The organism is Rhodococcus sp. NPDC057135 (assembly GCF_042670865.1).
In the GTDB taxonomy this organism is placed as follows: domain Bacteria; phylum Actinomycetota; class Actinomycetes; order Mycobacteriales; family Mycobacteriaceae; genus Rhodococcus_F.
Map to the genome: position 1 here is coordinate 1 of NZ_JBHUUU010000020.1, position 57,671 is coordinate 57,671.

Genomic DNA, 57,671 nt, shown 5'->3' on the forward strand with positions numbered 1-57,671 from the left:
CCTCGAACTGCAACGCCGCGGCGGCGGCATCGGCGCAGCCGCACTCTGCGGCGGCGGCGGACAAGGCGACGCACTCATCGTCCGCGTCCCCAAGGCATAGGCACCCCCGGCACAAGCGTCACCCTCAATACACCTGAACGAACGCTCTCGCTCTGCGACGCCCCGTGGTTTTCCTCACACAACTACGGGGCGTCGTAGTTGTTCGGGCACAATGGCCTCATGGCGAACATCTTTGACGTATCCACTCCCGCGAAACGCTTCCGTCTGGTGGCGTGGTGGGAAGCTGTGACCTGGGCGGCCTTGCTGGTTGCCATGTTCTTCAAGTGGGTTCTCGGACACGAAGAAGCGATTCGCATCCCCGGAATGGTCCACGGCACCGCTGGCTTCCTGGTGTTCATCGTTGTTGCGCTGCTGACCGCGTGGTCGCTCAAGTGGGACATCAAGACCACGATCCTTGCGCTGATCTCGAGCGTTCCGCCGTTCGGCACCGTCATCTTCGAACGCTGGGCAGTGCGAAACGGCAAGCTCGGTGAGCTGTCCACGGAGTTCGAGGCTGCCAAGGGCAACGCGGCGCTCGTCTGAGTGCTGCATCCCTCTACGTAGCTTCGCGCAACTCGTGACAAACTGGGAGTCGTGACTCGACCAGGTTCCAGGCCCCCCGCGCGTTCGTCCGCAGTTGCTGCCGCCATGAGCGGCGCAGTCGACTTGTCCGCCTTCAAAGAGCGGGCCACGGCCCCACCACCGCCGCGTAACACCAGCGGCGACGGGGCCGTTTCTGCTGTCTCCGGGGCAGTGATCGAGGTGACCGAGGAGAACTTCGAAAGCGAAGTCCTGCTCAAGTCGAGCCAGGTCCCGGTCATCGTCAACATCGGTGGCCGCGCGTACGAGCCCTCGGTTGCCTTCACCGAAGTTCTCGAATCGTTTGCAGCGCGTGCGGGCGGCAAGTGGATTCTTGCCAACGTCGACGTCGACGTGAGTCCTCGCATCGCGCAGGCTTTCGGCGTCCAGTCGGTGCCGACGGTTGTTGCCGTCGCGGCCGGTCAGCCGTTGGCCGATTTCCAGGGCGCTCAACCGGAGGCGCAGCTGAGCCAGTGGTTCGACGCAGTGCTCCAAGCTGTCGAGGGCAAGTTGAGCGGTCCTGTCCCCGAGGGTGACGAACCGGTGGAGGAGGTCGAGGATCCTCGATTCGTGGCCGCTGAAACCGCGCTGGACGAGGGTGATCTCGACGGTGCCATCGCCGCGTACCAGGTGATTCTCGACGCCGAACCCAACAATGCGGAGGCCAAAAGCGCTGTCCGCCAGGTGAAATTCATGGCTCGGGTTCAGGGCGTCGATCCCGAGTCGATTGCGGCCGCGGATGCTGATCCGTCCAATCTCGAACTGCAGTTCGCAGCGGCCGATCTGGAAATGTTCGCGCAGCAACCCGAGGCGGCGTTCGCCCGCTTGATCTCGGTGGTCTCGCGAACTGCCGGCGATGACAAGGCCGCAGCTCGCACGCACCTGCTCGAACTGTTCGAACTGTTCGACCCGGCAGAACCGATCGTCATCGCGGCCCGCCGTAAGTTGGCTTCCGCTCTCTACTGACGTGTGAACCGGCAGCCGCTACTCGGTGTAGCGGCTGTCGCACACTTCCCGGCCGCCGAGTACGCCGGTCCGGAACGCGTCGACGCGCGCAAACCCGCTCGGAACCGTCTCGCCGTTGACGTCACTGGCGGCGAGGCCGTCGGTCAGCAGTCCTGATACGGCTTCGTCGAGGTCGCCAGGGGAGAGCGTGACCTGAGCTCCGGACGCCGCGGCGTTGGTCGGGCTGAGTGCTGCGGTGATGACGCCGGACAGGCACGCGGCGCGCAAGGCGGTCTGCGGGGTGTCGAGTGATTGGCCGTTCTCCTTTTGCATCGCGAGGGTGTATCGCGACGCGAGCAGGACGTAGGCGTTGTAGTCACCGGTGATGTTGGTCTGGATCAACTCGCGTCGTCCGACGCGGCCCGGCGTGCCGCGCTCGGCAAGTTCGTCGACGCTGATTCCGATGGTGTTCGTCGACGGGCAGTACGAGACAGGTTCGGTCGCAACAGCGTCGCTGCACCCGGTGTCTGCGCCGGAGAACACGACCTTCGGCGGCTCGGGGAGATCGAAGATCGCTTGGAAGGTCTTCACGAACTCGTCGAGGGTTGCCTCGGTGACCGGCAGTTCTCCGGAATCGTTGCCTTCGGCAAACTGCTGCGGTAGGTCTGCGCGTCGTGACTCGATCTCGTCGGCGTCCATCTTCGCGCAGGCGCCGGCGCCGTCGGTGAATCCGATCTGAGTGGCGGTGACGCGCTCGAAAGCCGAACCATGGTGGCTCTCAGGATCATTGGGGTCCTCGTCGCGGATGGCGACGGCCGAGGCCAACACCTTGTTGAGACCGTCGGAGGTGTTCATCGTGAAGTGTGCGGCCTTGTCCTCGGCGACGTGCCGCAAGAACGCCCCACCGAAACAGTCGGCTTGTTGTTCGCGCACCAGGGCGGCATCTCGTTTACCGCCGACGATCCCGGCTTTGCGCTGAACGGCATGGCCGTACTCGTGCGCGAAGATGAAGGCAACGGCCACTTCACCGAATTTCTCGCGTACCTCGGGCAGCAGCAGTTCGCGATCCCAACCGATGGTGTGATCGATGCTGCAATACCCGGCGTTGATGAGTTCTTCGGTGGTCTCCTCACAGAAGTCCGGGCCGTTCGATTCGGTGGGGTCCCACGAGATCAGCTCGTCGACCGGTTCGAAGGGCTTGTCGAACAGAGCCGGGTACTCGGCGGCCCAGTAGGTTTCGATGTCGGTGATGGCGTTGGCTGCCAGGGCGTCGATGTCCCCGCCGTCGGTGCCGGTGATTGCTCGGTCGGCGTTGGGGGCTCCTGGGCGCAACCCACTCGGTCCTGCCGTTGCGTCGAGTCCGGCGACGCGGAAGGGATCGTGATAGATCGAGACGGCGTGGCCACTCGTTCCGTGGGCACAACCGGCGAGCAGTGCGGCCACTGCCAACAGTGACGATGTGACAATGACTACTCGCCGGCCGACCATCAACGCTCCAGACTTATCCAAATCGCTCCAGCAGCTGGCAGCGCCACCTGTGCGGAGGCTGGCCGACCGTGCCACGAACGCGACGTTGCCGTGACCGCTCCGAGGTTCCCGACTCCGGAGCCGCCGTACACCTCGGCATCGGTGTTGAGAATTTCCACCCATCGGCCGGGCTCTGGTAGCCCGACGCGGTAGCTCGAGTGTTCGCTGCCCGAGAAGTTGAACAGGCAGGCGACAATCGAACCGTCAGTACCGTAACGCAGAAAACTGAGGACGTTGTTCTCGGTGTCGTTGGCGTCGATCCAGGAGTATCCGCCGGGGGAGGTGTCGAGGGTCCACATGGCCGGATGGCGTCGGTACGCGGAGTTGAGATCGCCGACCAGTCGCTGGACGCCGCGATGGAGAGTGCCTGTGTACTGATCGTCGAGCTGCCACCAGTCGAGGCCGCGTTCTTCGGACCATTCCGCGCTCTGGCCGAACTCTTGTCCCATGAACAGCAGTTGCTTGCCAGGATGCGCCCACATGTACGCGAGCAGTGAGCGCAGGCCGGCTGCCTTGGCGAAGTCGTTGCCGGGCATCCTCGTCCACAGAGTTCCCTTGCCGTGCACCACCTCGTCGTGGCTGATCGGTAGTAGGTAGTTCTCGCTCCACGCGTACATCAGCGAGAAAGTAATCTCGTGATGGTGGTAAGTCCGGTGCACCGGGTCGTGACCGAGGAACCCGAGAGTGTCGTGCATCCACCCCATGTTCCACTTCATGTTGAACCCGAGGCCACCGACATTGGTCGCCCGTGTGACTCCGGGCCACGCCGTCGACTCCTCGGCGACGGTGACGACTCCTCGATGATTCTTGTGGACAGTTGCGTTCATCTCCTGCAGGAACGCAACGGCTTCGAGATTCTCGCGGCCACCGTGAATGTTGGGAGTCCATCCACCTTCCGGACGTGAGTAGTCCAGGTACAGCATGGATGCGACGGCGTCGACGCGCAGTCCGTCGATATGGAACTCCTCGAGCCAGAACAAGGCGTTGGCGACGAGGAAGTTCCGGACCTCGCGACGTCCGAAGTCGAATACGTATGTGCCCCAGTCCAACTGCTCGCCGCGACGCGGATCGGCGTGCTCGTAGAGGGGAGTTCCGTCGAAACGGGCAAGCGCCCACTCGTCCTTGGGGAAATGCGCGGGCACCCAGTCGACGATGACGCCTATTCCTGCGGCATGCAGGTGGTCCACGAACCAACGGAAATCGTCGGGCGTACCGAAGCGGGATGTCGGTGCGTAGTACGACGTGACCTGGTATCCCCAAGAGCCACCGAACGGGTGCTCGGAGACGGGCAGCAGTTCGACGTGGGTGAATCCGGTTGTGGTGACGTATTCGGCGAGTTGCTCGGCCATCTGCCGGTAGTCGAGTCCGGGACGCCACGATCCGAGATGCACTTCGTAGACGCTCATCGGTGACTGCGAAGGGTCGACACCCGCGCGGGTTTCCAGCCAGGCCGCGTCGTTCCACACATGGGAACTGGTGGTCACCCGCGACGCCGTCGCCGGTGGGACCTCGGTACCGAACGCCATGGGATCGGCCTTGTCGCGCACCGAGCCGTCGTGGCCGTGGACCCGGAACTTGTACAGCGAACCGACTGCGATGTCGGGCAGGAAGATTTCCCAGACTCCGGTGGAACCGAGGACTCGCATGGGAGCGAATTGGCCTCCCCACCCGTCGAAGTCCCCGACGACGGTGACGCCGCGGGCGGCCGGAGCCCAGACGGCGAACGAGGTGCCGTCGACGGGTCCGTCCGGTGTCTCGTAAGAACGCGGATGTGCACCGAGGATGTCCCACAGTCGCTCGTGACGCCCCTCGCCGAACAAGTGAAGGTCGAGTTCACCGAGAGTCGGCAGGAATCGGTAGGGATCCGCCGTGAGAACGGTATGTCCACCCGGGTACGTCACGGAATAGCGATAGTCGATCAGGTCGGGGTAGGGGACCAGAGCCGCGAAGATTCCGTTCGAAACATGTTCGAGAGGAAAGGTTTTGCCGCCGATGACAGCGTTGACGGACTCGGCGTGAGGACGCAACGCGCGCAGGACGGTGCCGTCGGCGTGGGGGTGGGCACCGAGGACGCTGTGCGGATCGTGATGTTCACCGCGCGACAACAGCTCCAGATCGTGACTGTCCGGGGCAATACCCGACGGTGACTTGTCTGTTGGCATCACTTGCCTCCACTCGCGCGGTGCGCATTGCGTGCTTGGTAGGCCAGAGAAATCCGGGCCGGATATGGAACGGGCGGGAGTGCGAGGATGTGCGCCACCGAACGCCAGGGCTCGAGACGGACGAAATTGGCTTGGCCCCAATCGAACTGCTCGCCCGTCACTTCGTCGAGCACGGTCATGTGATCGTGCCATTCGCGTCCGAGTGCCGGCATGTCCAACCAGACTGTGCCCTCTTCTGCCGCGAACGGGTTGAGGTTGATCACCGTCAAGACGGCGTCGCCGGTCGCGGCGTCGAACTTCGAGTAGGCGATCAAAGCGTCGTTGTCGATGTGGTGAAAGTGCAGGTTCCGCAACTGCTGCAGAGCAGGATGCGCACGCCGGATGCGGTTGAGCGCGGTGATCCACGGCTCGAGAGATTCGCCTCGCGCTGCGGCTTCGGCGAAGCGGCGCGGACGAAGTTCGTACTTCTCGGAGTCGAGGTACTCCTCGCTGCCGGGGCGGACCGCTTGATGCTCGTAGAGTTCGTAACCGGAGTAGACGCCCCAGGTCGGCGCCAGGGTGGCGGCGAGAGCTGCTCGTAGCGCGAACATTCCGGGCCCACCGTGCTGGAGGGACTCGTGCAGGATGTCCGGTGTGTTCACGAAGAGGTTCGGTCGGGCTTCGTCGGCCTTTGCCGCCAGCTCGTTACCGAATTCGGTGAGTTCCCACTTCGCCACTCGCCAGGTGAAGTACGTGTACGACTGGGTGAATCCGCGTCGCGCCAGACCGTACATGCGCGCCGGACGAGTGAATGCCTCAGCGAGGAACAGAACGTCGGGGTCGGTCTTCTTGACCTCCGAGATGAGCGTCTCCCAGAAGTTGGGCGGCTTGGTGTGCGGGTTGTCGACCCGAAAGATCTTGACGCCGGCGCTGATCCAGTGTCGGACGACTCGGAGAATTTCCTTGTCCAGGCCGCGAGGATCGGTGTCGAAGTTGATCGGGTAGATGTCCTGATACTTCTTGGGTGGGTTCTCGGCATAGGCGATGGTGCCGTCGGGAAGGACGTTGAACCACTCCGGATGCTTCTTGGCCCACGGATGATCCGGGGCGCACTGCAGCGCGAGATCCAGTGCCACTTCGAGATCGAGCTTGCGGGCCGTGGCGACGAAGGCCTTGAAATCCTTGAGCGTGCCGAGTTGCGGATGGACTGCGTCGTGCCCGCCGTCGACCGAGCCGATGGCCCACGGTGAACCGACGTCACCGGGTTCGGGGGTGAGGGTGTTGTTGCGTCCCTTGCGGTTGATCTCGCCGATGGGATGGATCGGCGGAAGGTAGACGACGTCGAAACCCATTGCGGCGATGCGAGGCAGATCCTCGGCCGACGTGCGGAACGTCCCGTGTTGAGGCACCCCGTTCTCGTCCCATCCACCGGTCGAGCGGGGGAAGAACTCGTACCAGGATCCGAACAACGCGCGGCTGCGATCGACCACGACGGGGTGAGACTCGCCCTTGGTGACCAGTTCACGGAGCGGTGTGGCGCGGAGCAGTTCGGCCACGTCGGAGGCGAAGGCCGGAGCGACGCGAGCAGTCAGCGCCTGATCGCTGCGCAGCGAAGCGGTGACGGCTTCGAGCCTGGACCGGTTGGCCCGCGGCACCTCGTGCGCGGCCTGTTCGAACAGGCGCGCACCGATTTCCAAGTCGTTGGCCAACTCGGCGGCGCCTTGCCCGACAGCCAGCTTTGCTTCCACCGCGTGCTTCCAGGTGGCGATGGGATCGCTCCACGCCTCGATCCGGAACGACCACATGCCTTCGGCGGACGGCGTGAAGACTGCATCGACGGTGTCCGGTTCGGTGCCGGGATCCATCGGAATGCGCAGCGGCTTGGTACCGCGCGGACCACGCACGACAAGAGTGGCGGAAATGGCGTCGTGGCCTTCTCGCCACACGGTGGCATGCACCGGGAAGACTTCACCCACCACGGCCTTTGCCGGATAGTTACCCGAGATCTCGGGTACCACGTCGTCGATACCGAGGCGTCCTGACACGGGAAGCTCCATTTCTGATGATGGATCGCGGTAAAACTTTCTTTCGCCGCGTTCAACCGTAGTGGGTGTGGCGCCGGAGTGCTGATAACGACGAATTCGGGTCTGTCGGTGGTCAGGTCGGGTCGGGCATCAAGTTCCACCAGACAGAGTCCGACGAACTCGACTAGGGTTCGCGGGGTGAAAGCCTTGCGTCGGTTCACTGTCCGAGCCCACCTTCCGGAGCGCCTTGCCGCGCTCGGCCCCCTGTCCACCAACCTTCGGTGGTCGTGGCATCCCGAGACACAGGATTTGTTCTCGCGACTCGACCCCGAACTCTGGCAAGCAGTCCAGTTCGATCCGGTCCGCATGCTCGGGGAAGTCGACCCCGCCCGGCTAGACGCGCTCAGCAGTGACGAGGCATTCCTCGATGACCTCGACACTGCAGCAGCCGATCTCGACGCCTACCTGAGCACGCCGCGCTGGTATCAGTCCCAGCAGGCCAAGGGCACGTCGCTGGCCGGTGGGATTGCGTACTTCTCCATGGAGTTCGGCGTCAGTGAAGTTCTGCCCAATTACTCGGGCGGATTGGGCATCCTTGCCGGCGATCATCTCAAGGCCGCGTCCGACCTGGGTCTACCGCTCATCGGCGTCGGATTGCTCTACCGATCCGGTTACTTCCGCCAGTCCCTGACTGCCGACGGTTGGCAGGCCGAGCACTACCCGCCCCATGATCCTCAAGGGTTGCCTCTTCGTTTGCTGACGGACGCAGGTCCGGCTTCCGACGACGGATCGCCGGTCGTCATTCACGTCGCGATGCCCGGTGGACGAGTGCTGCGTGCGCGAGTGTGGATCGCTCAGGTCGGACGAGTGCCGTTGCTGCTGCTCGATTCCGACATCGCCGAGAACGACGCGGACCTGCGCGGCGTCACGGACCGTCTCTACGGCGGGGACCAGGATCACCGCATCAAGCAGGAGATCCTTGCGGGTATCGGCGGCGTCCGCGCGGTGCGTGCCTACACCGCGGCCTACGGATTGCCCGATCCCGAGGTGTTCCACATGAACGAGGGGCACGCCGGATTCCTCGGCATCGAACGGATTCGGGAACTTGTCACCACCAGCGGTCTGGACTTCGATTCGGCTCTGGCCGCGGTTCGCGCCGGAACCGTCTTCACGACGCACACGCCCGTTCCCGCCGGAATTGACCGTTTCCCGGCGGATCTGGTCCGTCACTACTTCGGTGGCGCGAACGGCGAGAACGAATCGACCCTGCTTCCCGGTCTGACCGTCGACCGCATCGTCGGGATGGGGCGCGAATCCGATCCGTCGATCTTCAACATGGCGCACATGGGCCTTCGCCTGGGTCAGCGCGCCAACGGCGTCTCGAAGTTGCACGGCATCGTCAGCCGCGACATGTTCAACGGACTCTGGCCGGGCTTCGACGCCGACGAGGTGCCGATCGGTTCGGTCACCAACGGTGTTCACGCGCCGACGTGGGCGGCGCCGGAGTGGATGGACGTGGCCAGGCGGATCGTCGGTCAGGAGCAACTCGAAGAAGCACGCGGGTGGGAGCGCCTGCACGAGTTGTCGGCCACCGAACTGTGGGAAACACGTAATGCGTTGCGCGGCAAGTTGGTCGACGAGGTGCGTCGTCGTGTCCGCGCGTCGTGGCTCGAGCGGGGCGCCACCGAAGCCGAACTCGGCTGGACCGCTGGAGTATTCGATCCGAACGTCTTGACCGTCGGCTTCGCCCGACGCGTTCCGACGTACAAGCGGTTGACGCTGATGCTGCGTGATCCCGAGCGTCTGCGTGCGATGTTGCTCGACGAGAAGCGTCCGGTGCAGTTGGTGGTGGCCGGTAAGTCGCACCCCGCCGACGACGGGGGCAAGGCGCTCATCCAGCAGGTCGTGCGATTCGCCGACGAAGCGGATGTGCGTCATCGCATCGTCTTCCTGCCCGACTACGACATGTCGATGGCGCGCTACCTCTACTGGGGCTGCGACGTGTGGCTCAACAACCCGCTTCGACCACTCGAGGCGTGCGGTACTTCCGGCATGAAGTCCGCGCTCAACGGCGGCCTCAACCTCTCCATTCGCGACGGATGGTGGGACGAGATGTACGACGGAGAGAACGGGTGGGCCATTCCGACGGCCGACGGTGTTCTCGACGACGTTCGGCGTGACGACCTGGAAGCCAGCGCGCTCTACGAACTTCTCGAGCATGCGGTACTGCCGACGTTCTATGACCGTGATGCTGCCGACCTGCCGACGCGCTGGGTCGAGAGGGTTCGCCATACCCTCGAGAATCTGGGCCCGAAGGTGTTGGCATCACGCATGGTTCGTGACTACGCGGTCGACTACTACGCACCTTCGGCGGAATCAGCTCGCGCTGTGGTGGCCGACGATTTTGCCGGCGCCCGTGAGGTGGCCGAGTTCCGTCGCCGTATCGAATCGCAGTGGCCGTCGGTTGCGGTCGAGCAGGTGGACGGTTCCGGTTTGCCGGACACCCCGGAGATCGGTGCGACCATCTCGTTGAAGGCCAAGGTTCGCCTCGGCGGCTTGTCGGTCTCGGATGTCGAGGTCCAGGCGGTCCTCGGGCGCGTGAGCCCGGGCGAGGAACTCACCGACGTGGTGACGTTCCCGATGACGCACTTCGGCGACGAGGACGGAACCGAGATCTTCGAGGCCGAGGTTGCGCTTCCGGTTTCCGGTTCCGTGGGCTACACCGTGCGGGTGCTGCCGCATCACCGGTTGTTGGTCAATGCGTCCGAACTCGGATTGGTGACCACTCCGAACGCCTGACGTAGTACATTCTGCCCCGGTCCGTTCGGTCGGTACCGGGGCAGAACTGTGCCCGGGTGAAAACCGGGTCAGGGACGTGAGTCGCGGATGCGGGTGAGCGCCTTGCGGACGACTTCGGGGTTGGTCGTCTCCCAGAACGGAGGCAGTGATGCGCGAAGGTAACCCGCGTATCTGGCCGTTGCCAGACGTGGATCGAGCACGGCCACCACGCCCTTGTCGTCGGTGCTGCGAAGCAGACGGCCCACGCCCTGTGCCAGGAGCAGTGCGGCGTGATTGGCCGAGACGCTGAGAAAGCCGTTACCGCCATGGGATTCGATAGCTTGCTGACGAGCCATCAACAGTGGATCGTCCGGGCGCGGGAACGGAATACGGTCCAAGATGACGAGGCTCAGCGAGGGCCCCGGGACGTCGACGCCCTGCCACAGGGACAGTGTGCCGAACAGCGACGTGGGTTCGTCCTTGGCAAATGCCTTGACGAGGGTGCCGGTGGCGTCGTCGCCCTGGCACAGGATGGGGGTGTCGAGGCGTTCCCGCATCGCTTCCGACGCCGCTTTCGCGGCGCGCATCGACGAGAACAAGCCGAGGGTGCGTCCGCCCGCAGCCTCGACCAGTTCGGCGATCTCGTCGAGATAGACCGGAGAGAGGCCGTCGCGGCCGGGGGTGGGCAGGTGCCGGGCAATGTAGATGATACCGGCCTTGGCGTGGTCGAACGGTGACCCGACGTCGAGTGAGTTCCAGCGGAAAGCTGAAGCGTCAGAAGGGGCTTCGGTGCCGATGGCGGTACCCGAGTCGGGGCGCACCGACGATTCCGCGGGCAGACCCCAGTTGACGGCGAGCCCGTCGAACGATCCGCCGACGGTCAGTGTCGCGGAGGTGAGAACGACGGTGGATTCGGCGAACAGTCTCGAGCGCAGCAGACCGCCGACCGAGAGCGGAGCCATCCGGACCGAGCGCCGCACCGATCCGCGGAATTCGTCCGAGGACAGCCAGACGACGTCCTTCCGTTTGGCTGGGTCGGGTTCGTCGAAAGCTGTGAGGATGCGTACTGCGCTGTCGTGGACGTCGTCGACGGACGAGAGCGCGGCGTTGCGGGCGGCCGCAGCTTCGGGGTCTGCTGCTGCCATGCCAGGTTTGGCCGGGCCGATAGCGGTGCGCAGCGACCAGGCCGCGTCGCGGATTGCGGCCAGTGCGGGCGCCGCCCCGTCCGGGAGGCCTTCCCATCGACCTGGACGCAATTCCTCGAGGAGTCCCGCCCAACCCTCGCCGGCAGCTTCGAGTCGGTCGGCGTCCTGTTCTTCGGCGATCTTGCCGCAACGCCTGGCCGCGGCACTGATCGAAGAGGCCGTGAGATCCGCCGTCGCCACGCCGGTGACGCGGTCGACCAACTCGTGGGCTTCGTCGATCACCACGACGTCATGGTCGGGCAGAATCTGAATGCCGGTGATGGCGTCGATGGCGAGCAGTGCGTGGTTGGTGACGACTACGTCGGCCTTCGACGCCTCGACGCGGGCGCGCTCGGCGAAGCAGTCCTCACCGACGGGGCACTGGTTCTTGCCGATGCACTCGCGCGAGGTGACGCTGACCTGCCGCCACGCCTGATCGGACACACCTGGCACCAATTCGTCACGATCACCGGTTTCGGTGTCGGAGGACCATTCGGTGAGGCGGACAACCTCCCGGCCGAGACGCGAGACCGTGAACGGATCGAACAACTCGTCCTCGGGTGGCTGCTCGGACGCACCCGTGTGAATCTTGTTCATGCACAGGTAGTTGTTGCGGCCCTTGAGGATTGCGAACTCTGCGCGTCGGCCGAGTGGCTTCTTCAGGGCATCGGCGAGCCGTGGCAGGTCTCGATCGACGAGCTGACGCTGAAGCGCGATGGTGGCGGTGGACACGACGACGGTGCGTCCCGATTCGACCGCGTGGCGCAGGCTCGGAACGAGGTAGGCGAGTGACTTACCGGTACCGGTGCCGGCCTGAACGGCCAGATGCTCGCCCGTGTCGATCGAGTGCGCCACGGCCGACGCCATCGTCAGCTGGCTGGTTCGTTCGGCACCGCCGAGCGACCGCACCGCTGTCTGGAGCAGTTCGGGAACGTTCGGGAGTTGATCGGCCACCCACGAAGGTTAATGGATCCCTACGTCAGAAACGTCCACGGATGATTCCCGGGGTAGTTCCCCGGCAATCGAGTCTTCTTCCGACGCGGCCTCGTCTCGCCCGATCAGCTGCACTCCTGCCTCCCGCATCTGCACCAATGCCGACTCGATCGTGGCTGTCGACACACCAGCGGTGAAGGGGAGAAGGACTGTCGTGCCGAATCCTGCGCGCGCCGCATCGATGGCTGTGGCCTTGACGCAGTGATCGGTGGCAATGCCGATCACGTCGACGTCGGTGATCTCGTGGGCGTGGAGCCAGTCCTCGAGCGTCGTGCCGTCCTCGGCGGCTCCTTCGAAACCGGAGTAGGCAGCGCTGTAGGCGCCCTTGGAGAAGATCGCCGATCCGGCGACGGAGGCGTCGAATGCCGGATGGAACTCGGCGCCGGCTGTCCCGACGACGCAGTGAACCGGCCAACTGTCGATGAAGTCGGGAGTTTCGGAGAAATGTGCCCCAGGGTCGATGTGGAAATCGCGGGTCGCGACTACAGCGTCGTACTCGTGTGAGTTCACGAAATCGTTGACGGCCGCCGCAACCGCAGCACCGCCGTCGACTGCGAGAGCGCCACCTTCACAGAAGTCGTTCTGAACGTCGACGACGATCAGTGCTTTGGCACTCACTGGTGCTCACCTCCGGAGAATCGAACGGGCACAGCCGAGTCTCCGCGTGAAAGCTTGAGCCCTTCCCACGGCAGGCTCACGAGCCCGGCTTTCAGAACTGCACGGCACTCTTCGAGCGTCGGTGCGCTCTCGACGACCTTGCCTTCACGGACCAACGGGATCAACAGTTCGGTCGCGCCGTCCGCCTCGGAAACCGGGGAAGGTGATCCGGCGGGGTAGATGACTTCTTCGACGATCGTTCCGGTCGGGCGCACTACGCGCAGTGCTTTCTTGGCGCCGCCGCGAGATGCCTTGTTGGTACTTCTCTTCTCGACCGCAATCCCGTCGACCTCGACAAGTTTGTAGACCATGCCAGCGGTGGGGGCTCCTGATCCGGTGACCAGTGAAGTACCGACGCCGTACGAGTCGACGGGTTCGGCGCGCAGGGCTGCGATGGCGTACTCGTCCAGGTCGCCGGAGACGACGATGCGCGTCTTGGTGGCCCCGAGGTCGTCGAGTTGTTGGCGTACCTGGCGAGCAAGGACACCGAGGTCACCGGAATCGATGCGCACTCCGCCCAGTTCGGGACCGGCAACGGCGACAGCCGTTTTCACACCCTCGGTGATGTCGTAGGTGTCGACCAACAACGTGGTGGATACGCCCAGAGCGGCGACCTGACCGCGGAATGCCGCCGCCTCGTCCGGACCGTCTTCGGTGGTGTGCAGCAGGGTGAAAGCGTGTGCACTCGTTCCCGCGCTGGGCACGTCGTGACGCCGCGCGGCTTCGAGGTTGGAGGTGGCGTCGAAACCGGCAATATACGCGGCACGTGAAGCGGCAACCGCTGCCTGTTCGTGTGTACGACGCGAGCCCATCTCGATCATTCGTCGACCGCCCGCTGCGCTGACCATCCGGGCTGCGGCCGAAGCGATCGCGCTGTCGTGGTTGAGGATCGAGAGAATCAAGGTTTCGAGGATGACGCACTCGGCGAACGTTCCGCGGACCGAGAGGATCGGTGATCCGGGGAAGTAGAAGTCGCCCTCACGGTAGCCGTCGATGTCGCCGGAGAATCGGTAGTTGCGCAGCCACTCGACGGTCGTGTCGTCGAGGAATTTCGCAACGATCGCCAGTTCCGGTTCACCGAATCGGAACTGCTCGAGCGCGTCGAGTAGGCGCTCGGTACCGGCGACGACGCCGTAGCGGCGGCCGTCGGGCAGCCGCCGTGCGAAGACCTCGAAACTGCAGTTGCGGAAGGCAGATCCGTCGGCGAGAGCCGCCGAGAGCATGGTGAGTTCGTACTGATCGGTGAGCAGTGCGGTGCTGGCACCGGCGTCGCGGATGTCGGAAATTTGCGTAGGCACGCACACAACTCTAGGCGCGAGGCGACGTGGGTGGGTGTTGTCGCCTCTCGCCGCGCCGTACCCTGGATACATGGTTTTCGGCGGCGCGACCGTGTCCGACACTTACTCGGCGAACGTAACGATGAGAGGCGCTACGGCTTCCTCTCCTCAAGCCACGCCCGAGCAGTCGGAGGCTGTGGCGACCATCGAAGCCGCCGATCGGCCTTGGGTGACCATCGTCTGGGACGACCCGGTCAATCTCATGCACTACGTGACTTACGTGTTCCAGAAGCTGTTCGGCTACAGCAAAGCCAAGGCCACCGATCTGATGATGCAGGTTCATTCGGAGGGCAAGGCCGTGGTCTCGAGCGGTTCGCGAGACAAGATGGAGGCCGATGTGCGTCGCCTTCACGCGGCCGGTCTCTGGGCCACCATGCAACGCGACGACACCTGAGAACCATTATTTCGACCGAATTGTTCGCCCAACTCGTAGACGGGAGTCCGACGCGTGCGGACGTGGAGTAGGAAGAGTTCACTCGGCGGAGTGAAGTTCAAGTCCGAGATGGACGGTCACGAAGCGGCGGTTCTACGCTCCCTCGTGGAGTCGGTGACCGGGCTTCTCGACGAGCGTGCGTCTTCGGCGCCGCAAGACGAGCTCGCCGCGCTGACCGGCCTTCGGACCGGCAATTCCGAGACACCCGACAATCCGGTGTTGGCGCGGCTGCTTCCCGACTTCCAGCGCACCGACCCGGACAAGGTCACCCCGAACAGTGACGATCTCGACGACGCGGGTGCCAATGTCAATGGTGCGCTGCGCAGTTTGCACGAGCCCGAGATCATCGACGCCAAACGCGAGTCCGCCCGTACGTTGTTGGCTTCGCTTCCCGAGGCCGGCGGCAAGGTCGTTCTCACGCAGGAACAGGCCGATGCCTGGTTGTCCTCGCTCAACGACGTCCGTCTCGCGCTCGGAACCAATCTCGGCATCGACGCCGACACCCCGGAGAGCCTCGAACCCGACGACCCGCGTGCCCCGCATCTCGACGTCTATCACTGGTTGACGTGGATGCAGGACTCCCTCGTCCAGGCGCTCATGCCATGACTACGACGCGGACCGGGCCCACTGATTCACTGACAGATGTCGCCGGCCTCGCAGTCGGCCATCACCACAAACTCGACGATGGCGTCACCCTCGGAAGCGGCGCAGCCACCGGCTGCACAGTCGTCCTCGCGTCGGCCGGTGTGGTTGCCGGAGTCGACGTCCGGGGCGGCGGGCCTGGTACCCGAGAGACCGACCTTCTCGACCCGAGCCATTCGGTTCAGCAGGTCAACGCAGTGCTGTTGACCGGCGGTAGTGCCTACGGATTGGCCGCGGCCGACGGCGTGATGCGCTGGCTCGAGGAACACGATCACGGGATCGCGATGGGGGCTCCCGGTCAGGTGGTACCGATCGTCCCTGGCGCCGTGATCTTCGATCTGCCGGTGGGGGACTGGACCGTTCGTCCGACTGGAGACTTCGGATTCCTCGCAGCCGACACCGCTTCGCGCGAATTCGCCACGGGCACGGTCGGTGCCGGAGTAGGCGCGAGAGCCGGAGCGCTCAAGGGTGGGGTGGGAACGGCGAGCGTCGTGATCGCCGACGGCCCCGCCGAGGGCACGACGGTCTCCGCTGTGATCGTGGCGAACCCGGTAGGTTCGGTCTTCGACCCTCGAACAGGTTTGCCGTGGGGCGTCGGCTCGGACGGGGCGGAGTCGTTCGGCCTCAGGGTTCCCGACGCGTCCGAACTTGCGGCGGCCAATGCCGTCGCAGCCAAGGGCACCGTCCTCAACACCACGATCGGCGTCGTCGCCACCGACGCCGCCCTGACCAAGGCCGGGTGCCGACGCGTCGCTGTCGCCGGTCACGACGGTCTGGCCCGTGCGATTCGGCCCGCACATTCGCCGCTCGACGGCGACACGATCTTCGCGCTCGCCACCGGTGATCACACTCCGAATTCGGAGATCGCGGTTCCGGCCGCTTTCCCGAACGATCTGCCGATACTCGACGCGGTGTGCGCGGCTTCGGCGCAGGTGGTCGAACGGGCGATCGTGAAGGCCATTCTGGACGCCACGTCGGTTGCCGGAATCCCGAGCTATCGCGAACTCTTTCCGTCGGCATTTCTCTAGGCAGCACTCCTGGAATCGGCGGTAACCTCGAATTGAGCCTGGTTGCAAGTGACCGATCAGAAAATCGGATCGACGGTGGAGGACGCACACGATGACGATGGATTTCAACAATCCGGATTTCGGCACCCGAACGCCGGCACCGAAATCCGGTCCGCCTTCGGTGTGGAAGCAGTCGGCCGTGTTGGTGGGCGGTTTCGCGATCCTGCTCTACGTGATCGAGATCGTGGATGTCATCTCCGGTCAGAATGTCCAGAATGCCGGCGTCACCCCGCGCACGCTCGACGGGCTGTGGGGAATCTTGTTCGCCCCGGTGCTTCACGACGACTGGGGTCACCTGATCGCCAACACCATTCCGGTGCTGATCCTCGGTTACCTCGTGCTGGTGTCGGGAATCGCGCGCGGACTCGCGGCTACCGGCATCATCTGGGTGATCGGCGGTGTCGGAACCTGGTTGTTCGCCGGTTCGAACTCGAATCACGTCGGTGCGTCCGTGCTGATCTTCGGCTGGGTGACCTACCTGTTGGTGCGCGGATTCTTCACGCGAAGTTTCACGCAGATCCTGATCGGTGTTGCTGTCTTCGTCGTGTACGGCGGAGTGCTGTGGGGCGTTCTGCCGAGCGATCCTCGAGTTTCCTGGCAGGGACACCTGTTCGGAGCGATCGGCGGCGTGGTGGCCGCGTGGGCACTGACGTCGGGGGAGAGGGCCAAGCGCTCAGGTTCGGCACCGGCCGTTCGACCACCCAGTTTCTGAACGGACGTGGGTCACACCCACACTGCGGTGTGACTTCGACGCGCCAAAACGACCAAGAGCTTTTTCCCAGACGGGTAGACGTGGCAGCATGACCGGTATGCGCATGACCGTCCTGGGGTGTTCCGGCAGCGTCACGGGTCCGGATTCACCGGCTTCGGGATACCTGCTCACGGCACCGGGAACTCCGCCGCTCGTGATCGACTTCGGCCCGGGCGTTCTGGGAGCGTTGCAGCGATACGCCGATCCGGGCGAAGTGACGATCCTGCTCTCGCACCTTCATGCGGACCACTGTCTCGACATGCCCGGCCTTCTCGTCTGGCGTCGCTATCACCCCAACCCGCCGGTTGGCCGCGCTCTGGTCTACGGCCCCACCGACACCGCCTGCCGCATCGGAGTGTCCTCCGCCGAGTGTGCCGGCGAGATGGACGACATCTCCGACACCATCGACGTCCGACTCTGGGCCGAGAACGAGCCGGTGTCCTTCGGAGAACTGAGCGTCGTCGCGCGCCGGATGAATCACCCGCCCGAGGCTTACGGTTTCCGGATCACCGGCGCCGACGGCCGCGTGCTCGTCTATACCGGCGACACCGGCATGTGTGACAACGTCGTCGAACTCGCGCGCGATGCGGACGTGTTGCTCTCCGAAGCGTCGTGGACCGACAGTCCCGATCGGCCAGAGGGAGTTCATCTCTCCGGCAAGGAAGCCGGCCGAGTGGCCGCTCTCGCCGGCGTCAAGGAGCTTCTCCTCACGCACATCCCGCCGTGGACATCCCGTGAAGACGTGATCGCCGAAGCGAAATCCGAATTCTCCGGACCGGTCCATGCAGTCTCCGCCGGAAGCGTCTACGACATCTGATTCCCCTCACATTCGATGCAGTGCCGAGCGGGCGACCGCTAGGCTCACGAAGGTGACTACACGAGAAGACGGTAGGGCGGACGACGAGCTCCGCACGGTCAAGATCACCCGCGGGTTCACCAGTCATCCGGCCGGATCCGTTCTGGTCGAGTTCGGGAACACACGCGTCATGTGCACGGCCAGCGTCGAAGAGGGTGTTCCCCGCTGGCGCAAGGGTTCCGGCTTGGGTTGGCTGACAGCCGAATACGCGATGCTTCCCGCCGCGACGCACACACGTAGTGGCCGCGAATCGGTCAAGGGCAAGGTTGGCGGCCGCACTCAAGAGATCAGTCGACTCATCGGCCGATCACTTCGAGCGTGCATCGACCTCGCGGCAATCGGCGAGAACACCATCGCCCTCGACTGCGACGTCCTCCAAGCCGACGGCGGCACTCGCACCGCGGCAGTGACGGGGGCGTACGTGGCCCTGGTCGACGCCGTGACGTACCTGCGCGCTGCCGACCTGCTCTCCGACCCGCAGCCCATCTCGTGTGGCATAGCGGCCGTCAGCGTCGGCGTCGTGGACGGGCGAGTGCGTCTCGATCTTCCGTACGAAGAGGATTCGCGTGCCGAGGTCGACATGAACGTCGTGGCCACCGATACCGGCACTCTGGTGGAAATCCAGGGAACCGGTGAGGGCGCCACGTTCCCACGTTCGACGCTGGACAAGCTGCTCGACTCCGCGCTCGCTGGTTGTGAGCAACTTTTCGAGATCCAGCGTCAGGCGTTGGCCGAGCCGTATCCCGGGGTGCTCCCCGAACCGAAGAATCCGGAACCCAAGAAGAAGTTCGGTGCTTGAGCTGTGAGCGTACGAGTATTGGTTGCAAGCCGAAACGCCAAGAAGCTGAAGGAACTTCACCGAGTTCTCGACGCCGCCGGAGTGAACGGAATCGAGCTGGTCGGCCTCGACGAGGTTCCGCCGTTCCCCGAGGCTCCCGAGACCGGCGCGACGTTCGAGGAGAATGCGCTCGCCAAGGCGCGTGACGGCGCTGCGGCAACCGGAATGCCGTGCATTGCAGACGATTCCGGTGTCGAGATCGATGCGCTGAACGGTATGCCGGGTGTGCTGTCCGCGCGGTGGTCGGGCACTCACGGAAACGACGGCGCGAATACCGCCCTGGTGCTGGCTCAGCTGGGAGACGTGCCAGACGAGCGGCGCGGTGCGGCCTTCGTCTCCGCCTGTGCACTCGTGATTCCTGGTGGCGACGAGATCGTGGTGCGCGGCGAATGGCGTGGGGTGATCGGCCGCGAACCGGCCGGAGACGGCGGCTTCGGATACGACCCCATCTTCCGTCCGGACGGTGACGCCCGCTCTGCCGCAGAACTCACCCCGGCCGAGAAGGACGCGGCATCACATCGGGGGAGAGCGCTCGTGCAGCTCGTTCCGGCGTTGGCCGCACTGGCCGGCTGATCCGAATCCGAAAAGTACAGCCCTGAACGCGACTGCGTTCAGGGCTGTACTTTGTCGAAACTCTCAGAGCTGGTAAGCCTGCTTCACCTGGGCGGTTCGCTTGTGCTCGAACACGAACGACAGGAACGGGATCGTGCCGGCGAGCGCGGTGGCAACCGTCGTACCGGGCTTCCACCGGGCCTTGATCGCGAGGTCGATCGTGAAGACCAGGTAGAGCATGTAGAACAGACCGTGGATCTGGCCGATGTAGAACAACCACGCCGGTGCATCCGCAGAATTGTCCAGAATCAGGTACTTGTAGACCATCTCACCGGTCAGGAACAGCAGCCACAGACCCGTGATCCAAGCGAGAACGCGGTATCGGACGAGCGCCGACGCAACCTTCTTCTGCTTCTCTGTGTTGACTGCGGGGGTAGCGATGCTCGCTTCCGAACCGGTACTCACGTCGTGCTCCTATCGGACTCGCGAGCGGCGAGCTGCGCAAGGTAGTCGTTGTATTCGAGCATTTGGCGGGCTTCGGGATCGTCGACGTCGAGGTTCACATCGTCGAACTCGGCCTGCGGGCGTTGCGGCAAGAGGTCGGCGGGAATCTCACGCGGCTCCGCGGCAGCTTCCTCGGCTTCGGCCTCTTCCGGGTCCACGTCTTCGAGCTGAACGAACTTGCGATACGCGTACACGACAAACGCCGCGAACAGCGGCCACTGGAACGCGTACCCGAGATTCTGTCCCGATCCTCCGACGGCTTCGAAGCGCTCCCACTGCCACCAGCCGAGCGCGAGGCAGCCGGCGGCTGACACGATGACCAGCAGAATCAGCGCAGGTCGGCGTTTAGTAGCGTTCTTGGACACACTAAGACGGTACCTGAGAGCTATAGTGCCTCGCCCTGCGATCTCCGACACGGTGTCGTAGAAGCCGTGCCACGGCGTGTCGTAGGGGCCGTGCCACGGCGTGTCGTAGGGGCCGCGCCGCGGCGTGTCGTAGAGGCCGTGGCGTGGACGGTGTGTTCATCACATGTTTCGCCGATCCGGGGGGTTGGACAATCGGCTGGGGAGTGTTCGAGTCGTCTGCGGCCGTGGGGAACAGTGAGGCCGACTCCGTCGTTCTCGGTTGCACCGGCATGTTCGGTGTAACCGCGCAGTCCGAGACAGGCTGCATGGCAAAGGGATTCATGTTCCGGTGGTGGATCCGACGGCAGCGGCGATCACGTGGTTGGAGAGCTCGGTCCATCTGGGGCTGACGCCCAGCCGGACGACGTATATGACTCCACCGGTCAAGGATCGAAAGCGCTGAGAACTGGAAAGGCCCCGCCGGATCAGATCCGGCGGGGCTCTTCGTTGTGCGCGAGGGGGGACTTGAACCCCCACGTCCTGAGACACTGGAACCTAAATCCAGCGCGTCTGCCAATTCCGCCACTCGCGCGCGGAATTCAAAGGATACGCGAGTGGAATCGCTCGCGGGAACACCACCCTGGTCGGGATGCGCCCGCCTGCTCTCAGGCCGATTCGGCCAGTGGATCCGCTGCCGGCGGGGTGGTGGTTTTCTTCGACCGGCGCGGTTGCTCAGCCGTGCGTTGATACCGCCACGCGGCGTGGGTGAGTGTCCGAACATCGACGTCGAGGTGTTCCGACACCGCAACAAGCAATTCGGCTGCGTCGGTGCTCGACAACAATTCGTCGCTGCTGCTCGCCTCGGTGGCGAACCGCGCAAGCAGGTCTAACCAGGTTGCCGTCAACTTCCCGGACAGGAACACCAGCGTCTCGAAGGTCCTCGGGCCGAGGCCCGGAACGGAGACGACTGCCGAGCGGAGGCATTCGGTGTCCTCGACGTCGGCGCTGGACCGGCAACCGGCGTCGACGAGCGCTTTGGCTGCGCGAGCTACACCTTCGGCTTTGGTGGAGTAGTTGCCAGGCACGCGCTGGCGATTGCCGAGAACCGTTGCGAGTTCGTCGCCCCGGTCGGTGAAGGCGGCGAGAGCAGACAGGCTGTCGAGATGTTCGCCGGCCTCCACCGACCGGTGCGTGCGCCAACGGTCGACGACGGCGCGGACTCCGGTCTTCGGCGTTCCGTACGCGGCGCGTGACGAGAAGATCGCGTCGAGAAGGGCCGCTTCGGACTCGAGCGGCCAGCCTTGATTCCAGTGCGGCCACGCCTCGCGCGGCAGTTCGGCGCCGATGAATTCGACGGCTCTGACTACGTCTGTGTCTTCCATGATTTCTCCCCCCGAGAAGTTGTCCTGTGTGGACGCGCTGAACGTAGCGAGGGGGTCCGACAGATTGTGGCCGCAAACGCACGGGATCGACCGTCCGTCAAGGAGGTCACGAATTGATAACAATAAATATGAGGGGTTCCTCAGGTTTCTGAAAATCGCGGTAACAGTCCCAGGCAGGGCGTTCGCGACCTACTCGCGAGTCACTTTCTCGAACTCTCGTGAGGAAGATCACGGCCCTGAAAGTCCAGATTTCGAGGGCGTCGACAAACGTGAGGAAATCCTCATGATTCTGTGTAAACCTTGTCTTGCACGAACGCCCTGACTCCGTCGATTCTCTCGACGAATTCGCGAGCACTTCAGCCGGGCAGCACACCGCAAATCCCACCTCGCCGCAGAGGTGACCAGGAGAGGACGTACGCGTGACGATCGATGACACGACACCTACAGGAAACGGACGCGACTCGAAGGGTGGACGCCGTTTCGGCGTCGATGGGGGACAGTCCCGCACGACCAGCAAAGGTGCCCTCGTCGATTCGCTGAACAACGGCGTTTCCTACGCAATCGCTTTCGGTGGACAGGGCGCTCCCTGGCTCACCTCGCTCGAGGAGCTCAGCCGTGACAACGGCCTGGAACCCATTCTGACCGATCTGGTCAATGATGCAGCCGCACGCCTTGCACCCGTCGCACAGGATCTCCTCGTGGTGCGCCCGGTCGGATTCGATCCGATCGCGTGGATGCTCGAAGCCGAGATCGTCGACGAAGAAGAAGGTGAGAAGTCGGCGGGACCTTCCGCTGCCGCGCTCACCGCAGCTCCGGTGTCGCTACCCGGTGTCTTCCTCACGCAGCTTGCGGCGTTGCGTGCCCTCTCCGCTCAGGGTCTGGATGTGGCCGGCAACCCGCCTGCTGCTGTCATCGGCCACTCGCAGGGCCTTCTTGCCACGGCTGCCGTAGCCGCCCAGGGCAACGACGACGGTGAACTCCTCGCCGTCGCACAGCTCGTCGGTGCTGCTGCCAGCTTGGTCGGCCGTCGCCGTGGCGTCATCGCCGGCGCCTCCGCGAAACCGATGGTCGCGGTCTCGGGTGTCGATCCCGAGCGTCTCGCTGCCATCGTCGCCGAGCTTGCCGAGAGTGTTGCTCCCGAGCGTGCAGCTGTCCTTGCCATCCGCAACGGTCGTCGCCGTGTCGTCCTTGCCGGGCCGCCCGCTCAGTTGGCGCGCGTGCAAGAGCGCTGCGAGCAGATCGAAGCCGAAGAAGCCCGCGAGCGTGAGGGCAAGAAGCGCGGCGGTTCCGTCTTCGCTCCGTCCTTCGATCCCCTCGACACCGAAATCGGCTTCCATCACCCCGCGTTGGCCGAGGCCGTCGAACTGGTCGGCAGCTGGGCAACCCGTTGCGGTCTCGACGCGGACCGTGCGCGCGAACTCGCGCAGGGTGTCCTCGTCGATCCGGTCGACTGGGTCGAGGCTGTCGACGGTGCAATTTCCGCCGGCGCCAAGTGGATTCTCGATCTCGGACCCAGCGATCAGCTGACCCGCATGACGTCCTCCTCGCTGCGTGGACAGGGCGTCGGCATCATCGCCGCAGCCACCCGCGGTGGACACCGCAATCTGCTCACTCCCGGTGCTGCGCCTGAGGTCTCACGTTCGTGGTCCGAATTCGCGCCGAAGCCCGTTGCGCTTCCCGGCGGCCGCATCGGCGTCGAGACCGCGTTCACGAAGCTGACCGGTCGTTCGCCGATCCTGCTCGCAGGCATGACGCCGACGACGGTCGACGCCAAGATCGTTGCCGCGGCAGCCAATGCCGGTCACTGGGCCGAGCTTGCCGGTGGCGGACAGGTCACCGAAGAGATCTTCGAAGACCGTGTCGCAGAACTGAAGATGCTGCTCGAGCCGGGCCGCGCGGTCCAGTTCAACTCCCTGTTCCTCGACCCGTACCTGTGGAAGCTACAGCTCGGTGGCAAGCGCCTCGTGCAGCGTGCCCGTACTGCCGGTGCTCCCATCGACGGCGTCATCGTCACCGCCGGTATCCCGGAACTCGAAGAGGCTGTTGCCCTCATCGACGAGCTGTCCGAGATCGGCATCACCAACATTGCGTTCAAGCCCGGCACCGTGGCGCAGATCCGCTCCGTGATCCGCATTGCCAACGAGGTTCCGAACTTCCCGGTCATCGTCCACATCGAAGGCGGCCGCGCCGGCGGACACCACTCGTGGGAAGACCTCGACGATCTGCTCCTCGACACGTACGCCGAGCTGCGCACGCGTCCGAACCTGGTCATCTGCGTCGGCGGCGGCATCGGAACACCCGAGCGCGCAGCTGATTATCTGACCGGCCGCTGGTCTGCCGCAGCCGGTTTCCCGGCCATGCCCGTCGACGGCATCCTGGTCGGCACTGCAGCCATGGCGACTCTCGAGGCCACTACCTCTCCCGAGGTCAAGCAGCTTCTCGTCGACACACCCGGTACGCCGGACTGGGTCGGTGCCGGTACTGCTGAAGGCGGAATGGCCTCTGGCCGTAGCCAGCTCGGTGCCGACATCCACGAGATCGACAACGCGGCTTCGCGTACCGGACGCCTCCTCGACGAGGTTGCCGGCGATTCCGAGGCAGTGGCCGAGCGCCGCGACGAGATCATCGCCGCCCTCGACGTCACCGCCAAGCCGTACTTCGGCGACGTCGAGACCATGACGTACGCCCAGTGGCTGCGTCGTTACCTCGAGCTGACCGTCGGGATCGACGCCGCCAAGGAATTCGACTGCGGCGCAGATATTCAGGACGCCATCGTCGAGGCGACCTCGAGCCCGTGGCTCGACATCACCTGGCGTGCTCGTTTCGGCGAGATGCTCCAGCGCGCCGAGGCGCGACTGCACCCGGTCGACCGCGGTCCCATCCCCACACTGTTCGGCGATGCCGAGACCCTCGAGCGACCCGAGGCTGCGATCTGCGCACTGCAGGCGTCGTACCCGGACTACTCGACGACCGTTCTGCATCCCGCAGACGTCTCGTTCTTCATCTCGCTCTGCAAGACGCCGGGCAAGCCGGTCAACTTCGTTCCCGTTGTCGACGGTGACGTGCGTCGCTGGTGGCGCAGCGACTCCCTGTGGCAGGCACACGATCCCCGCTACACCGCAGATCAGGTCTGTGTCATCCCCGGCACCGTTGCCGTCGCCGGCATCACCCGTGTCGACGAGCCGGTCGGCGACCTGCTCGATCGTTTCGAGAAGGCCACCTACGACGAATTGGTTGCTGCCGGAACCACTCCGGTTGCACTTGCGAGCCGTCGCCACCAGGATTCCGCACCCGGACTTCTCGACGCCGTCCTCTCGGCTCCTGACCTCCAGTGGGCCGGCCGCCTGACCCAGAACCCCGTCCGTCGTCTCGGCGACCTCGAGGAGTGGAGTGCGGAGTCTGCCGACAAGGCAGTACACGGCACCACCGGGTCCAGCCTGACCGTCGTCGATTCCTCGCACGTGCTGCTCTCGGTTCCGTTGGTGGCAGACAAGTCCGTCGACATCACGATCACCATCCCCGAGTCCGTGATCGACGGCGGCGCTCCGGTTGTCACCGAGGCCGACGCCGAAGGTGCGATGTCCGCGCTGCTGGCAGTCGCTGCCGGACAGGAACTTCCGACAGTCAAGAACGGCAAGGCCCGACTCAACGTCGCGTGGGTTCCCGATCGCATCGCCGATCATGCCGGCGTCACCGGTTCCGGCCTGCCCGCCACGCTCAGTGTCAGCGGCAAGGCTGTTCCGGACGTCGTCGTCGGAGCATGCTGGCCCGCGGTCTTCGCCGTCCTCGGCGCAGCCAAGCTCGACAGTCTTTCCGTCATCGAAGGCATGCTCGACCTGGTCCACCTCGACCACACCGTCGACTTCGTCGGTGAGCTGCCCTCCGAGACAAGCATTCTCGTCGTCAACGCCGAGGTCGCCTCGGTTCTCGACACCGATCTCGGTCGCGTCGTCGAGGTCAAGGTCGAGGTCGGTGCCATGCTCGGCGAGGGCCTCGACGCCCCCGCAGTCGTCACCATGACGGAGCGTTTCGCGATCCGCGGACGCACCGGTGCAGGCGAACTCGCCGACCCCGCTCGCGCCGGTGGATCGATCAGCGATGCGGCTGTCGACACCTCGCGTCGTCGTCGCCGTGACGCGAAGATCCTCGCGCCGGTCAGCATGGGCGCATTCGCTCAGGTTTCCGGTGACCACAACCCGATTCACACCTCCGACAACGCCGCTCTGCTGGCCGGCCTCGGAACCCCGATCGTGCACGGCATGTGGCTCTCCGCCGCAGCGCAGCAGGTTGTCACCGCAGTCGACCCGGCCGAGACCCGCGTTCCGCCGCGCCGCCTGACCGCCTGGACCGCCCGCTTCCTCGGGATGGTTCGCCCCGGTGCCGAGATCGACGTCCGCGTCGACCGTGTCGGTATCGACCAGGGCGCTGAAATCGTCGAGGTCGGCTGCCGCATCGACGGCGAACTGGTCATGGTCGCCACCGGTCGCACCGCAGCGCCCAAGACCGTCTACGCCTTCCCCGGCCAGGGCATCCAGCGCCCGGGCATGGGCCTCGACGCCCGCGCCCGCTCCAAGGCCGCGCGCGACGTCTGGGAGCGTGCCGACAAGCACACCCGCAAGGCGCTCGGATTCTCGATTCTCGCTGTCGTGCGAGACAACCCGGTGACCGTCAAGGCCCGTGGTGTCGAGCACAAGCATCCCGACGGTGTCCTTCACCTGACGCAGTTCACCCAGGTGGCCATGGCCGTTCTCGGTGTTGCTCAGGTTGCCGAGCTGCGCGAGTCCGGAACCTTCATCGAGGATTCGCTTCTGGCCGGTCACTCGGTCGGTGAGTACAACGCGCTCGCCGCTGTTGCCGAGGTCTTCCCGCTCGAAGCGCTTCTCGAGGTCGTCTTCCAGCGTGGCTCCGCGATGCACCAGCTCGTTCCCCGTGACGAAGCCGGACGCTCCGACTACCGCATGGCCGCTATTCGCCCGTCGCAGATCGGTGTCTCCGACGACGACGTGCAGGGCTTCGTTGCCGGTGTCGCCGAGGCTTCCGGTGAGTTCCTCGAAATCGTCAACCTGAACCTGCGTGGCAGCCAGTACGCCATCGCCGGTTCGGTAGCCGGTCTCGACGCACTCGAGATCGAAATCGACCGTCGCCGCGCAGAATTCGGCGGCAAGCGGGCATACATCCAGGTCCCCGGCATCGACGTTCCGTTCCACTCCACCGTCCTTCGCGGCGGCGTGGCGGACTTCCGCGTATGCCTGCAGGACTTGCTCCCGCACGACATCGACCCGGACATCCTGATCGGCCGCTACATCCCGAACCTGGTTCCGAAGCCGTTCTCGCTGCGTCGTGACTTCGTTCAGGAAATCGCCGACTTGGTGCCGTCCGAGCCGCTGCAGGAAGTCCTCGCTGACTTCGACAGCTACGCAACGCGCACCCACGAGTTGTCACGCATCATCCTGATCGAGCTGCTGGCTTGGCAGTTCGCCAGCCCGGTTCGCTGGATCGAGACGCAGGACCTGCTGTTCGGCGACGAGTCCGAAGGTGGACTCGGGGTCGAGCGCTTCGTCGAGATCGGTCTCGGCGCTGCCCCGACCGTCGCGAACCTGGCGTCGCAAACCCTCAAGCTGCCGGGCCGCTTCGGCTACCCGGTCGAGGTTCTCAACGTCGAGCGCGAAGCTGCGATCGTCTACGGCACGGACGTCGATCCGGCCGTCGATGACGACGACGAGATCGAAGCCCCTGCCGCGCAGGCTGCTCCGGTCGCCGCAACTGCCGCTCCGGTCGCTGCTGCTCCCGCTGCTCCTTCGGGCGGACCGCGTCCGGACGACCTCACCTTCAAGGCGCCCGACGCCACGAAGGTCCTGATCAGCCTGTGGACCAAGCTCCGTCCCGATCAGGTCGGCCCCGCCGACACGATCGAGGCACTGTGCGACGGCGTCTCCTCGCGTCGTAACCAGCTCTTGGTCGACCTCGGCTCCGAGCTGTCTCTCGGCGCCATCGACGGTGCCGCAGACGCCGACATGGGCTCCTTGGGAGCAACCGTCGACAAGCTCGCTCGTACGTACAAGCCGTTCGGACCGGTGCTCTCCGATTCGATCAACGATCACCTGCGCAAGGTCTTCGGCCCCTCGGGCAAGCGTCCCGGCTACATCGCCGACCGCGTCAAGAAGGTCTGGGAACTGGGCGACGGCTGGGCACACCACGTCACCGCAGCAGTGGCTCTCGGTACCCGTGACGGCGCCAGCATCCGCGGCGGCGACCTCGGTGGCCTGAGCTCCGGCGCACTGGCCGACGCGGCAGCAGTGGACGCAGTCATCGACAGCGCAGTCGCCTCGGTCGGGTCTGCTCGCGGAGTCAGCGTCTCGTTGCCGGCTACCGGCGGCGGAAGCGGCGGAACCGTCGACGCAGCCGCTCTGGGTGAGTTCACCGAGAACATCACCGGTCGCAACGGCGTTCTGGCCTCGGCCGCACGCCTGGTGCTCGAGCAACTCGGACTGAACGAAGAAACAGCAGTCGCGACGGTCGAGGACACCGAACTGGTCGACCTGGTCTCGGCTGAACTCGGCTCCGACTGGCCGCGTTTGGTTGCTCCGGCATTCGACGCGCAGAAGGCAGTGCTGCTCGACGACCGCTGGGCAAGTGCGCGTGAGGATCTTGCGCGTATCTGGCTGGGCAGTGAGACCCTCTCGGTCGCGAACTTCATCGGAGCCGGTAACACCGTTGCCGCCCAGTCGAAGTGGTGGGCCACCCGTGCAACCGACGAAGGCCGCACGGCGCTCGCCGAGGTCTACACCCGCATCGCTGATGCGGCTACGGCGGCAGAATCCGACGCACCCGAGTGGGCAGGCGAGGTCGCAGTCGTGACCGGCGCCAGCAAGGGCTCCATCGCGGCAGCGGTCACAGGCAAGCTCCTTGCCGGTGGCGCAACGGTATTCGTGACCACCTCGCGACTCGACGGTCAGCGTCTCGGCTTCTACCGCGACCTGTACCGCGAGAACGCTCGCGCCGGTGCCGCCCTCTGGGTGGTTCCCGCGAACATGGCGTCGTACACCGACGTCGACGCACTGATCGACTGGATCGGCAACGAGGCCACCGAGAACGCAGGCGGCGCAAAGAAGCTCATCAAGCCGGCCATGACGCCGACGATGCTCTTCCCGTTCGCGGCTCCCCGTGTCGGCGGTGAACTTTCCGACGCCGGCGCTCGCGCCGAAATGGAAATGCGCGTGTTGCTCTGGTCGGTGGAGCGCCTCATCGGCGGTCTCTCGAAGATCGGTTACGACAGTGACGTCGACACGCACCTGCACGTAGTGCTGCCCGGTTCGCCGAACCGCGGAACATTCGGTGGCGACGGTGCTTACGGTGAGGCCAAGGCTTCGCTGATCGCCGTGGTGAACCGTTGGAAGGCCGAGCGCAACTGGGCCGAGCGGGTCACGTTGGCACACGCCGTCATCGGTTGGGTTCGCGGAACCGGACTCATGGGTCACAACGATCCGATCGTCGACGCGGTCGAAGCAGCGGGCGTCCGCACCTGGTCCACCCAGGAGATGGCGACCCAGCTACTGAAGACGGCAACGCGTGAGTCGCGTCGCGCTGCTGCAGAGGCTCCGCTCGAGGTCGACCTGACCGGCGGACTGTCCGAGGCCAACCTGGATCTGGGTGCTTTGGCCAAGGAAGCTGCCGAGGTTGCCGAGATCGCCGAAGCTGTCGACGAGGCAGTGGACGAGTCCAGCATCCTGGCACTGCCCGCGCCGGCTCGCATCGACGACTCGGTCAAGGCTCCGAGCTGGCCCGAACTGGACGTCACCCCCGCGGACCTCGTGGTCATCGTGGGTGCCGGAGAGCTCGGACCCTACGGTTCCTCGCGTACCCGCTTCGAGATGGAGGTCGACGAGCAGCTCTCTGCCGCAGGCGTTCTCGAATTGGCGTGGAACACCGGACTCATCGTCTGGGAGAACGACCCCAAGCCGGGTTGGTACGACGTCGAATCCGGTGACCTGGTACCCGAGGCGGAAATCGCCGACAAGTACCACGACGCAGTTGTCGAGCGTTGCGGCATCCGCCGCTACGTCGACGAGGGCGCGATGATCGACAACACCGCTCCGCTGCTCACCTCCGTGTTCCTGGACAAGGATCTGAGCTTCGTGGTCGGCAGTGAGGCCGAGGCTCAGGCCTTCGTCGAATCCGATCCGGAGAACACGACGGCGACGGTTTCCGCCGAGTCCGGCGACTGGACGGTCACCCGCCGCGCAGGCACCGAGATCCGCGTCCCGCGCAAGATGAAGCTGACTCGTAGCGTCGGCGGCCAGATCCCGACCAACTTCGACGTCACCAAGTGGGGAATCCCCGCGGACATGGCAGATTCGGTCGACCGCGTCGGTCTCTGGAACATCGTCGCAACGGTGGACGCCTTCCTCACGGGCGGCTTCACCCCGAGCGAACTGCTCCGTTGGGTACACCCGAGCCTGGTCGCCAACACGCAGGGCACCGGCATGGGCGGTATGACCTCCATGAGGAGCCTGTACATCGACACGCTGCTCGGCGAGAACCGCCCGAACGACATCCTGCAGGAAGCGCTGCCGAACGTCATTGCAGCGCACGTCGTTCAGTCGTACGTCGGCGGCTACGGCGCGATGGTTCACCCCGTCGCCGCCTGCGCCACGGCAGCGGTATCCGTCGAAGAAGGCGTCGACAAGATCCGACTCGGCAAGGCGCAGTTGGTTGTTGCCGGCGGGTTCGACGATTTGAGCACGGAAGGCATCATCGGCTTCGGTGACATGTCGGCCACTGCGAAGACCGAGGACATGCACGCCAAGGGCATCGAAGATCGCCGCTTCTCGCGGGCAAACGATCGTCGCCGCGGCGGATTCGTCGAGTCGGCCGGTGGCGGAACGATTCTGCTCGCTCGCGGTGACCTGGCACTCGAGATGGGTCTGCCCGTCCTCGGTGTGGTCGCCTGGGCCGGATCGTTCGCCGACGGTGTCCACACCTCGATCCCGGCACCGGGACTCGGAGCACTGGGCGCCGGACGTGGGGGAGCGGATTCACAGCTCGCACTCTCGCTCAACGCTCTCGGAGTGAGCGCCGACGACATCGCCGTGATCTCCAAGCACGACACCTCCACTGCCGCCAACGATCCCAACGAGGCAGAGCTGCACGAGCGCCTCGCCGGGGCATTGGGACGCAGTGAAGGCGCGCCGATGTTCGTGGTCTCGCAGAAGAGCCTGACCGGTCACGCCAAGGGTGGAGCCGCAGCCTTCCAGCTGATCGGACTCTGCCAGGTACTGAGCCAGGGCATCGTCCCGCCGAACCGCAGCCTCGACTGCGTCGACGACAAGATGGCCGAGTTCGAGCACCTCGTGTGGGCACGTCAGCCGCTCAAGTTCGGTGAGCAGCTTCCGCTGCGCGCCGGCCTGCTGACCAGCCTGGGCTTCGGTCACGTTTCCGGACTGATCGCAGTCGTGCACCCGCAGGCATTCGTCGAGTCGGTTCCGGCCGACAAGCGCGCGGATTATGTTGCGGCGGCGCAGCAGCGGACGATCGACGGTCAGCGTCGCCTCACCAAGGCGATGTGCGGCGGCGACAGCCTCTACGAGCGTCCGGCGGATCGTCGCCTCGGTGCCGACGGAACGCCGGCCAAGGCCTCGCGTCAGCTCGAAGCGGACATGCTGCTGAGCGAGGACGCACGACTCGGCGCAGATCAGGTGTACCGCTCGAATCTGCCCGGCTGCAAGTAATAATCACGGTATGGGAGTTCTGGGTATCGGCTTCGACCTCGTGACGGTGTCGGAGTTCGCCGAGCAATTGAACAGGCCGGGAACGGCAATGCTCGACAACTTCACACCGGGCGAGCGTCGAGACGCCGCTACCCGGAGCTCCGAACCGGCACGACACTTCGCGGCGCGGTGGGCAGCGAAGGAAGCAGTGATCAAGGCTTGGTCGACTGCCATCTTTGCCAGCCCGCCGGTGCTGGGGGAGATGATCCACAATCAGATCGAAGTCGTTTCGGACGCCTGGGGTCGCCCCGGCATCCGACTTCGCGGTGACGTGGCCAAACACCTCACCGGAGTGAAGATTCATATTTCACTCACTCACGACGGGGACATGGCCGGAGCTTTCGCGGTCATCGAATCCGAACCGGAGTAACACCGCCGGACGCGAAAGAGCCGGTCTCCCAACGGGAGACCGGCTCTTTGCCGTTCGACTAGTCCTTCGTGCGCGATTCCTTCTCGGCAACGAGGAGATACGCGATCATCAGCCTCTTCAGTTCGGTGACGGCGTCGGCATGCGACTGACCGTCCTGAACCGAAAAATTGAGCATCGAATACACCACGTGGACAAGGACTTCCGCCATCATCAGGCGACGATCTCGCCGCGTACGCGGCGTCAACGGGCCCAGCATTTTCGCGACAGTCTCGGCGAACTGCTTTTCGTGAATGACGCCGGTGGCCCGTGTGGACGGTGTCGACTGCATCGCCAGCCAGACCTCGCGGCGCGACGGATCCGACGTCCACAGCCCGGCCATGTGATCGACGAAACTGTTCAGGAACCGCAACCAGTCGAGCGAGGGCACTTCGCCGCCGAACTGGGCAAGCTCGTGCTGGACCCCGACGAGGTCCTGGCGGTTCAATTCACACACGATGACGTACTTGTTCGCGAAGAACTGGTAGAGCGTCCCGATCGGGACGTCAGCACGTGCCGCGACTTCTTCACACGTGAACGATTCGAATCCGACATCGGTGAGGAGTTCACGTGACGCCGCCAGGAGGGCGTCGAACTTACGCTGGCTGCGCTCTTGCGTCGGACGCTTGCGAGGCAGCAGTTCCTGCGGCTCTTCGAGGCTTTGTGGGTTTTCCAGTGCAGGGTCGACTCGCCGCCGCGCGCGGTGACGAGTCGTGGGCTGCACATCTTCCAGGCTATCGGTGTTTTCTGTCGAATTTGGGACTTGTGCGTTATCCGGTGTCATCGGCCACCTACTTCGGCGGTCGTGATCGATCGAAACGCACCGCGCAGGTGCGCGCACACGAGTCCCGATGCTGTTGCCACAACTCGATACTAGGTGACCACCTGTCCAGTAGCCGAAGAGGTGGTTGCGCGGTGTGGCGCAGCGGCGATCCTGCCGACTCCGTTCGTCTGATTCGGGCAGACTGAGATTCTTCGGGCACACCGAGATTCGATGCCGAGGAGAGGGAGACGATGACGGAAGAACTGCGAACCGCGGTACGTGAACTCATGCCGCGCGCCCGTGAGGATCTGAGTGCACTGGTGGCGATGAAGTCCGTCGCCGATGCACGGCAGTACCCGCCGGAAGAATGCGCGGCCGCGGCACATTGGGTCCTGGAGGCATTCCGCGATCAGGGTTTCGCCGAAATCGAGGCGATCGAGACCTCCGACGGTTCGGCCGCGGTCGTCGGGCGTCGACCAGGCCCGGCCGGTGCCCCGACCGTTCTGCTGTACTGCCACTACGACGTTCAGCCGCCCGGAAACGAAGAGCTCTGGGGCTCGCCGCCTTTCACGCTCACGGAGCGAGACGGACGGTGGTACGGACGCGGTGCTTCCGACTGCAAAGGCAACGTCGTCATGCATTTGACGGCGCTGCGAGCGCTTGCCGCTGCCGGTGTGGATCCGAGCGCGCATCTGACGATCGTCGCCGAAGGTTCGGAGGAGATGGGCACCGGCGGTCTCGAGGATCTGGTGCGCGAGCGGCCGGAACTCTTCGCGGCAGACATGATCCTGATCGCCGATACCGGCAACACCGAAGTTGGGGAGCCGACGATCACGACGTCACTACGCGGGATCGCCAACGTAGTGGTCCACGTGTCGACGCTCGAAGGTGAGATTCACTCCGGTGTCTTCGGTGGGCCGGCGCCCGATGCGATCACCGCGCTGGTGCACATTCTGTCGACGTTGCACGACAGCGCCGGAAACACCACCGTCTAAGGCTTGACCAACGACCAGGAATGGGCCGGGGTCAGCTACGACGACGATCAGTTCCGCTCCGATGCGGGAGTACTCGACGGTGTGCAGCTGACGGGTTCCGGTTCGGTCGCCGAGCAGGTGTGGGCTCGTCCGGCATTGACCATTCTGGGTATCGACTGCCCGCCGGTCGTGGGCTCGGCGGCGGCGATCGCCCCACGCGCGTCCGCACGCCTGAATCTTCGCGTCCCGCCCGGCACGGATCCGGCGCAGGCACAGAAGTCGTTGACAGACCACCTCCTGGCAGCGGCGCCGTGGGGCGTCCACATCGAGGTCGTACCGGAATCGACGGGATCGCCGTTCTCGTCCTCGACGGAGGGGGAAGGTTTCGCGCAGCTGAAGTCCGCACTCACCGATGCCTACGGCCGCGAAGTGGGATTTGCCGGCCAAGGGGGATCGATACCGCTGTGCAGTGCACTGGCCGAGCAGTTCCCCGACGCGGAGATCGCGTTGATCGGCGTCGAGGAACCGCAGTGCCGCATTCATGCACCTGACGAAAGCGTCGACCCGTCGGAGATCGAGAATCTCGCTTTCGCGGAAGCGCTGTTCTTGACCAGGTACGGGAGTTAGACCGACAGATCGCGTCGTAGTTTGGCGACGTGGCCGGTGGCCCGGACGTTGTACTGGGCCACCTCGATCTTGCCTTCCTCGTCGACGAGGAACGTCGAGCGGATGACGCCCTGGACCGTCTTGCCGTACATCTTCTTCTCACCGAACGCGCCCCAGGCTTCGAGCGTCGCCTTCTCGGGATCGGAGAGAAGTGGGAAGGTCAGCTCTTCGGTATCGCGGAACTTCGCGAGTTTGGCGGGCTTGTCCGGTGAAATTCCGATGACATCGAGGCCGGCGCCGTTCAGTTCGGCGAGGCTGTCGCGGAAGTCGCAAGCCTGCTTGGTGCATCCCGGGGTGCTGGCCGCGGGGTAGAAGTACACGATGACCTTGCGGCCGCGGTAATCGTGGAGCGAAACCTCGTTGCCGTCGGCGTCGGGGAGCGTGAAATCCGGCGCGACGTCGCCGGCGGACAATCTACTGTTCTCGGTCACGGGAATCGAGGTTAGTCGACAAATTGCGCGGCAGGTGGGCGCGAGGGCATTCTGCTCCTCTACGGTAGAGCGAAGTGTCGGCGCGCTGCGTCCACACAGCAGACCCGCACACAGAGCAGCAGAACACAGACAAGTTGGAGGACACGTGCCCAGGGACACCGAGAGCATCGAGCGCGAGATCGAGAAGGCGCGTAACCAGCTCGCGAGCACACTCGACGAACTGACGGTCCGCACCAACCCGAAGCGGCTGGTCGAGAACACCAAGAAGACGGTGCTCGCCAAGCTCAACGAGCCGGCAGTGAAGTACGCGCTGATCGCAGTCGGTTCGGTGGTGGGACTACTCGTGGTTCGGAAGATCATTCGCTGACCCGAGTTTTCGAAGACAGAACATGAAGAAGGCCCCCACCTCGTGAGGTGGGGGCCTTCTTGCAAGTGCGCCCACAGGGACTCGAACCCCGGACCCAGTGATTAAGAGTCACTTGCTCTACCAACTGAGCTATAGGCGCTCGCTCTTGCGAGACAGAACATTAGCCGACAGGCTCAGGAGTTTGCAAAACGCGTGTTCATCGTGGTGACGATGGTTACATCGCTTCTGTAATTCACGAGTGTGGCGGGCGCGAATGCGGCCAGCGGACGGTGCTTTCCAACTGCTGTGCGACGGCGAGAATCGTCGGTTCACCACCGCTGCGCGCAACCAGTTGAACGCTCAGGGGGAGCCCGCGTTCGGAGAAACCGGCGGGTACTGCGGCTGCCGGATTGCCGCAGACATTCCAGATCGAACAATAGGCGGCGATCGGCAATGCCTTTCGGACTGCGGACAGAAGGCCGGTGCCTTCGAGCTGTCCGATCGGGCGCGGCAAGGCGGGCGTCGTCGGCATCAGGACCAGGTCGAAGGTGTCGAAGACCTGGTTGACCGTTGCTGCAATTCGCTCACCTTTGCGGTAAGCGAATTTCCCGACGCGCTCGGGGCCGGCTATCCGGCCGATGGACGCGAGTGCGCGCGTGCGCTTTTCGAGGAGCGCCGGATGATCGACGCGCAGTGCCTCGTCGCGGACGCCGCCGAGCACCTGGGGGAGAAAAGCCGCAGTTGCATCCGGGTACTCGGGGTCGTGTTCTTCGACGTGATGTCCCAACGCGCTCAACATCTCTGCGACGGAGCGCACCGCGTCAACGACCTCCGCGGACGGGCGGACTCCCCGGACCGGACTCCGGGTGGACACCGCGATGCGAAGCGGCCCGGGTGCCGACGCGGCCGACTCGGTAAAGCCGGTTCGGAGTGCTTCGGCTGTGTAGTCGTCGGTCCCGGTGGTGCCGGTGATCGCGTCGTACACGAGTGCGCTGTCCTCCACGGAACGAGTGAGAGGGCCGAGCGTGCCGAGCCCGCGCCAGAGGTTTCGGTTCGGCGCGGTGCTCACCCGGCCACGCTGCGGTTTCAGTCCGAACAGGCCGCAGAAAGCCGAAGGCAATCGAATGGAACCGCCGCCGTCGCCGCCTATCGCCGCCGCGACCATTCCCGAGGCGACGGCCGACGCAGATCCTCCGCTCGATCCGCCGGTGGATACGCCAGTGTCCCAAGGGTTTCTGGTGTAGCCGTTTGCGGCGGTCTCGGTGAAGGGCCAGATGCCGAACTCGGGCATCGTCGTCTTGCCGACGATCACCGCGCCGGCCTCGCGCAAACGTCGAACGACCTCCGAGTCAGCGGAGGCGATGCGAGTTGCTGCCGCACCGCCGTAAGTCGTGGGCGTTCCGGCGACGTCGTTCTCGTCCTTGATCGCGATCGGGACTCCGTGCAGTGGGCCCAGGCTGTGGCCGTCGGCCTGGCGCTGATCGAGCCGCGTCGCCTCGTCGAGCGCTTCGTCTGCGAGAACTCGCACGAAAGCATTGAGCGTCGAATCGAGGCGTTCGATCCGACGAAGTATGTTCTCGGTGAGCTCGCGGGCGGACAATTCGCCGGACCGGATCAGAGCGGCCTGACCCGCCACCCCGGCAAATGCCAGCTCGCTGCCCGGTGTGGTTTCGCGCTCGGTCATCAGTCCTCCAGGCCGTGGTTCCGGTAACTGTGAAGTCTATTCACCACAACCTGTTCACTACGACCTGTTCACCACGACACAATGAAAAATCCCCACCTTCCGAAGAAGGTGGGGATCTTTGCAAGTGCGCCCACAGGGACTCGAACCCCGGACCCAGTGATTAAGAGTCACTTGCTCTACCAACTGAGCTATAGGCGCTCGCTCTTGCGAGACAGAACATTAGCCGAATCGCCGGTTCGGGAGCAAATCGCCAGGTGGAGGCTTCACTGCCGTAGTCCGATCGGAGGAAATCCGCCACAAGCGGTAACAAAACGGACGGTTCGGAGCGATTGATACTTGAACGTTACTGACGGCGTGGCCCTTCATGACCGTTGGTAACGAGCGCGCCTGGCATCATTGATGTAGCGCAGTCATACCGCAAGTCCCACTTGCCTTCCGGTAAGTGGGATTCGCATGTGACGCGGAAGTTAGTCGGAGAAATTGTGAAGCGGAGTCGAACGATGAGTCGTCAAAGGTGGGGTCTGTCCGTGCGCGGGGGGAACGGTCGAGCGTCGAAGGGTGCGGCGATGATCGCGGTGTCACTCGGTGCGCTCGTTCTGATGACCGCGTGCACGTCGGGTGGCAAGGACGTCAGCACCGAGGGGTCGGCGCCGATCGATTCCAATCCGCTCACCGAACTCATCAAGCCGAAGCTCACCTCGACCGCCGCCGACGGGGCTGTCGGCTTCTCGCCGGGTGACCCGGTCAAGATCAACGTCGCCGACGGCGCCCTGTCCGACGTGACGATGGTCAATCAGGACGGCAAGGCAGTTGCCGGCGCTATCACCGTCGACGGTGCGTCGTGGACGACCACCGAGCCGCTCGGATACAACCGCAAGTACAAGATCGAAGCCCGCGCGTACGGATTGGGCGGCGCCAGTACGACGGTCACGTCCTTCACCACCAGCGCGCCCGGCAACGTCACCAAGCCGTACGTCCTGCCGAACGAGGGCGACGTGGTCGGCATCGGTCAGCCCATAGCCGTGCAGTTCGACGAGAACATCCCCGATCGCAAGGCTGCCGAGGCGGCGATCACCGTCACCACGACTCCGGCCGTCGAAGGTGCGTTCTACTGGGTCAACAATCGTGAGGTCCGCTGGCGTCCGGAGAACTACTGGGCACCGGGCACCAAGGTCGACGTGAACGTCAACGTCTACGGGCGCAATCTCGGAAAGGGAGTCTTCGGGCAGGAAGACGCGAAGAGTTCCTTCACCATCGGTGACGCGGTCATCGCCACGGCGGACGACAACACCAAGCAGGTCACGTTCCAGGTCAACGGCGAAACCGTCATGACCATGCCCACCTCGATGGGCAAGGACAGCACTCCCACCGACAACGGCGTCTACATCATCGGGGACCGCTTCGCGAACATGATCATGGATTCGTCCACGTACGGCGTCCCGGTCACCTCCGCTCAGGGTTACAAGACCCCCGTCGACTGGGCGACCCGAATGTCCTACAGCGGCATCTTCTTCCACTCGGCACCGTGGTCGGTCGGGCAGCAGGGCTACTCCAACACCAGCCATGGCTGCCTCAACCTGAGCCCGTCCAACGCCAAGTGGGTCTACGACAACACCAAGCGCGGGGACATCGTCGTGGTCAAGAACACCGTCGGCGGCACGCTCTCCGGTACCGACGGCCTCGGCGACTGGAACATCCCGTGGAGCGTCTGGAAGACCGGCAACGCGGACGTCTGAGCGCGCCGCTGAAGCGCTGAACGTCAGAATGCCCCCGACCGTCCGGTTGGGGGCATTCTGCATCCGCACGCCTTTTGTGAGCGAAAGTGCCTCTCGGTCTATCTGAGGCGCCGAGAGGTACGTTCGCTCGGTGTCAGCGTCGATCGAAGGCGTCCACTCCGGTCATCTCAGCGGACAGCGCCCACAGTCTGTGTGCGTCGGCGGGATCGGTAGCCCAAGGCTTCACGCCGCCGACGCTCATGTCATCGGTCTGCGCGACGTCCGCGATGTTGCAGTCCTGGAGGTACGCGCCGGCGTGATCGGCGAGTATCGGTGCCGTCGCCGCCCACACCGTTGTAGCGGCGCCCTGGGCGGGAGTCTTGAATCCCGGCACGGCGTCGCCATTCGACGTAGTCCATCCGAGATCGTGCTTCTCCGATGCGGAGAAGTGACGTTGAAGGGGAGTGAGGATGCTCCCAGGATGGACGGAGAACGCAGTAATTCCGCGTGAAGCACCGGCGCTCGCGAGCTGCACAGCGAAGAGAGCATTTGCAGTCTTGGCCTGACCGTACGCAAGCCACCGGTCGTAACCGTTGCGGAAATGTATGTCATCCCAACGCACTCCCGACAGAAAATGTCCCGCCGACGAGACAGCGACCACGCGAGAGCCGTTTGCGGGCATGGCAGGCACAAGCAGGTTCACCAGCACAAAGTGCCCAAGGTGATTAATCGCGAACTGTGATTCCCATTCAGACCCGACTCGGATCTCCGGGCAGGCCATGATTCCGGCATTGCAGATGATGATGTCCGGACTGATCCGGGATTCGAGAATTTCTCGCGCGCACGATCTGACACTGCTCGGGTCCGACAGATCGCACGCTCGTACTTCGATACCCGGAAAGTCGGCCACGGCACCCCGTGCCTGTTCTGGTCGGCGGGCAAGAACTACAACTCGCGCGCCGACCGAAGAAAGTGCCCGCGAAATCTCGAATCCGAGTCCGGAGTACCCGCCAGTGACCAATGCGGTGGTGCCGGTCAGATCTAGTCCGGAAAGTACGTCGTCGGCGGTGGAGGTTCGGGCAAATCCGGTGTTGATTTTGCGCTGGATTGAATTCATGACCGCGACCGTAAAATCTGGAGTGCACTCCAGGTCAAGGAAAGGTAATCGGGCAATGCGCGAACTTTTGATCGGTGATGTAGCCGTCGAGACCGGCATCAGCATCGATTCTCTCCGCTACTTCGAGCGCGAAGAGTTGCTCGTTCACGAGGTTGCGCGCTCGGCTGGTGGGCGTCGGGTGTACTCCGAAAGCGATGTCTCTTGGTTGAAGCTGTGCAATCGCTTCCGAGACTCGGGTATGCCGATCGCCACTATCCGCGAATTCGCCGCGCTCGTCAGGTCAGGGCCAGGAAACGAGAAGGAGCGGCTTTCACTTTTGCAGTCGCATGAGGAGTTGATTCGATCCAGGATCGCTGCGATGCAGGACAACCTGAACGTCATTCGCGACAAGGTTTCGGCATACGAGCGACACGTGCGTGAGGGGACCGTAGCGGGTGTCTGGGAGCCGCAACCGTCGCCCGAGTGATCGACGGCTGGGCCATTTGCGGCGAATTCCAGCTACCCCGATGAGAGCGAAAGTGGCTTTCGGTCTATCTGAGGCGACCAGAGGTACGTTCACCCGGCTGTGGAGGGGGAGATTGGGGATGGGGATGGGGTACAAACCAAAAGAACCCCCGAAAATGCCTTTCGACATTCTCGGGGGTTCCGCTTGGGTGAGCGACGGGACTCGAACCCGCGACAGCCAGGATCACAACCTGGTGCTCTACCAACTGAACTACGCCCACCATTGCCTCGGCCACCGGTTTGACCCGGCTGCTTTGACGAAAGAGATACTAGCGCGAAAGTCGGTCAGGATGCCAATCGGCAGGTCAGGCGGGACCCAAGCCCTCTACGACGGCTGCGATCTCCGCGCTCGACGGTCCGGGCGCCGCGACAAATGCAGTGCCGCGGTAGTACTTGAGTTCGCGGATGGATTCCTTGATGTCGGCGAGCGCTCGGTGGGCGAGACCTTTTTCGGGCTGACCGAAGTAGATTCGCGGGTACCAGCGGCGGGAGAGTTCCTTGATGGAGCTGACGTCGATCATCCGGTAGTGCAGGTACGTGTCCAGCGCCGACATGTCGCGTGAGATGAACCCGCGGTCGGTGGCGATGGAATTGCCTGCCAAGGGCGCCGTACCGGCGACGGGCACGTGCTTGCGGATATATGCGAGCACTTCTTTCTCCGCCTCGGCGAGGGTGACCGTCGACTTTCGGACCTCTTCGGTCAGTCCCGACTTTGCATGCATCTTCTTCACGACGTCGGGCATGGCAGCCAACGCGTCGTCGTCGGCGTGGATGACGATGTCCACACCTTCGCCCAAGATGTTCAAGTCGCTGTCGGTCACCAGAGCCGCAATCTCGATGAGTTTGTCCGACTCGAGTCGCAGCCCGGTCATTTCACAATCGATCCATACCAATTTGTCCTGCACCAGGAACACAGTAGTGCGCGTGGGCGCGGGATAAGGTCTGCGGTGGAAACTCGGGTGCGTGCAGGACGGCGCTCGGGTGATGACAAGAACTTCGCCGCATTGCAACGAGGAGGGCTTTTCGATGACCGTGGATCCGAAGGACGGAGCCGCGCCGCTGACGCCGGCGGAGAAGGCGAAAGCTGCAAAGGCCGCCGCTGCCGAAGCCGCTCGGATTGCCGCTGAAGCTGCCGCAGCTGCTGAGGAAGCGGAGAAGGAAGCCGCTGCCGCTGAGGCCGAAGCATCCGCAGGAGCCACCCCCGACACCCCCGCTGCCGCGACGCCGTCGGGTGCTGCTGCTGAAATCGCGGCGGGCTACTCATCCGAGGGGCGGGCACTCGAGCTCGGCTCGGTGGTGATCGACGGAGTGGCAGATCCCTCCGCGCGGGTGCGGATTCCGTTGGCGACGATCAACCGTCACGGCCTGATCGCCGGTGCGACGGGTACCGGCAAGACCAAGACGCTGCAGGGCATTGCCGAGCAGCTGTCCGCCGCGGGTGTGCCGGTCGTGATGGCCGACGTCAAGGGCGACCTCTCGGGGCTGTCGAAGGCGGGGGAGCCAAGCGAAAAGATGAAGGCTCGCGCAGTCGAGACGGGCGACGATTCGTGGACTCCCGCTGGGATGCCGGTCGAGTTCTTGTCGTTGGGTACTGACGGAATCGGTATCCCGGTGCGCGCGACAATCACCAGCTTCGGGCCGATCCTGCTCAGTAAAGTGTTGGGCCTCAACGAGACACAGGAATCGACTCTCGGACTGATCTTCCACTGGGCCGACACTCAGGGCCTCGCCCTGCTGGACCTCAAGGATCTGCGTTCGGTCATCGCCCACCTGACGAGCGCTGAGGGCAAGGCGGATCTGAAGGGTATCGGCGGAGTTTCCTCGGCGACGGCGGGAGTGATTCTGCGCGCGTTGGTCAACCTCGAAGCCGATGGCGGTGACACCTTCTTCGGTGAACCGGAACTCGAAACCGAGGATCTGCTGCGGGTCGTCGGCGGCGCCGGTGTGATCACGCTGTTCGAACTCGGTGCCCAGGCGGCTCGCCCGGCGATGTTCTCGACCTTCCTGATGTGGGTGCTCGCGGATCTGTTCCAGACGCTGCCGGAAGAGGGAGATCTGGACAAGCCGAAGCTGGTGTTCATCTTCGACGAGGCGCACCTTCTGTTCGCGGACGCGTCTAAGGCCTTCCTGCAGCAGGTCGAACAGACGGTCAAGCTGATTCGCTCGAAGGGCGTCGGCGTGTTCTTCTGCACGCAGCTTCCGACCGATATTCCCAATTCGGTTCTGTCGCAGTTGGGTGCGCGCGTTCAGCACGCTCTGCGTGCGTTCACGCCCGACGACCAGAAGGCACTCAACAAGACTGTCCGCACCTACCCGAAGACCGAGCACTACGACTTGGAGAAGGCGCTGACTTCACTCGGCATCGGTGAAGCCATCGTGACCGTGCTCTCGGAGAAGGGTGCGCCGACGCCGGTGGCCTGGACCAAGATTCGTCCTCCGAGGTCGCTGATGGACACCATCGGCAACGAGGCGATCAAGGCGGCAGCGTCGTCGAGTCCCCTCAATCAGAAGTACGGCCAGACGATCGACCGCGAATCGGCGTACGAGAAGTTGACGGCGAAGGTGGCCGGGGCTCCGACGGCGGATCAGTCCCTGGATCTTCCGTCGCTACCCGACCTGCCGCCACCGCCGCCGGCTGAACCGGAGGGCCCCAACATCGCCGAGCAGATCTTGGGCAACTCGGCCGTCAAGAGTTTCCTGCGCTCCGCGGCTTCGGCTGCAGGACGGGAGATTTCGAGAAATATTTTCGGGACCGGTAGCCGCCGCAAGCGCTGAGGCTTCGACGCCCGCGAGGTCAGATACCGACCTCGCGGGCCAGCAGGTCGTTGATCGATTCGCGCCTGATCAACGGCCGCGCAATACCGCCGAGCACAGCGACGACCGGTGGCCGGCCGACGCTGTTGTAGGTGGACGCCATGCTGTGGTGATAGGCGCCCGTACACGGCACTGCCAGGAGGTCGCCTTCGTGTAAGTCGGCGGGAAGCCTGGCGCCGACGGCGATTTCGTCGCCCGATTCGCAGTGCCGCCCGGCGACCGTGACCTCTTGGAGCGGTGCGCTCGAATGCCGATTCACCAGTTCGACGTCGTAACGGCTGTCGTACAACGACACCCGCGGATTGTCGCTCATCCCGCCGTCGACGGAAACGAAGGTCCGTCCGCCGCTGATCGACTTGATGTTCTGTACGCGATAAAGCGTGACTCCGGCGCGCGCAGCGATCGCCCGGCCAGGCTCGAGCACGATTTCGGGGCGAGGGAAGCGGTTTCGGGTGCAGGCGTCGTCGAGGGTGTCGTCGATGACGTGAGCGAGGCGGGTCAGATCCAGTTGGGCATCTCCCGGTAGGTACGCGATCCCGTGGCCGCCACCGAGATCGAGTTCGGTGAGGATGATTCGGTGTGTGCGTCGAATGTCGTCCATCTGCGCGATCATCGTCTCGATCGCGGGTCGGAAGTGTTCGGGATCGGTGATCTGGGAGCCGAGATGGCAATGCAGGCCGATGAGTTGCAGGTGCGTCGCGGTGGCGACGACGGACACCGTACGTTCCAGTTCGTCGGAAAATGCTGGTAAACCGAACTTTTGGTCCAAGATGCCGGTGGACACCGCCTTGTGTCCGTGTATGTCGACGCCGGGTGTGACTCTGATCAGCACCTTCTGAGGGCGGGTGCACACCGACGCCAGGCGTGCCGCTTCGCTGGGGGAGTCGAGGACAATTCGGCCGACACCGGCGTTGACTGCTGCTCTCAGTTCGGCAACCGATTTGGCGTTGCCGTGCAGGATGATTCGCTTCGGGTCCACGCCCGCGGCCAGAGCAATGGCAAGTTCACCGGCAGAACAGACGTCTACCCCGAGACCCTCGTCGGAGACCCAGCTAGCCATCGCACGGATCATCAGTGCCTTGCCGGCGTAGACGATCTCCGAGTCGGGGAAAATCTCTCGATACGTGCGGCAGCGGTGCCGCACGTCCGCCTCGTCGACAACGTACGTCGGTGTGCCGTACTGGTCCGCGATCTCTTCGAGGGAGACGTCGCCGATGCAGACGCGCCCGCTTTGATCGTGGCGAGTGCTGATGGGCCACAACGCAGGATCCATACGAGGTGTCATTGCGCCGCGTAGGGAGGGGAAGATTTCGAGTAGCGTCACGTCGATCTCCTGAAGGTGACCCGCCGTGTTGCGGGCTACTTTCAGATCTACTCCCGACGATCGCCGGTGGGAGGAGTCTTGACGCTTACTTGACGCGCCGTCGAACGAGGTTGACGCGGCTCTGACGGCCTCGACGCTGTGCCTGTTGACTCACTGTGCCTGTTGACTCACTGTGCCCGCCGACTCACTGGGCCCGCCGCTTCCATCCGAACCAGCCGAGCACCGCGAGTAATGCCACTGCCACGGTTCCTCCGATCGCCGCCGATCTGTCGACGGATACGCCAACGGACTGAACTCCGCCGGCGCGCGGGGCGTGGCCGGCGCCGTACACGGACTCGACCGTCGCGTGGATGTCGAACCCGGTTTCGGTGGCCGGTCCGCAGCTGTACCCCTCGTGTTCGGCGTCGACATCGTACGGCGCCGAAACGAACATCAGTTGCTCGGTTCCGAGTACGTAGCTTGTGCCGCAACCGTTCCCGTTCGCGAGTGTCCCCACCGACGTCACCGACGCAAGATCGCCTTTGTAGACGCGGCTGACGTCGAACAGATAGGTGTCCTCGAACCCGTCCGAGGTTTTCTCTGTCGGAGTCCCCAGGAAGACAGTGCTGGAGACGCTCACTGCTTCTTCCGGTGAGGCCGATGACGCGCACGAGCACGCGTTCGCCGTCGTAGGCAGCAGTAAGGGCAACCCTCCGGTCACAAGAAGGATTGCCCCTACCGCCAGTGTTCGTCGCATCGCCATTAACCGACTATATGGTCTGCTATGGCGTTGTCTGAGAAGTTTGCGTGAATCAGCCGCCGAGCTTCTTGTAGAACGTGCCCACGATGGGCGCCACGACGGCGCGGGGGCTGTAGCCGCCGGCGACGGACATCGCCTTGCTCAAGATGCCCGGTACGACGCGCATCTTGTTCTCGGCCAGGCCGTCGAGCGAGACCTTGGCGGTGTACTCGCTCGAGATCCAGAAGAAGTCCGGAACGAGCTTGTCGACGATGGACGCTTCGGCCGGGTCCGGAGTTTCGGTCCGTACGGGGCCAGGAGCGAGGAGGGTGACGTTCACCCCGGTGCCCTTGAGTTCACCACGCAACGATTCCGCGAACGTGTTCACGAACGCCTTCGTGGCGGCGTACGTCGCGTTGTTGGGGATCGGCATGTTGCCGGCCGCGGAACCGACCATCAGGATCGCTCCGGACTTGCGGGCGAGCATGCCGGGCAGCACGGCCAGGGTGAGGTCGTGAACCGCGACGGCGTTGAGCTCGACCTGGTCACGCTCGTACGCGGGGTCCAGTTCGGCGATCGGGCCGAAGGTGGCGATCCCGGCGTTGTTGCACAGAATGCTGATGTCGCGGCCACCGAGTTCCTCGACGAGAACGGCACGCGCCGCGCTGTCGGAGAGGTCCGATGCACGGACTTCCACCTCGACGCCGTGTGCGGCGCGAAGCTTCTCGGCGAGGACCTCCATGACCTCGCCGCGACGGGCGACGAGGATCAGGGAGTGTCCGCGTGATGCCAGATCAGCGGCCAGTGCCTCTCCGATGCCGGAGGAGGCGCCGGTCACGACGGCGCGGGCTGTGGTTGTGGGTGTCGGCAGGCTCACGATCAGTCAGCGTAGCCGGTCAGATCTTCGCGGCCAGTCGTGTGCCCTGTTCGATGGCACGCTTGGCATCGAGTTCTCCTGCCACATCGGCGCCACCGATGATGTGGGTCACCACACCCGCGACGGTCAGTTCGTCCACGAGGTCGCGAACCGATTCCTGCCCGGCGCAGATGACGATGGTGTCGACCTCGAGGAGCCGGGGCTTCTCGTGCTTCTCACCGAACGTGATGTGCAGACCGGCGTCGTCGATGCGCTCGTAGTTGACGCCCGAGAGTTCGTGCACGCCCTTGTTCTTGAGGGCTGCCCGGTGGACCCAGCCCGTGGTCTTCGCGAGTCCGGCACCGATGCGTCCGGGCTTGCGCTGGAGGAGGTAGACCTCACGTTCGGAGAGTTCCGGTACCGGTGTGGTGAGCGCGCCCGGCGCCATCTCGGGTTCGGTGACGCCCCATTCCTGCTTCCACTCCTTCAGATGAAGGGTGGGGGAGGTCGGATGGGTGAGGAATTCACTGACGTCGACGCCGATGCCGCCGGCACCGATGACGGCGACGGACTTACCGACCGGCTTGCCCTCTCGGACGACCTCGGCGTAAGTCAGCACCTTCGGGTTGTCGATGCCGGGGATCTTGGGAACGCGCGGTGTCACTCCGGTGGCAACCACCACTTCGTCGAAAGAGCCGATGAGATCTGCTGGTGCGACGCGGGTTTCGAGCTTGACGGTCACTCCGGCGACGTCCAGCATGCGCGTGTAGTAGCGAATGGTTTCGGCGAACTCTTCTTTGCCGGGAATGAGTTGTGCGATCCCGAACTGTCCGCCGATCTTGTCCGAAGCCTCGAACAACGTGACCGAATGACCACGCTGAGCAAGATTGAGTGCCGCGGAAAGTCCGGCGGGGCCGGCGCCGACGACGGCGAGGTTCTTGGTCCGCCGAGTGGGGGAGAGGATCAGTGTGGTCTCGCGGCCCGCGCGCGGGTTGAGCAGGCAGGAGACCTGCTTGTGCACAAATGCGTGGTCGAGGCACGCCTGGTTGCAGGCGATGCACGTGTTGATCTCGTCGGAGGCTCCGCGCTCGGCCTTGTTTACCCAGTCGGGATCGGCGAGCATCGGCCGGGCCATGGAAATCAATTGTGCGTCACCGCGGTTGAGGATCTCTTCCGCAGTCTCAGGCATGTTGATCCGGTTCGAGGCCGCTACCGGAATGTCGACGTGCTTCTCGAGCTTGCCGGTGATGTCCACGAAGGCTGCTCGGGGAACCGAGGTGACGATGGTGGGCACCCGTGACTCGTGCCACCCGATGTCGGTGTTGATGATCGTGGCGCCGGCAGCTTCGACTTCCTTTGCCAGTGAGACGATTTCATCCCAGGTCTGACCACCCTCGACCAAGTCTGCCATGGACAACCGGAACACGATGATGAAGTTCGGGCCGACAGCCTTGCGTGTGCGTCGCACGATCTCGACAGCAAGGCGTCGACGGTTCTCGGAACTACCGCCCCACTGGTCGGTGCGCTTGTTCGTGCGCTCGCAGAGGAACTGGTTGATGAAGTAGCCCTCACCGCCCATGATTTCGACGCCGTCGTAACCCGCGGACTTGGCCAGGCGCGCGCAGCGAATGTAGTTGCGAATCTGCCAACGCACCCCGCGGCCGGTTAGCTTGCGCGGACGGAACGGGTTGATGGGCGCCTTGATCGACGACGCGGACACACTGAACGGCTGATAGCTGTATCGGCCCGCGTGCAGAATCTGCATGGCGATCTTTCCGCCTGCCTCGTGAACCGCCTTGGTGACCCGGCGGTGACGGCGCGCTTCGACGCGGTTGGTCAGCTTGGCGCCGAACGGCAACAGCCAACCGGTGCGGTTCGGTGCGTAGCCGCCGGTGATGATCAGACCGACACCGCCACGTGCGCGTTCGGCGAAGTACTCGGCCAAGCGGTCGGTGTCCTTCGCGCGATCCTCGAGGCCGGTGTGGATCGATCCCATGACGACGCGGTTCTTCAGCGTCGTGAATCCGAGGTCGAGCGGTTCGAGCAGGCGGGGGAACTGTGTATCCGTCATGGCTGGGAAATTCCTTCCGTGGCGTTCTCGCCAGCGGCTTCGGTGGCGTTCTCGCCAGTGGCTTCGGTGGCGGGCTCGCCAGTGGGCAATGCGTCCAGAACTTCTTGGCACCAGTCGGTGAACCCTTCCTCGACGCGGATGCCACCGCGAAGTACGAGGTACTGGTGCAACGAAGAGCCGGAAAGTGCTGCTGGATTGGGGAAGTCACGCTTCTCGATGAGTCGGTAGACGTCGAGGCGGGCGGCGTGGCCGTCGCGGTGGCGAGCGACTTCGCGTCGTAGAGCGGGAAGATCGGCGTGCGCTGCGGCCCTGATCTTGATGGCCAGCTCGTTGCGCAGGTGGTTCGGTTCGGACGGCTCGGCGATCCATCGGGTCAGTTCGGCGCGGCCGGCGTCGCTGACGCGGTACATCTTCTTGTCCGGGCGGCCGTCCTGCGCAATGGCCTCCACCTCCACCCAGCCGGCCTCGTCCATTCGCTTGAGGACTCGGTAGATCTGCTGGTGCGTCGCGCTGTGGAAGAAACCGATCGACTTGTCGAACCGGCGTGTGAGGTCGTATCCCGACGCATCCTGTTCGGAAAGGGAGACGAGCAACGCATGTTCGAGTGCCATGTCAAAAGTATCTATGCACTCAGGTGCGTATGCAACTAAGTGCGTACTAACTCGGGTGCGTAGAACGTCCTGTATGTCGACTTCGGAGAGAGGCTCCGAGTCGCCTGTTCACAGTTAGGCTTCGCCGTATGAGCGCCGAGTCCACGAGCACGCAGGCCGAGCCACCCGCAGGAATCGGTGGTGCGGCCACGAAGAGTCAAGTGTTCGCATGGGGGCTGTGGGATTGGGGATCGGCTGCATTCAACGCCGTGATCCTCACGTTCGTCTTCTCGGTCTATCTCACCGACGCGGTCGGCGACGACCTGCCCGGCACGATTTCGGCTACGACATGGCTCAGTTGGGCTCTCGGAATCGCCGGCTTCTTCATCGCCATACTCGCTCCGATCACCGGACAGCGTTTCGATGCGTCGGGTAAACGCAAACTCTCGCTTGCGATACTTACCGGCATCACCGTGCTCTCGATGGCGGGCCTCTACTTCGTCGAAGACAACTACCGCTACCTATGGCTCGGATTGGTACTGCTCGCAATCGGTTCGGTGATCTTCGAGCTTGCCGGCGTGCCGTACAACGCCATGATGCGGCAGGTATCGACGCCGGAGAATCTGGGTAGAGTCTCCGGCTTCGGCTGGGCCATGGGATATTTCGGCGGAATCGTGCTGCTGTTGCTGTGTTACTTCGGGTTCATCGTCGGCGACGGCGACACTCGGGGATTCCTGGGATTGACCACCGACGGCGGCATGAACATCCGGATGGTGGCACTGCTGGCCGCAGTATGGTTCGCGATTTTTGCGATCCCGGTGTTCTTCAAGGTTCCCGAGTTGCCCAGCCCCGCGGTCGATCCGGGCGCGTCGAAGGCCGGATTCCTCGACTCCTATCGGGTGTTGTGGCGCGATCTGCGTGAACTCTGGAACGTCGACAGGCGCACGATCTGGTACCTGATCGCGAGCGCACTCTTCCGCGACGGACTCGCGGGTGTGTTCACCTTCGGAGCCGTGCTGGCCGTCAACGTCTACGGAATCAGCGCAGCAGACGTCCTGCTGTTCGGTGTTGCCGCCAACGTGATTTCCGCGATCGGCGCCTTGGTGGCCGGACGCTTCGACGATCGGATCGGACCCAAGCAGGTCATCACCGTCTCGCTCGCGTCGATGATTGTGGTCGGCGCGATATTGATCGCGGTGTCAGGGCCGGTGATGTTCTGGATCTTCGGACTCGCGCTCTGCCTGTTCGTCGGACCTGCTCAGTCGTCGGCACGAACGTTCTTGGCGCGCATCACCCCGCCCGGGCGTGAAGGTCAGATGTTCGGCCTGTATGCGACAACAGGCCGAGCAGTGTCGTTCCTCGCGCCGACACTGTTCGGCCTGTTCGCATGGCTCTTCGGCGCCGACCGCGCCGGCATCATCGGACTACTGGTAGTGCTCGGTGTCGGCCTCGCCGCCCTGTCGATGGTCAAGGCGCCGGAAGGGGACAGTGCGGTGATTGTCAGTCCTTGAAGTAGACCAACTGGTGTGTCGTAGCGAGCAATGCGCCGCCACTGCCCCATATTTCGGCCGACTGATCGAAGTACCCGTTGCCGAACCGCTGAGTCCGCGCGGTGCCCAGGACTGAATTGTCCGCCTGTTCGGTCAGTGCCTGAGTGTCGGCGTGGAAGTAGATGGTCATCGAGACCGTTCCGGCCGGTGCCATCTTGCCTCGGCGCAGGAAAACTCGAGGGAAGAAGACATCGCACAGTGCGGTCAATGACGTGTAGTCGAGAGCGCGTGCCGGCTGATCGCGCACCCAGAGCGTCGTAGTCGAGTCGGGGTGCTCGCCCGACTCCAGGTCGGGGATCGCACCTTCGACAAACCGCATCTCGTAGTTCTGTGCCCAGGCGATGAACTCGGGGAACGGCAGCAGTGCAACGTCTTCGGCCGACGGAACCTCCGGCATCGTGATCTCGGTCGACGACCACGTCTCACGCCTCGTGCCGAACACTGCCGTGGCGGTCGTGGCGACGGTGCCGTCCTGAGACAGTTCGATCGACCAGTGCTGCGTCGAGCGGTTGGTGCGCACCGGGCGGGCGGAGATCTCGAAAGCGCCCTCGGTGATCGGACCGGCAAAGTTGACGGTCAACGACAGCGGATCGCCCAGTCGCTCGGGGTGCTTCAGCGCAGATTCGAGCAACGTGGCAGCAGTGACGCCGCCGAAAGGTCCGACCATGTTGTTGTACGCCGCATTGGTTTCGCCGGTCGACAAACCGGCGGTGAGCGACGTCAAGCCGACAGCAGCGTCAAAAGGATGGGGTGGTGCAGCGGTCTCGGTCATCGCAGAACTCCTGGTGGTGGAATCAATTCGGCTCTATGTATGACAACATACATAGAGCCGAATTCTTCGCTTCGGTCAGGATCCCGCACGTGCGAGGATGGCCTCGGCCAACTCTTCGGCTCGCTCTTCCGGGACCCAGTGACTCCCGCCTTCGAGGACGACGAACTCGTAGGGCGCGTCGACGAATTCACCGCAGCGTTCTGCGCCTGCCCGGCCGAGCGCCGAGTCGCCGGTGCTCCAGACGTACGTGGTCGGCACCGTGGTGCGATCGATGTCGCCGAAGTCGCGCGTCATCGCGCGGTACCAGTTCAAGGCGCCGGTCAGCGCGCCCGCCCCGCTCAGGACACGAATGTGCTCGTCGGCGAATTCAGGATCGATCTGGCCGTCGAACATGGCGCGCAGCCGGCGGAAGTTGTCCTCCGACAACACTTCCTCGGCTTTTCCTTCCTGCCGGAGAAGTCCGATGTACGACGAGCGTTGCTTCTGGTCCTCGTCCTCGCGTAGTGCCCAGCCGAAAGCTGTGGGGTGGGGGACCGAGATCGCGGTCAGGCTGCGGATCCGGTTCGGATGGCGACCGGCGACCTGCCAGGCGACCGCCGAACCCCAGTCGTGGCCGACAAGGTGTGCGTCTGGCAGACCGAGTGCGTCGAGCAATCCGACGACGTCGGCTACCAGGTGCTCAATGCGGTAGGCATCGACACCTTCCGGGCGTGCGCCCGCGGAGTATCCGCGCTGATTCGGCGCGATCACGCGGTATCCCGCAGCGGTCAGTTGCGGCGTGACCTTGCCCCAGGATGCGGCGCTCTCCGGGAAGCCGTGCAGCGCTACCAGCGGAATACCGTCGTCCGGACCCGAGATCAGTACGTCGAAGGTGAGGTCGCCAACGGGGATTTCGAATGTACTCGTGGAAGACATGGCTCTCACCGTACGTCGAAAAGGTGAACCCGAGGTCAGTTTCGAGGTGGATTCCAGGTGGCCATTCCGAGCATGATGATCCGCAGCTGCTTCTCTGCTCGTGTGATGACGGCGGCTTCGTCGCGATATCCGGCAGTCCCGGCGTCCAGGAGTTCGACGACGGCACCGAACATCGTCGAGACGATCAGATCGGCGGCCATTTCCAGATCGTCCGACGACCAGCTTTCGAGTCCGGGAATTCTGGACAGATCGAGGGTCAATTCGCTGACGAACAACCGCATTTCGGTGGCTATCGCGCGTCGCACCTCGCTGACGCCGCTGTAGCGTTCACGGCAGAGGAATCGAAACTGTCGTTCGTGTGTATGCACCTGTCGCACAAGGATACCCAGTGACGTAGTGGCGTCCTTCGTGCTGGGGTTGCGCCTGGCGTCGCGCAGCATCTGACGCAACATGCGCATGCTTTCCTCGACGAGGACAACGCCGAGATCTTCCAGTGAAGCGAAGTGGCGATAGAACGCAGTCGGAACGATCCCGGCTTCCCTGGCGACCTCTCGCAAGCTGATTCCGGCGAAGCCTCGGTCGGCCGAGAGGTCCATTGCCGTGTCCAAGAGGGATTGGCGCGTGCGCTCCTTTTTGGCGGCACGGCTTTCCGGTTCCCTGTTGTCGGGTTCCCTGTTCTCTGGGTTCACCGGTCCGGCCTTCGTCACGACGTCGAGTGTAGGTACAGGCATCCCGGCTCCTTTCGGCAACTCGTGTAACTCGGGTCACATTCTTGTTGACATGTACTTGTGTGCACCTGTCACACTATCTTCGGTGAACATTTGTACACTGAATTCACGCAGTCGGGGGAAGCTAGCTCGGCAAACGATTTACCCGGCAATCGAAACACGAGGAGGGTCATGACAATCGCATCTGCTCCTGAGAACACGACACCGAAGCCCGCATCTCGGCGCGGACTGTCCTTGGTGGGACTGATCGAAGCCATGGCCGCCCCACATCAGATCGATCGCTACCTCGAGCTGATCAACCCGATGGCGACCGTTCGTGACATTCGCGCACAGGTTGTTTCCGTCGACTATCCGACCGCAGACTCCGTCACGCTGACGCTGCGTCCGACTCGCCAGTGGCGTGGATTTCAGGCGGGCCAGTTCGTGCAGTTGGGCGTGGTGATCGACGGTATTCGTCACACTCGGTGCTACTCGCCGGCCGGGGGCGCGTCTACGCGCAACGGGCTGATCGAGCTGACCGTGAAGGCTCATCCGGGTGGATTGGTGTCGCAGTATCTGTACGCCAACGCTGCGCCGGGACTTGTAGTCAGTCTTTCGCAGGCAGACGGGGTGTTTTCCCTCCCGGTCGACCGCCCGCGTCGGGTGTTGTTGATCAGTGGTGGCAGTGGAATCACCCCGGTGATGTCGATGCTGCGGACGCTCGTGGACGAGGAGCATTCGGGCGAGATCGTGTTCGTGCACTACGCGAACACCGATGCCGACGTGGCATACACGCGCGCCCTGAAAACCATCGCCGAGCAGAACTCGAACGTGAAACTGGTACTCGTGTACACCGAAAGCGGTGGAGGTGATCTCGAAGGTTTCTTCGACCGCGGGCACCTCGACGCGGTGGCCCCGTGGATCGCTGATCCGGAAACGGTCGACGCCCAGGCTTATCTCTGTGGGCCTCCCGGACTGATGCGGGGAGTGCGCGAGGTGTTCCGTGAGGTCGACGTCGAACACTTACTCCATACCGAGGAGTTCGCACCCGCGGTGGCCGAGCCAGGTGAGGCCGGCGGCGAGGTGTCATTCACCAAAAGTGGAGTGGCGGCCGAGAACTCCGGCGAAACACTGCTCGAACAAGCAGAAGCTGCGGGCCTCAATCCCGAATACGGATGCCGGATGGGAATCTGCTTCTCCTGCACCTCCGTCAAGAAGGCGGGTCGTACCCGCAACGTGCGCACCGGTGAGACCGACGACGAGCCGGACAAGAAGATCCAGCTCTGCGTCAGCGCTCCCGTCGGCGACGTCACCGTCGACATCTGAAGTCCCATTTTCCTCACGACTGTCTGGAGACCGACATGTTTGGACTTTCACTTCCCACCCTCCCTTTCCTCGGCAACGGTTCCGATGCGAAGAACGACGCTCCTGTTGTTCTGACGTACGAGCAGGTCGAGGAGATCGGCCGCGAGTTGGACGCACTGCGTGATCGCACCGTCGCCTCACTCGGTGCTGAGGATCGGGAGTACATCTACAAAATCATCAAGGCGCAGCGTGGTTTCGAGGTCGCGGGTCGCGGCTTGATGTACCTCGGCTTCCTCCCCCCGGTATGGCTCGCGGCCGTCGGTGCACTGAGTGTGTCGAAGATTCTCGACAACATGGAGATCGGCCACAACGTCATGCACGGGCAATACGACTGGATGCGTGAACCCGGGCTCAATTCCGAAGTCTTCGAATGGGATACGGTGTGCCCGGCCGACCAGTGGCGCCACTCGCACAACTACATGCACCACACGTACACCAACATTCTCGGCAAAGACCGCGACATCGGATACGGAATCCTGCGTATCGACGACGCGCAGAAGTGGAACCCCTATTACCTCGGTAATCCGGTCTGGGCTTTTGCCTTGATGGTGCTCTTCGAGTGGGGCGTGATGATGCACGACCTCGAGATCGAGAACGTCATCCAAGGTAAACGCAAGTGGCACGACGTCAAGCCGTTACTCAAGGGTTGGTGGAACAAGGCAGGCAAGCAGGTCCTCAAGGACTACGTCATCTTCCCGGTTCTCACGGGGCCGCTGTTCGTGACCACTCTGGCGGGCAACGTCACCGCCAACCTGGTGCGAAACGTGTGGACCTACTCGATCATCTTCTGTGGCCATTTCCCCACGGGCGTCCAGAGCTTCACCGAGGACGAGACGGCTGACGAGACTCGCGGTCAGTGGTATGTCCGGCAGATGCTCGGCAGTGCCAACATCGAGGGAAGCCCGCTCTTCCACATCATGTCCGGCAACCTCTCGCACCAGATCGAGCATCACCTGTTCCCGGACTTGCCTGCGCATCGTTATCCGGAACTGGCTCCCGAGGTGAAAGAATTGTGTGTGAAGTACGGTTTGCCGTACAACACCGGTGGGTTCTTCAAGCAGATCGGTTCGGTGTGGGGCAAGATCTTCAAGCTCGCTCTGCCGCCCGGTCTGGTCAAGTCGAAGACCCCTCCCGGTGTTATCGTCGAGCGCCAGCGAACAGCAGCCTGAGAGGCACACTTTGATGGTCGGGAAATTCGAACGCCGCAAGGACACCGTCCAGGAGTTGACGGAAAGTGCAGCCAACCACGTCGGCTCCATCGCGATGATCATCGCCGGGGCAGTTCGAGACGTGACGCGCGAGATCGGTGACTGGGTGTCCGACGGTATCGAGATGCGAGAAGCGGCGAAAAAAGCTGCGGCTGACGATCGTTCGGAATCCGTGACTATCGAACACGACGACACCGATCCGCCTGAAGACTGGCGTTGATCCGATTGCGCCGTATCCGTTCGGCGTGACCGACGACGTTGCCCTCCGTCCTTTGTGGCGGAGGGCAACGTCGGTTTCATGGACTGCATACCGATCAATGGCGGTGAATCAGCCACTCATCAGTGGGAGATGCTAAGCAGCGCTCCCGAGACTCGCCGAGTCGAAGCTGCCGAGCCCGGTGCTACCGAGCCCGCTGCTGCCGACCCCGCCCAAAGCGAGCGCGTTGCTGCTGCCCGCGCTCAGTAGCTGGACGATGATATTGATGACGATGGGGTCGCCGGTGAGCGGGATTGTAGGCACAGGGAGACCTGCTTTCTGTTTCGAAATGTGGTGAGAATGTGAGCGGCGACGGGATCGTCGACGTAGTCAGGACGGCTTTTTCAGGCACTTCCGGTGCTGCCGAGCGACACGATCGAGCCGTTGCCGAAGCCGAGTGCCCTGGAGAGCGAGCCGAAGTCGATAACCAGGCTGCCCTGGGTGTGCGGGTTTATCACGGTGATTCCTGTCTGCGCCGCGACGTTGTGGTGCGAGCGGGTAAGTCGATCAGGGAGCAGGCGTCGTGGGAGTTTCGCCGCCGCCGCCGATCGGAGAGTTGTCGGTGTAGAGGAAGCTGCTGCCCGCGTTGAACATCTGAAGGACGGTGTTCAAGACGACGGCCAAAGCGCCTGTGGTTGGTGCGGCGATCATGTGCTGGCTCCTGGTTTCAGCGATGGCGACATGGTGGTCACCGTGGTCACCGCCCTCACAGTGTCAGGCGGCTTGGAGCGGGCCCCGTGCGAGAGAATCTCGCACGGGGCCCGCGATTCGTCCTAGGAGACGCCGCCGCCATCCGTCGAGCCCGTGCCGGTGCTGCCCGCGTTGAAGAGCTGCAGGATGGTGTCGAAGAAGGCACCGAGGAGAGCGTTGTCCTGGCCGTTGATCATGTGGTTCCCCTTAATTGTTACTGGTTTGCGCGGTGATTCGCACCACACTTTTATAGCCCGGCTCGGTGCGGAAAAGTGGGGTCGAGGCCACCATTCGTGGAGAGCTAATAGTGAGGGTGTGAGTGTTCACACTTTCGCTGGACGGTTGTCCACATCAGTGCTGGCGAAAGAAAGCGAGATCATCGCAGCGCGCAGTTTGAGCAGCTCAGAGGGTAGAGCCGGATCCAATCCGGTCAGGGCGGCGATGCGCTTGATCCGGTTGTCGACGGTGTTCGTGTGCAGGCCCAGTGCCGAGGCGGTGCGCTGGCGGTGCTGGCCGTTCGCGAGATGTATGGACAGTGTCTGCAACAGTTCCGGATTGCCGTGGAGTGGCTTGAGTAGGTTGATCAAGCTGTCGCGGCCCGCGCCGCTTCGCGTCAGTTGGTACTCGAGCGCGAGGTCCTCCATCCGGTATGACCGCGCCGGCAGTCTCAGGCGCCGCACGAGTTGCGCCAATTCATGTGTTGTTGCCTGGGCGGCGGCGATGTCTCCGACGGCGGCACTCTCGCCGATGGCCGTGATCTCCACCCCGACCGTTGCACGTGCACTTTGGATGATCTCGCACACCGATTTCCAGTCGGGAGTGCCCTCGATCAGGACCAGACCACGTTGCGGTGCAGGCGCTTCGAGCAGTGCCGAGCCGAAGTGAGCCGCGATCTTTGCCTGAACCACCGTGAGATCGCGATAGGCCTGTATGCGCTGGTGCGTGCCGTTGCGGGCTCCTGTTCGCGTGGGTGGCAGGTTCACCATCAGTCGTAGGACGAGATAGCGGGGTGCGAGTTCAATGCCCATCTGGAGCGCGAGTTGGGTGGGATCGTCGCCGTCCAGCATCGCTTTCACGAGGGCGCCGGCGGAGTATTCGCCGAGTTGGGAACCGGCCGGAAGAGCCGCGAGATAGCTGATCGAGATGAACGAGTGAAGCCGCTGCGCCAGTGCAAACAAGAACTCGTTGAGATCGCCGAGATTGGCGGAGTCCCCGGCGTCGGCTCGACTGAGGATGAGGGTGCGAAAAGTGCTGATGCCCTCGTTCGTCAGGCTGAGAATTGCGCTGAGTGGCACGCCTTTCAGTGCCTGTTGGACGGTCATGGTGTGAATGCCGTCCAGGTCTTGGTCGGTGGGGAGTTTGCGGTGATCCAATAGCTGGATCCCTACTTGAAGCCCCTGCACGATTACCGCGATCAACTCCCGACGTACTGCCTCCGTTTGGAGGGAAGTCAACGTCGGGTTGGCGCGGGACAAGTGATCTACGAGATCGCTTGCCAGTGGGATGACGTCATTGACCGCTGTGGAGGCGGGCTTGCCTCCCAGCATGAGCGGTCCCGGGTTGTTCAGCAGCGCTGGGGACATGGGTGGCCTCCTCTAGACAGATGCGTCGCGCGGCACAGGCACCCGGAGGCTCGGCGCGTTACGAAGCGGGGTACACGCTGAGGCCTTGTTCGGGGGCATACTCGCCGCTGAAATCTGCGGATCGAATTGCGCCAGGCGTTGTGATTTCTACCACATGAACGAATGTCCAACTGTGAAATGGACAAATGTGAAGATAAGTCCATATGCCCCACGCGTCGCCGAACTAAACAATCGTCCATTTGCGATGTTTTCCGACGTCAGAGCGGAAACGGATTCGGAGGACACCACGAGTTCCATCTGGGATCA

General features: G+C 63.9%; 45 protein-coding genes, 4 tRNA genes and 1 pseudogene. 21 read left to right on the plus strand and 29 right to left on the minus strand.

From position 1 onward, the window contains the following. The first annotated feature begins 219 nt into the window (after window positions 1–219). Window positions 220–582: a DUF3817 domain-containing protein gene (locus ACFT1A_RS28010; protein ID WP_230814089.1), complete on the plus strand. Its 363-nt coding sequence runs from the start codon at window positions 220–222 to the stop codon at window positions 580–582. Window positions 583–687: 105 nt separating this feature from the next. Further along, entirely contained in the window at window positions 688–1,584 is an 897-nt protein-coding gene (locus ACFT1A_RS28015; RefSeq protein WP_378449749.1) for a co-chaperone YbbN, read from the plus strand. A gap of 18 nt (window positions 1,585–1,602) precedes the next feature. Here ACFT1A_RS28015 and ACFT1A_RS28020 read toward each other — a convergent pair whose 3' ends face one another. From ACFT1A_RS28020 to ACFT1A_RS28030, 3 genes are read right to left on the minus strand one after another with little or no spacing between them, the layout of a single operon-like run. Then, window positions 1,603–3,051: a neutral zinc metallopeptidase gene (locus ACFT1A_RS28020; protein WP_378449750.1), complete on the minus strand. Its 1,449-nt coding sequence runs from the start codon at window positions 3,049–3,051 to the stop codon at window positions 1,603–1,605. Beyond that, the gene (gene glgB / locus ACFT1A_RS28025; protein WP_378449665.1) at window positions 3,051–5,252 is read right to left on the minus strand and encodes a 1,4-alpha-glucan branching protein GlgB; all 2,202 of its coding nucleotides are present in this window, start codon (window positions 5,250–5,252) and stop codon (window positions 3,051–3,053) included. Before glgB ends, ACFT1A_RS28020 begins: the two co-directional genes overlap by 1 nt. After that, the gene (locus tag ACFT1A_RS28030; RefSeq protein ID WP_378449666.1) at window positions 5,252–7,276 is read right to left on the minus strand and encodes an alpha-1,4-glucan--maltose-1-phosphate maltosyltransferase; all 2,025 of its coding nucleotides are present in this window, start codon (window positions 7,274–7,276) and stop codon (window positions 5,252–5,254) included. The genes glgB and ACFT1A_RS28030 overlap by 1 nt, the downstream gene beginning before the upstream one ends. 177 nt (window positions 7,277–7,453) lie before the next feature. Between ACFT1A_RS28030 and glgP the strand changes: the two genes are divergently transcribed. Continuing rightward, window positions 7,454–10,054 carry an alpha-glucan family phosphorylase gene (glgP, locus tag ACFT1A_RS28035; RefSeq protein WP_378449667.1) on the plus strand — a complete coding sequence of 867 codons (2,601 nt, stop codon included), beginning with the start codon at window positions 7,454–7,456 and terminating at the stop codon, window positions 10,052–10,054. Window positions 10,055–10,122: 68 nt separating this feature from the next. On the opposite strand, the gene ACFT1A_RS28040 is transcribed toward glgP, so the two are convergent. The 3 genes from ACFT1A_RS28040 to ACFT1A_RS28050 are packed head-to-tail and all read right to left on the minus strand — an operon-like array spanning window position 10,123 to window position 14,165. Next, the gene (locus ACFT1A_RS28040) at window positions 10,123–12,171 is read right to left on the minus strand and encodes an ATP-dependent DNA helicase (RefSeq protein WP_019749155.1); all 2,049 of its coding nucleotides are present in this window, start codon (window positions 12,169–12,171) and stop codon (window positions 10,123–10,125) included. Window positions 12,172–12,180: 9 nt separating this feature from the next. After that, on the minus strand, window positions 12,181–12,828 hold the full coding sequence (locus tag ACFT1A_RS28045) for an isochorismatase family protein (protein ID WP_378449668.1): 648 nt from the start codon (window positions 12,826–12,828) through the stop codon (window positions 12,181–12,183). After that, complete coding sequence (locus ACFT1A_RS28050; RefSeq protein ID WP_378449669.1) at window positions 12,825–14,165, minus strand: nicotinate phosphoribosyltransferase; 1,341 nt, start codon at window positions 14,163–14,165, stop codon at window positions 12,825–12,827. Before ACFT1A_RS28050 ends, ACFT1A_RS28045 begins: the two co-directional genes overlap by 4 nt. A gap of 121 nt (window positions 14,166–14,286) precedes the next feature. Here ACFT1A_RS28050 and clpS point away from each other — a divergent pair, with 121 nt between their 5' ends. The 7 genes from clpS (at window position 14,287) to rdgB (ending at window position 19,364) form a co-directional block, all read left to right on the plus strand. Then, entirely contained in the window at window positions 14,287–14,598 is a 312-nt protein-coding gene (clpS, locus tag ACFT1A_RS28055; protein ID WP_029255695.1) for an ATP-dependent Clp protease adapter ClpS, read from the plus strand. Window positions 14,599–14,652: 54 nt separating this feature from the next. Further along, a complete protein-coding gene (locus ACFT1A_RS28060; RefSeq protein ID WP_214886774.1) occupies window positions 14,653–15,243 on the plus strand; it encodes a DUF2017 domain-containing protein in 591 nt (196 codons plus the stop codon). Further along, a complete protein-coding gene (locus ACFT1A_RS28065) occupies window positions 15,240–16,307 on the plus strand; it encodes a P1 family peptidase (protein WP_378449670.1) in 1,068 nt (355 codons plus the stop codon). The genes ACFT1A_RS28060 and ACFT1A_RS28065 overlap by 4 nt, the downstream gene beginning before the upstream one ends. 91 nt (window positions 16,308–16,398) lie before the next feature. Continuing rightward, a complete protein-coding gene (locus tag ACFT1A_RS28070) occupies window positions 16,399–17,058 on the plus strand; it encodes a rhomboid family intramembrane serine protease (protein WP_378449671.1) in 660 nt (219 codons plus the stop codon). 97 nt (window positions 17,059–17,155) lie between these two features. After that, window positions 17,156–17,914, plus strand: a complete 759-nt coding sequence (locus ACFT1A_RS28075) for a cyclic nucleotide-degrading phosphodiesterase (protein WP_378449751.1) — start codon at window positions 17,156–17,158, stop codon at window positions 17,912–17,914. Between the two features lie 52 nt (window positions 17,915–17,966). Further along, the gene (gene rph / locus ACFT1A_RS28080; RefSeq protein ID WP_003945332.1) at window positions 17,967–18,752 is read left to right on the plus strand and encodes a ribonuclease PH; all 786 of its coding nucleotides are present in this window, start codon (window positions 17,967–17,969) and stop codon (window positions 18,750–18,752) included. Between the two features lie 3 nt (window positions 18,753–18,755). Then, window positions 18,756–19,364: an RdgB/HAM1 family non-canonical purine NTP pyrophosphatase gene (rdgB, locus tag ACFT1A_RS28085; RefSeq protein ID WP_378449672.1), complete on the plus strand. Its 609-nt coding sequence runs from the start codon at window positions 18,756–18,758 to the stop codon at window positions 19,362–19,364. 63 nt (window positions 19,365–19,427) lie between these two features. Here rdgB and ACFT1A_RS28090 read toward each other — a convergent pair whose 3' ends face one another. The 4 genes from ACFT1A_RS28090 to ACFT1A_RS28105 all read right to left on the minus strand — a co-directional run bounded on the left by ACFT1A_RS28090 (window position 19,428) and on the right by ACFT1A_RS28105 (window position 21,573). After that, window positions 19,428–19,808: a DUF3817 domain-containing protein gene (locus ACFT1A_RS28090; protein WP_378449673.1), complete on the minus strand. Its 381-nt coding sequence runs from the start codon at window positions 19,806–19,808 to the stop codon at window positions 19,428–19,430. Continuing rightward, entirely contained in the window at window positions 19,805–20,212 is a 408-nt protein-coding gene (locus ACFT1A_RS28095) for a hypothetical protein (protein WP_021333455.1), read from the minus strand. The genes ACFT1A_RS28090 and ACFT1A_RS28095 overlap by 4 nt, the downstream gene beginning before the upstream one ends. 489 nt (window positions 20,213–20,701) lie before the next feature. Continuing rightward, window positions 20,702–20,783, minus strand: a tRNA-Leu gene (locus tag ACFT1A_RS28100). 73 nt (window positions 20,784–20,856) lie between these two features. Continuing rightward, a complete protein-coding gene (locus tag ACFT1A_RS28105) occupies window positions 20,857–21,573 on the minus strand; it encodes a hypothetical protein (RefSeq protein WP_378449674.1) in 717 nt (238 codons plus the stop codon). Between the two features lie 419 nt (window positions 21,574–21,992). On the opposite strand from ACFT1A_RS28105, the gene ACFT1A_RS28110 reads away from it, so the two are divergent. After that, on the plus strand, window positions 21,993–31,301 hold the full coding sequence (locus ACFT1A_RS28110) for a fatty acid synthase subunit beta domain-containing protein (protein WP_378449675.1): 9,309 nt from the start codon (window positions 21,993–21,995) through the stop codon (window positions 31,299–31,301). Window positions 31,302–31,311: 10 nt separating this feature from the next. Beyond that, window positions 31,312–31,710, plus strand: coding sequence for a holo-ACP synthase (locus ACFT1A_RS28115; protein WP_378449676.1), 399 nt, complete (start codon window positions 31,312–31,314; stop codon window positions 31,708–31,710). 58 nt (window positions 31,711–31,768) lie between these two features. Here the strand turns inward: ACFT1A_RS28115 and ACFT1A_RS28120 are convergent, their stop codons facing one another. Continuing rightward, window positions 31,769–32,470, minus strand: coding sequence for a TetR family transcriptional regulator (locus ACFT1A_RS28120; RefSeq protein WP_230814073.1), 702 nt, complete (start codon window positions 32,468–32,470; stop codon window positions 31,769–31,771). 290 nt (window positions 32,471–32,760) lie between these two features. On the opposite strand from ACFT1A_RS28120, the pseudogene ACFT1A_RS28125 reads away from it, so the two are divergent. Then, window positions 32,761–34,110 (plus strand): annotated as a pseudogene (locus ACFT1A_RS28125) (dipeptidase). On the opposite strand, the gene bcp reads toward ACFT1A_RS28125, so the two are convergent. Next, window positions 34,107–34,580, minus strand: coding sequence for a thioredoxin-dependent thiol peroxidase (gene bcp, locus ACFT1A_RS28130; RefSeq protein WP_378449677.1), 474 nt, complete (start codon window positions 34,578–34,580; stop codon window positions 34,107–34,109). The pseudogene ACFT1A_RS28125 and the gene bcp sit on opposite strands and share 4 nt — an antisense overlap. Window positions 34,581–34,725: 145 nt before the next feature. Between bcp and ACFT1A_RS28135 the strand changes: the two genes are divergently transcribed. Further along, window positions 34,726–34,947 carry a DUF3618 domain-containing protein gene (locus ACFT1A_RS28135; protein WP_003945299.1) on the plus strand — a complete coding sequence of 74 codons (222 nt, stop codon included), beginning with the start codon at window positions 34,726–34,728 and terminating at the stop codon, window positions 34,945–34,947. Window positions 34,948–35,013: 66 nt separating this feature from the next. On the opposite strand, the gene ACFT1A_RS28140 is transcribed toward ACFT1A_RS28135, so the two are convergent. The 3 genes from ACFT1A_RS28140 to ACFT1A_RS28150 all read right to left on the minus strand — a co-directional run bounded on the left by ACFT1A_RS28140 (window position 35,014) and on the right by ACFT1A_RS28150 (window position 36,808). Next, window positions 35,014–35,086 (minus strand) — tRNA-Lys (locus ACFT1A_RS28140). 93 nt (window positions 35,087–35,179) lie between these two features. Beyond that, window positions 35,180–36,610: an amidase gene (locus ACFT1A_RS28145; protein WP_378449678.1), complete on the minus strand. Its 1,431-nt coding sequence runs from the start codon at window positions 36,608–36,610 to the stop codon at window positions 35,180–35,182. Between the two features lie 125 nt (window positions 36,611–36,735). Then, a tRNA-Lys gene (locus ACFT1A_RS28150) sits at window positions 36,736–36,808 on the minus strand. A gap of 368 nt (window positions 36,809–37,176) precedes the next feature. On the opposite strand from ACFT1A_RS28150, the gene ACFT1A_RS28155 reads away from it, so the two are divergent. After that, window positions 37,177–38,346, plus strand: a complete 1,170-nt coding sequence (locus ACFT1A_RS28155) for an Ig-like domain-containing protein (protein ID WP_378449752.1) — start codon at window positions 37,177–37,179, stop codon at window positions 38,344–38,346. Between the two features lie 133 nt (window positions 38,347–38,479). On the opposite strand, the gene ACFT1A_RS28160 is transcribed toward ACFT1A_RS28155, so the two are convergent. Next, a complete protein-coding gene (locus ACFT1A_RS28160; protein WP_378449679.1) occupies window positions 38,480–39,442 on the minus strand; it encodes an oxidoreductase in 963 nt (320 codons plus the stop codon). A gap of 55 nt (window positions 39,443–39,497) precedes the next feature. Here ACFT1A_RS28160 and ACFT1A_RS28165 point away from each other — a divergent pair, with 55 nt between their 5' ends. Continuing rightward, window positions 39,498–39,908 (plus strand): MerR family transcriptional regulator, encoded by a 411-nt coding sequence (locus tag ACFT1A_RS28165; RefSeq protein WP_378449680.1) that lies wholly within the window; start codon window positions 39,498–39,500, stop codon window positions 39,906–39,908. Window positions 39,909–40,094: 186 nt separating this feature from the next. On the opposite strand, the gene ACFT1A_RS28170 is transcribed toward ACFT1A_RS28165, so the two are convergent. Continuing rightward, window positions 40,095–40,167, minus strand: a tRNA-His gene (locus tag ACFT1A_RS28170). 84 nt (window positions 40,168–40,251) lie between these two features. Beyond that, complete coding sequence (orn, locus tag ACFT1A_RS28175; RefSeq protein ID WP_378449681.1) at window positions 40,252–40,851, minus strand: oligoribonuclease; 600 nt, start codon at window positions 40,849–40,851, stop codon at window positions 40,252–40,254. Between the two features lie 121 nt (window positions 40,852–40,972). Between orn and ACFT1A_RS28180 the strand changes: the two genes are divergently transcribed. Then, window positions 40,973–42,721 carry a helicase HerA-like domain-containing protein gene (locus tag ACFT1A_RS28180; RefSeq protein ID WP_378449682.1) on the plus strand — a complete coding sequence of 583 codons (1,749 nt, stop codon included), beginning with the start codon at window positions 40,973–40,975 and terminating at the stop codon, window positions 42,719–42,721. 19 nt (window positions 42,722–42,740) lie between these two features. Here the strand turns inward: ACFT1A_RS28180 and lysA are convergent, their stop codons facing one another. The 5 genes from lysA to ACFT1A_RS28205 form a co-directional block, all read right to left on the minus strand. Then, window positions 42,741–44,084, minus strand: a complete 1,344-nt coding sequence (gene lysA, locus ACFT1A_RS28185; protein WP_378449683.1) for a diaminopimelate decarboxylase — start codon at window positions 44,082–44,084, stop codon at window positions 42,741–42,743. A gap of 184 nt (window positions 44,085–44,268) precedes the next feature. After that, window positions 44,269–44,826, minus strand: a complete 558-nt coding sequence (locus tag ACFT1A_RS28190) for a hypothetical protein (protein ID WP_378449684.1) — start codon at window positions 44,824–44,826, stop codon at window positions 44,269–44,271. A 49-nt stretch (window positions 44,827–44,875) separates the two neighbouring features. Beyond that, the gene (gene cmrA, locus ACFT1A_RS28195) at window positions 44,876–45,679 is read right to left on the minus strand and encodes a mycolate reductase (protein ID WP_019749133.1); all 804 of its coding nucleotides are present in this window, start codon (window positions 45,677–45,679) and stop codon (window positions 44,876–44,878) included. A 19-nt stretch (window positions 45,680–45,698) separates the two neighbouring features. Further along, window positions 45,699–47,729, minus strand: a complete 2,031-nt coding sequence (locus ACFT1A_RS28200) for an FAD-dependent oxidoreductase (protein ID WP_378449685.1) — start codon at window positions 47,727–47,729, stop codon at window positions 45,699–45,701. Further along, complete coding sequence (locus ACFT1A_RS28205) at window positions 47,726–48,340, minus strand: PadR family transcriptional regulator (protein WP_378449686.1); 615 nt, start codon at window positions 48,338–48,340, stop codon at window positions 47,726–47,728. The genes ACFT1A_RS28200 and ACFT1A_RS28205 overlap by 4 nt, the downstream gene beginning before the upstream one ends. A gap of 128 nt (window positions 48,341–48,468) precedes the next feature. Here ACFT1A_RS28205 and ACFT1A_RS28210 point away from each other — a divergent pair, with 128 nt between their 5' ends. Next, window positions 48,469–49,830: an MFS transporter gene (locus tag ACFT1A_RS28210; RefSeq protein WP_378449687.1), complete on the plus strand. Its 1,362-nt coding sequence runs from the start codon at window positions 48,469–48,471 to the stop codon at window positions 49,828–49,830. Here ACFT1A_RS28210 and ACFT1A_RS28215 read toward each other — a convergent pair. From ACFT1A_RS28215 to ACFT1A_RS28225, 3 genes are all read right to left on the minus strand, one after another. Then, entirely contained in the window at window positions 49,820–50,641 is an 822-nt protein-coding gene (locus tag ACFT1A_RS28215; RefSeq protein WP_378449688.1) for an acyl-CoA thioesterase, read from the minus strand. The two genes, ACFT1A_RS28210 and ACFT1A_RS28215, sit on opposite strands and share 11 nt — an antisense overlap. A 75-nt stretch (window positions 50,642–50,716) precedes the next feature. Further along, window positions 50,717–51,556 (minus strand): alpha/beta fold hydrolase, encoded by an 840-nt coding sequence (locus tag ACFT1A_RS28220; protein ID WP_378449689.1) that lies wholly within the window; start codon window positions 51,554–51,556, stop codon window positions 50,717–50,719. A 35-nt stretch (window positions 51,557–51,591) separates the two neighbouring features. Further along, the gene (locus ACFT1A_RS28225) at window positions 51,592–52,287 is read right to left on the minus strand and encodes a TetR family transcriptional regulator (RefSeq protein WP_378449690.1); all 696 of its coding nucleotides are present in this window, start codon (window positions 52,285–52,287) and stop codon (window positions 51,592–51,594) included. Window positions 52,288–52,455: 168 nt separating this feature from the next. Between ACFT1A_RS28225 and ACFT1A_RS28230 the strand changes: the two genes are divergently transcribed. The 3 genes from ACFT1A_RS28230 to ACFT1A_RS28240 are packed head-to-tail and all read left to right on the plus strand — an operon-like array spanning window position 52,456 to window position 55,056. Then, window positions 52,456–53,589 carry a ferredoxin reductase gene (locus ACFT1A_RS28230; protein ID WP_378449691.1) on the plus strand — a complete coding sequence of 378 codons (1,134 nt, stop codon included), beginning with the start codon at window positions 52,456–52,458 and terminating at the stop codon, window positions 53,587–53,589. A gap of 35 nt (window positions 53,590–53,624) precedes the next feature. Next, on the plus strand, window positions 53,625–54,797 hold the full coding sequence (locus ACFT1A_RS28235) for a fatty acid desaturase family protein (protein WP_378449692.1): 1,173 nt from the start codon (window positions 53,625–53,627) through the stop codon (window positions 54,795–54,797). 13 nt (window positions 54,798–54,810) lie between these two features. Next, complete coding sequence (locus ACFT1A_RS28240; protein ID WP_283304040.1) at window positions 54,811–55,056, plus strand: hypothetical protein; 246 nt, start codon at window positions 54,811–54,813, stop codon at window positions 55,054–55,056. 132 nt (window positions 55,057–55,188) lie between these two features. Here the strand turns inward: ACFT1A_RS28240 and ACFT1A_RS28245 are convergent, their stop codons facing one another. The 3 genes from ACFT1A_RS28245 to ACFT1A_RS28255 all read right to left on the minus strand — a co-directional run bounded on the left by ACFT1A_RS28245 (window position 55,189) and on the right by ACFT1A_RS28255 (window position 57,365). After that, a complete protein-coding gene (locus ACFT1A_RS28245) occupies window positions 55,189–55,356 on the minus strand; it encodes a hypothetical protein (protein ID WP_003945367.1) in 168 nt (55 codons plus the stop codon). 243 nt (window positions 55,357–55,599) lie between these two features. Continuing rightward, complete coding sequence (locus ACFT1A_RS28250; protein WP_003945326.1) at window positions 55,600–55,743, minus strand: hypothetical protein; 144 nt, start codon at window positions 55,741–55,743, stop codon at window positions 55,600–55,602. A gap of 362 nt (window positions 55,744–56,105) precedes the next feature. After that, window positions 56,106–57,365, minus strand: a complete 1,260-nt coding sequence (locus tag ACFT1A_RS28255) for a PucR family transcriptional regulator (protein ID WP_378449693.1) — start codon at window positions 57,363–57,365, stop codon at window positions 56,106–56,108. Window positions 57,366–57,671: the final 306 nt, after the last annotated feature.

What these genes read in the sequence shown, in the direction of transcription:
- ACFT1A_RS28010 (WP_230814089.1), top strand. Translation starts at nt 220, where the DNA reads ATGGCGAACATCTTTGACGTATCCACTCCCGCGAAACGCTTCCGTCTG.
- ACFT1A_RS28015 (WP_378449749.1), top strand. Translation starts at nt 688, where the DNA reads ATGAGCGGCGCAGTCGACTTGTCCGCCTTCAAAGAGCGGGCCACGGCC.
- ACFT1A_RS28020 (WP_378449750.1), bottom strand. Translation starts at nt 3,051, where the DNA reads ATGGTCGGCCGGCGAGTAGTCATTGTCACATCGTCACTGTTGGCAGTG.
- glgB (WP_378449665.1), bottom strand. Translation starts at nt 5,252, where the DNA reads ATGCCAACAGACAAGTCACCGTCGGGTATTGCCCCGGACAGTCACGAT.
- clpS (WP_029255695.1), top strand. Translation starts at nt 14,287, where the DNA reads ATGAGAGGCGCTACGGCTTCCTCTCCTCAAGCCACGCCCGAGCAGTCG.
- ACFT1A_RS28065 (WP_378449670.1), top strand. Translation starts at nt 15,240, where the DNA reads ATGACTACGACGCGGACCGGGCCCACTGATTCACTGACAGATGTCGCC.
- ACFT1A_RS28070 (WP_378449671.1), top strand. Translation starts at nt 16,399, where the DNA reads ATGACGATGGATTTCAACAATCCGGATTTCGGCACCCGAACGCCGGCA.
- ACFT1A_RS28075 (WP_378449751.1), top strand. Translation starts at nt 17,156, where the DNA reads ATGCGCATGACCGTCCTGGGGTGTTCCGGCAGCGTCACGGGTCCGGAT.
- ACFT1A_RS28105 (WP_378449674.1), bottom strand. Translation starts at nt 21,573, where the DNA reads ATGGAAGACACAGACGTAGTCAGAGCCGTCGAATTCATCGGCGCCGAA.
- ACFT1A_RS28115 (WP_378449676.1), top strand. Translation starts at nt 31,312, where the DNA reads ATGGGAGTTCTGGGTATCGGCTTCGACCTCGTGACGGTGTCGGAGTTC.
- ACFT1A_RS28145 (WP_378449678.1), bottom strand. Translation starts at nt 36,610, where the DNA reads ATGACCGAGCGCGAAACCACACCGGGCAGCGAGCTGGCATTTGCCGGG.
- ACFT1A_RS28155 (WP_378449752.1), top strand. Translation starts at nt 37,177, where the DNA reads ATGATCGCGGTGTCACTCGGTGCGCTCGTTCTGATGACCGCGTGCACG.
- ACFT1A_RS28160 (WP_378449679.1), bottom strand. Translation starts at nt 39,442, where the DNA reads ATGAATTCAATCCAGCGCAAAATCAACACCGGATTTGCCCGAACCTCC.
- ACFT1A_RS28165 (WP_378449680.1), top strand. Translation starts at nt 39,498, where the DNA reads ATGCGCGAACTTTTGATCGGTGATGTAGCCGTCGAGACCGGCATCAGC.
- ACFT1A_RS28180 (WP_378449682.1), top strand. Translation starts at nt 40,973, where the DNA reads ATGACCGTGGATCCGAAGGACGGAGCCGCGCCGCTGACGCCGGCGGAG.
- ACFT1A_RS28190 (WP_378449684.1), bottom strand. Translation starts at nt 44,826, where the DNA reads ATGGCGATGCGACGAACACTGGCGGTAGGGGCAATCCTTCTTGTGACC.
- ACFT1A_RS28200 (WP_378449685.1), bottom strand. Translation starts at nt 47,729, where the DNA reads ATGACGGATACACAGTTCCCCCGCCTGCTCGAACCGCTCGACCTCGGA.
- ACFT1A_RS28205 (WP_378449686.1), bottom strand. Translation starts at nt 48,340, where the DNA reads ATGGCACTCGAACATGCGTTGCTCGTCTCCCTTTCCGAACAGGATGCG.
- ACFT1A_RS28210 (WP_378449687.1), top strand. Translation starts at nt 48,469, where the DNA reads ATGAGCGCCGAGTCCACGAGCACGCAGGCCGAGCCACCCGCAGGAATC.
- ACFT1A_RS28215 (WP_378449688.1), bottom strand. Translation starts at nt 50,641, where the DNA reads ATGACCGAGACCGCTGCACCACCCCATCCTTTTGACGCTGCTGTCGGC.
- ACFT1A_RS28220 (WP_378449689.1), bottom strand. Translation starts at nt 51,556, where the DNA reads ATGTCTTCCACGAGTACATTCGAAATCCCCGTTGGCGACCTCACCTTC.
- ACFT1A_RS28225 (WP_378449690.1), bottom strand. Translation starts at nt 52,287, where the DNA reads ATGCCTGTACCTACACTCGACGTCGTGACGAAGGCCGGACCGGTGAAC.
- ACFT1A_RS28230 (WP_378449691.1), top strand. Translation starts at nt 52,456, where the DNA reads ATGACAATCGCATCTGCTCCTGAGAACACGACACCGAAGCCCGCATCT.
- ACFT1A_RS28235 (WP_378449692.1), top strand. Translation starts at nt 53,625, where the DNA reads ATGTTTGGACTTTCACTTCCCACCCTCCCTTTCCTCGGCAACGGTTCC.
- ACFT1A_RS28240 (WP_283304040.1), top strand. Translation starts at nt 54,811, where the DNA reads ATGGTCGGGAAATTCGAACGCCGCAAGGACACCGTCCAGGAGTTGACG.
- ACFT1A_RS28250 (WP_003945326.1), bottom strand. Translation starts at nt 55,743, where the DNA reads ATGATCGCCGCACCAACCACAGGCGCTTTGGCCGTCGTCTTGAACACC.
- ACFT1A_RS28255 (WP_378449693.1), bottom strand. Translation starts at nt 57,365, where the DNA reads ATGTCCCCAGCGCTGCTGAACAACCCGGGACCGCTCATGCTGGGAGGC.